Source organism: Bacteroidales bacterium (assembly GCA_029210725.1).
Classification (GTDB): Bacteria; Bacteroidota; Bacteroidia; order Bacteroidales.
Map to the genome: position 1 here is coordinate 227983 of JARGFM010000001.1, position 57671 is coordinate 285653.

The 57671-nt window shown below is 46.2% G+C and carries 57 protein-coding genes and 1 tRNA gene (1 of these 58 running past the window's edge); 33 read left to right on the forward strand and 25 right to left on the reverse strand.

Features of this window, described 5'->3' with window-relative positions:
• Window positions 1-1241 carry the final stretch of a carbamoyl-phosphate synthase (glutamine-hydrolyzing) large subunit gene (gene carB, locus P1P86_00955; protein MDF1573746.1) on the forward strand. It extends 1969 nt beyond the left edge of the window, so 1241 of the gene's 3210 nt are visible here — the last part of the coding sequence; its start codon lies off the left edge, out of view; it ends in the stop codon at window positions 1239-1241.
• Window positions 1242-1369: 128 nt separating this feature from the next.
• On the opposite strand, the gene atpG is transcribed toward carB, so the two are convergent.
• The 14 genes from atpG to P1P86_01025 all read right to left on the reverse strand — a co-directional run bounded on the left by atpG (window position 1370) and on the right by P1P86_01025 (window position 10598).
• A complete protein-coding gene (gene atpG, locus P1P86_00960) occupies window positions 1370-2257 on the reverse strand; it encodes an ATP synthase F1 subunit gamma (GenBank protein MDF1573747.1) in 888 nt (295 codons plus the stop codon).
• Between the two features lie 6 nt (window positions 2258-2263).
• Window positions 2264-3841, reverse strand: coding sequence for a F0F1 ATP synthase subunit alpha (atpA, locus tag P1P86_00965; protein MDF1573748.1), 1578 nt, complete (start codon window positions 3839-3841; stop codon window positions 2264-2266).
• 6 nt (window positions 3842-3847) lie between these two features.
• Complete coding sequence (gene atpH, locus P1P86_00970; GenBank protein MDF1573749.1) at window positions 3848-4396, reverse strand: ATP synthase F1 subunit delta; 549 nt, start codon at window positions 4394-4396, stop codon at window positions 3848-3850.
• Between the two features lie 7 nt (window positions 4397-4403).
• Entirely contained in the window at window positions 4404-4898 is a 495-nt protein-coding gene (gene atpF / locus P1P86_00975) for a F0F1 ATP synthase subunit B (GenBank protein MDF1573750.1), read from the reverse strand.
• 72 nt (window positions 4899-4970) lie between these two features.
• Window positions 4971-5177 (reverse strand): ATP synthase F0 subunit C, encoded by a 207-nt coding sequence (atpE, locus tag P1P86_00980; protein ID MDF1573751.1) that lies wholly within the window; start codon window positions 5175-5177, stop codon window positions 4971-4973.
• Between the two features lie 23 nt (window positions 5178-5200).
• A complete protein-coding gene (gene atpB / locus P1P86_00985; protein ID MDF1573752.1) occupies window positions 5201-6370 on the reverse strand; it encodes a F0F1 ATP synthase subunit A in 1170 nt (389 codons plus the stop codon).
• An 11-nt stretch (window positions 6371-6381) separates the two neighbouring features.
• Window positions 6382-6762 carry a hypothetical protein gene (locus P1P86_00990; protein MDF1573753.1) on the reverse strand — a complete coding sequence of 127 codons (381 nt, stop codon included), beginning with the start codon at window positions 6760-6762 and terminating at the stop codon, window positions 6382-6384.
• On the reverse strand, window positions 6755-7021 hold the full coding sequence (locus tag P1P86_00995; protein ID MDF1573754.1) for an AtpZ/AtpI family protein: 267 nt from the start codon (window positions 7019-7021) through the stop codon (window positions 6755-6757). The genes P1P86_00990 and P1P86_00995 overlap by 8 nt, the downstream gene beginning before the upstream one ends.
• Window positions 6969-7358, reverse strand: a complete 390-nt coding sequence (locus tag P1P86_01000) for a polymer-forming cytoskeletal protein (protein ID MDF1573755.1) — start codon at window positions 7356-7358, stop codon at window positions 6969-6971. The genes P1P86_00995 and P1P86_01000 overlap by 53 nt, the downstream gene beginning before the upstream one ends.
• A gap of 20 nt (window positions 7359-7378) precedes the next feature.
• Entirely contained in the window at window positions 7379-8383 is a 1005-nt protein-coding gene (locus tag P1P86_01005; GenBank protein ID MDF1573756.1) for a ketoacyl-ACP synthase III, read from the reverse strand.
• Window positions 8380-9324 (reverse strand): phosphate--acyl-ACP acyltransferase, encoded by a 945-nt coding sequence (locus P1P86_01010; protein ID MDF1573757.1) that lies wholly within the window; start codon window positions 9322-9324, stop codon window positions 8380-8382. Before P1P86_01010 ends, P1P86_01005 begins: the two co-directional genes overlap by 4 nt.
• A 34-nt stretch (window positions 9325-9358) precedes the next feature.
• The gene (rpmF, locus tag P1P86_01015) at window positions 9359-9553 is read right to left on the reverse strand and encodes a 50S ribosomal protein L32 (protein ID MDF1573758.1); all 195 of its coding nucleotides are present in this window, start codon (window positions 9551-9553) and stop codon (window positions 9359-9361) included.
• Between the two features lie 2 nt (window positions 9554-9555).
• Window positions 9556-10095 carry a DUF177 domain-containing protein gene (locus P1P86_01020; protein MDF1573759.1) on the reverse strand — a complete coding sequence of 180 codons (540 nt, stop codon included), beginning with the start codon at window positions 10093-10095 and terminating at the stop codon, window positions 9556-9558.
• Between the two features lie 125 nt (window positions 10096-10220).
• On the reverse strand, window positions 10221-10598 hold the full coding sequence (locus P1P86_01025) for a response regulator (GenBank protein ID MDF1573760.1): 378 nt from the start codon (window positions 10596-10598) through the stop codon (window positions 10221-10223).
• A gap of 213 nt (window positions 10599-10811) precedes the next feature.
• Between P1P86_01025 and P1P86_01030 the strand changes: the two genes are divergently transcribed.
• The 7 genes from P1P86_01030 to P1P86_01060 all read left to right on the forward strand — a co-directional run bounded on the left by P1P86_01030 (window position 10812) and on the right by P1P86_01060 (window position 17824).
• Complete coding sequence (locus P1P86_01030) at window positions 10812-13250, forward strand: ABC transporter permease (GenBank protein ID MDF1573761.1); 2439 nt, start codon at window positions 10812-10814, stop codon at window positions 13248-13250.
• A gap of 44 nt (window positions 13251-13294) precedes the next feature.
• Window positions 13295-14083 (forward strand): aminotransferase class IV, encoded by a 789-nt coding sequence (locus P1P86_01035; protein ID MDF1573762.1) that lies wholly within the window; start codon window positions 13295-13297, stop codon window positions 14081-14083.
• A gap of 47 nt (window positions 14084-14130) precedes the next feature.
• Window positions 14131-14592, forward strand: a complete 462-nt coding sequence (locus P1P86_01040) for a hypothetical protein (GenBank protein MDF1573763.1) — start codon at window positions 14131-14133, stop codon at window positions 14590-14592.
• 29 nt (window positions 14593-14621) lie between these two features.
• Window positions 14622-14696: transfer RNA gene (locus P1P86_01045), tRNA-Val, on the forward strand.
• Window positions 14697-14920: 224 nt separating this feature from the next.
• On the forward strand, window positions 14921-16003 hold the full coding sequence (locus P1P86_01050) for a hypothetical protein (GenBank protein ID MDF1573764.1): 1083 nt from the start codon (window positions 14921-14923) through the stop codon (window positions 16001-16003).
• A 25-nt stretch (window positions 16004-16028) separates the two neighbouring features.
• On the forward strand, window positions 16029-16877 hold the full coding sequence (locus P1P86_01055) for a class I SAM-dependent methyltransferase (protein MDF1573765.1): 849 nt from the start codon (window positions 16029-16031) through the stop codon (window positions 16875-16877).
• A gap of 14 nt (window positions 16878-16891) precedes the next feature.
• Window positions 16892-17824: a polysaccharide deacetylase family protein gene (locus P1P86_01060; protein ID MDF1573766.1), complete on the forward strand. Its 933-nt coding sequence runs from the start codon at window positions 16892-16894 to the stop codon at window positions 17822-17824.
• A gap of 16 nt (window positions 17825-17840) precedes the next feature.
• Here the strand turns inward: P1P86_01060 and P1P86_01065 are convergent, their stop codons facing one another.
• Complete coding sequence (locus P1P86_01065; GenBank protein ID MDF1573767.1) at window positions 17841-18527, reverse strand: hypothetical protein; 687 nt, start codon at window positions 18525-18527, stop codon at window positions 17841-17843.
• Between the two features lie 137 nt (window positions 18528-18664).
• Between P1P86_01065 and P1P86_01070 the strand changes: the two genes are divergently transcribed.
• From P1P86_01070 to P1P86_01090, 5 genes are read left to right on the forward strand one after another with little or no spacing between them, the layout of a single operon-like run.
• Window positions 18665-19666, forward strand: a complete 1002-nt coding sequence (locus tag P1P86_01070) for a helix-turn-helix transcriptional regulator (protein MDF1573768.1) — start codon at window positions 18665-18667, stop codon at window positions 19664-19666.
• 1 nt (window position 19667) lies between these two features.
• The gene (locus tag P1P86_01075) at window positions 19668-20171 is read left to right on the forward strand and encodes a prolyl-tRNA synthetase associated domain-containing protein (protein MDF1573769.1); all 504 of its coding nucleotides are present in this window, start codon (window positions 19668-19670) and stop codon (window positions 20169-20171) included.
• Between the two features lie 55 nt (window positions 20172-20226).
• Window positions 20227-20940: a hypothetical protein gene (locus P1P86_01080; GenBank protein MDF1573770.1), complete on the forward strand. Its 714-nt coding sequence runs from the start codon at window positions 20227-20229 to the stop codon at window positions 20938-20940.
• Between the two features lie 42 nt (window positions 20941-20982).
• A complete protein-coding gene (locus P1P86_01085) occupies window positions 20983-21360 on the forward strand; it encodes a hypothetical protein (GenBank protein ID MDF1573771.1) in 378 nt (125 codons plus the stop codon).
• A gap of 15 nt (window positions 21361-21375) precedes the next feature.
• Window positions 21376-22089 (forward strand): hypothetical protein, encoded by a 714-nt coding sequence (locus P1P86_01090; protein MDF1573772.1) that lies wholly within the window; start codon window positions 21376-21378, stop codon window positions 22087-22089.
• A gap of 59 nt (window positions 22090-22148) precedes the next feature.
• Here the strand turns inward: P1P86_01090 and P1P86_01095 are convergent, their stop codons facing one another.
• From P1P86_01095 to P1P86_01105, 3 genes are read right to left on the reverse strand one after another with little or no spacing between them, the layout of a single operon-like run.
• A complete protein-coding gene (locus P1P86_01095) occupies window positions 22149-23930 on the reverse strand; it encodes an NADH-dependent [FeFe] hydrogenase, group A6 (protein MDF1573773.1) in 1782 nt (593 codons plus the stop codon).
• Between the two features lie 26 nt (window positions 23931-23956).
• Window positions 23957-25117, reverse strand: coding sequence for an NADH-ubiquinone oxidoreductase-F iron-sulfur binding region domain-containing protein (locus P1P86_01100; protein MDF1573774.1), 1161 nt, complete (start codon window positions 25115-25117; stop codon window positions 23957-23959).
• 20 nt (window positions 25118-25137) lie between these two features.
• The gene (locus P1P86_01105; GenBank protein ID MDF1573775.1) at window positions 25138-25608 is read right to left on the reverse strand and encodes an NAD(P)H-dependent oxidoreductase subunit E; all 471 of its coding nucleotides are present in this window, start codon (window positions 25606-25608) and stop codon (window positions 25138-25140) included.
• A gap of 333 nt (window positions 25609-25941) precedes the next feature.
• On the opposite strand from P1P86_01105, the gene P1P86_01110 reads away from it, so the two are divergent.
• The 10 genes from P1P86_01110 to P1P86_01155 all read left to right on the forward strand — a co-directional run bounded on the left by P1P86_01110 (window position 25942) and on the right by P1P86_01155 (window position 40417).
• Window positions 25942-26322 (forward strand): BlaI/MecI/CopY family transcriptional regulator, encoded by a 381-nt coding sequence (locus tag P1P86_01110; GenBank protein MDF1573776.1) that lies wholly within the window; start codon window positions 25942-25944, stop codon window positions 26320-26322.
• Window positions 26315-27628 carry a M56 family metallopeptidase gene (locus tag P1P86_01115; protein MDF1573777.1) on the forward strand — a complete coding sequence of 438 codons (1314 nt, stop codon included), beginning with the start codon at window positions 26315-26317 and terminating at the stop codon, window positions 27626-27628. Before P1P86_01110 ends, P1P86_01115 begins: the two co-directional genes overlap by 8 nt.
• A gap of 50 nt (window positions 27629-27678) precedes the next feature.
• A complete protein-coding gene (locus P1P86_01120; protein ID MDF1573778.1) occupies window positions 27679-28998 on the forward strand; it encodes a tetratricopeptide repeat protein in 1320 nt (439 codons plus the stop codon).
• 48 nt (window positions 28999-29046) lie between these two features.
• A complete protein-coding gene (locus P1P86_01125) occupies window positions 29047-29523 on the forward strand; it encodes a DUF2721 domain-containing protein (protein ID MDF1573779.1) in 477 nt (158 codons plus the stop codon).
• Window positions 29524-29617: 94 nt separating this feature from the next.
• Complete coding sequence (locus P1P86_01130) at window positions 29618-29998, forward strand: SRPBCC domain-containing protein (protein MDF1573780.1); 381 nt, start codon at window positions 29618-29620, stop codon at window positions 29996-29998.
• 5 nt (window positions 29999-30003) lie between these two features.
• Window positions 30004-34647, forward strand: a complete 4644-nt coding sequence (locus tag P1P86_01135) for a transporter substrate-binding domain-containing protein (protein MDF1573781.1) — start codon at window positions 30004-30006, stop codon at window positions 34645-34647.
• A gap of 65 nt (window positions 34648-34712) precedes the next feature.
• Window positions 34713-35738 carry a porin family protein gene (locus P1P86_01140; protein MDF1573782.1) on the forward strand — a complete coding sequence of 342 codons (1026 nt, stop codon included), beginning with the start codon at window positions 34713-34715 and terminating at the stop codon, window positions 35736-35738.
• 123 nt (window positions 35739-35861) lie between these two features.
• Entirely contained in the window at window positions 35862-36569 is a 708-nt protein-coding gene (gene pepE, locus P1P86_01145) for a dipeptidase PepE (GenBank protein ID MDF1573783.1), read from the forward strand.
• Window positions 36570-36572: 3 nt separating this feature from the next.
• Window positions 36573-39242, forward strand: coding sequence for an AsmA-like C-terminal region-containing protein (locus P1P86_01150; protein ID MDF1573784.1), 2670 nt, complete (start codon window positions 36573-36575; stop codon window positions 39240-39242).
• An 86-nt stretch (window positions 39243-39328) separates the two neighbouring features.
• Window positions 39329-40417 (forward strand): HAMP domain-containing sensor histidine kinase, encoded by a 1089-nt coding sequence (locus P1P86_01155; protein MDF1573785.1) that lies wholly within the window; start codon window positions 39329-39331, stop codon window positions 40415-40417.
• Here the strand turns inward: P1P86_01155 and P1P86_01160 are convergent.
• From P1P86_01160 to P1P86_01190, 7 genes are all read right to left on the reverse strand, one after another.
• Window positions 40414-41658 carry a U32 family peptidase gene (locus P1P86_01160; GenBank protein MDF1573786.1) on the reverse strand — a complete coding sequence of 415 codons (1245 nt, stop codon included), beginning with the start codon at window positions 41656-41658 and terminating at the stop codon, window positions 40414-40416. The two genes, P1P86_01155 and P1P86_01160, sit on opposite strands and share 4 nt — an antisense overlap.
• A complete protein-coding gene (gene mnmH / locus P1P86_01165) occupies window positions 41636-42667 on the reverse strand; it encodes a tRNA 2-selenouridine(34) synthase MnmH (protein MDF1573787.1) in 1032 nt (343 codons plus the stop codon). Before mnmH ends, P1P86_01160 begins: the two co-directional genes overlap by 23 nt.
• Window positions 42668-42687: 20 nt before the next feature.
• Entirely contained in the window at window positions 42688-43455 is a 768-nt protein-coding gene (locus P1P86_01170; GenBank protein ID MDF1573788.1) for a TIGR00266 family protein, read from the reverse strand.
• A 4-nt stretch (window positions 43456-43459) separates the two neighbouring features.
• Complete coding sequence (locus tag P1P86_01175; GenBank protein ID MDF1573789.1) at window positions 43460-46324, reverse strand: response regulator; 2865 nt, start codon at window positions 46322-46324, stop codon at window positions 43460-43462.
• Window positions 46325-46416: 92 nt separating this feature from the next.
• Window positions 46417-47346 carry a ribosome small subunit-dependent GTPase A gene (rsgA, locus tag P1P86_01180; protein ID MDF1573790.1) on the reverse strand — a complete coding sequence of 310 codons (930 nt, stop codon included), beginning with the start codon at window positions 47344-47346 and terminating at the stop codon, window positions 46417-46419.
• Between the two features lie 126 nt (window positions 47347-47472).
• Window positions 47473-48555 carry a hypothetical protein gene (locus P1P86_01185; GenBank protein ID MDF1573791.1) on the reverse strand — a complete coding sequence of 361 codons (1083 nt, stop codon included), beginning with the start codon at window positions 48553-48555 and terminating at the stop codon, window positions 47473-47475.
• Between the two features lie 2 nt (window positions 48556-48557).
• Window positions 48558-49043: an RNA polymerase sigma factor gene (locus P1P86_01190; protein MDF1573792.1), complete on the reverse strand. Its 486-nt coding sequence runs from the start codon at window positions 49041-49043 to the stop codon at window positions 48558-48560.
• Window positions 49044-49176: 133 nt separating this feature from the next.
• Here P1P86_01190 and P1P86_01195 point away from each other — a divergent pair, with 133 nt between their 5' ends.
• The 10 genes from P1P86_01195 (at window position 49177) to deoC (ending at window position 57538) form a co-directional block, all read left to right on the forward strand.
• Window positions 49177-49785 (forward strand): TetR/AcrR family transcriptional regulator, encoded by a 609-nt coding sequence (locus P1P86_01195; GenBank protein MDF1573793.1) that lies wholly within the window; start codon window positions 49177-49179, stop codon window positions 49783-49785.
• 13 nt (window positions 49786-49798) lie between these two features.
• Window positions 49799-50560, forward strand: a complete 762-nt coding sequence (locus tag P1P86_01200) for an outer membrane lipoprotein-sorting protein (GenBank protein ID MDF1573794.1) — start codon at window positions 49799-49801, stop codon at window positions 50558-50560.
• 22 nt (window positions 50561-50582) lie between these two features.
• Complete coding sequence (locus P1P86_01205) at window positions 50583-51998, forward strand: FtsX-like permease family protein (protein ID MDF1573795.1); 1416 nt, start codon at window positions 50583-50585, stop codon at window positions 51996-51998.
• A gap of 11 nt (window positions 51999-52009) precedes the next feature.
• Window positions 52010-53437, forward strand: a complete 1428-nt coding sequence (locus P1P86_01210; protein MDF1573796.1) for an FtsX-like permease family protein — start codon at window positions 52010-52012, stop codon at window positions 53435-53437.
• Between the two features lie 30 nt (window positions 53438-53467).
• Entirely contained in the window at window positions 53468-54157 is a 690-nt protein-coding gene (locus P1P86_01215; GenBank protein MDF1573797.1) for an ABC transporter ATP-binding protein, read from the forward strand.
• 42 nt (window positions 54158-54199) lie between these two features.
• The gene (locus tag P1P86_01220; protein ID MDF1573798.1) at window positions 54200-55333 is read left to right on the forward strand and encodes a hypothetical protein; all 1134 of its coding nucleotides are present in this window, start codon (window positions 54200-54202) and stop codon (window positions 55331-55333) included.
• A gap of 115 nt (window positions 55334-55448) precedes the next feature.
• Window positions 55449-55874 (forward strand): response regulator, encoded by a 426-nt coding sequence (locus tag P1P86_01225; protein ID MDF1573799.1) that lies wholly within the window; start codon window positions 55449-55451, stop codon window positions 55872-55874.
• Window positions 55871-56323, forward strand: a complete 453-nt coding sequence (dtd, locus tag P1P86_01230; protein ID MDF1573800.1) for a D-aminoacyl-tRNA deacylase — start codon at window positions 55871-55873, stop codon at window positions 56321-56323. Before P1P86_01225 ends, dtd begins: the two co-directional genes overlap by 4 nt.
• The gene (locus tag P1P86_01235) at window positions 56323-56682 is read left to right on the forward strand and encodes a nucleotide pyrophosphohydrolase (protein ID MDF1573801.1); all 360 of its coding nucleotides are present in this window, start codon (window positions 56323-56325) and stop codon (window positions 56680-56682) included. Before dtd ends, P1P86_01235 begins: the two co-directional genes overlap by 1 nt.
• Window positions 56666-57538: a deoxyribose-phosphate aldolase gene (deoC, locus tag P1P86_01240; protein MDF1573802.1), complete on the forward strand. Its 873-nt coding sequence runs from the start codon at window positions 56666-56668 to the stop codon at window positions 57536-57538. Before P1P86_01235 ends, deoC begins: the two co-directional genes overlap by 17 nt.
• Window positions 57539-57671 lie beyond the last annotated feature (133 nt).

Below are 57671 nucleotides of genomic sequence, written 5' to 3' on the forward strand. Positions count from 1 at the left end.
ATATTCTGGGCACCTCCCCCATAAACATCGACCGAGCTGAAAACAGGCACAAGTTTTCGATGATGCTTGATAAACTGGGCATTGACCAGCCTCGCTGGATGGAGCTCAGCAGCATGGAGGAGATCTTCTCCTTCGTGGATGAAGTGGGCTTCCCTTTGCTGGTGAGACCCTCCTATGTGCTTTCAGGAGCAGCCATGAATGTGGTATCGAACCGGGAAGAGCTGGAGGGCTTTCTAACTCTGGCTGCCAGGGTATCCAAACAGTATCCGGTCGTAGTATCCGAATTTATCGAACAGGCCAAAGAAATTGAGATAGATGCCATAGCCCGGGAAGGAGAACTCTTCTCCTATGCCATCTCTGAGCACGTTGAATTTGCCGGTGTGCATTCGGGTGATGCCACTATGATCTTTCCGCCTCAGAAGATCTATTTTGAGACCGTCAGAAGGATTAAAAGGATTGCCAGACAACTGGCCGAAGCTCTGGAAATATCCGGTCCCTTTAATATGCAATTCCTGGCCAAGGACAATGATATCAAGGTGATCGAATGCAATCTCAGGGCATCCCGGAGCATGCCCTTCGTCTCCAAGGTATTGAAGGCGAACCTGATCGACCAGGCCACCAAGATCATGCTTAAAGTCCCCATCGAAAAACCTCATAAATCGATCTTTGACCTGGACTATATCGGGTGCAAGGCTCCGCAATTTTCTTTTTCCAGGTTGAAAAAGGCCGATCCTGTCCTCGGAGTGGATATGTCTTCCACAGGGGAAGTGGGATGTATCGGGGACAACTACTATGAAGCCATCCTGAAAGCCATGTTATCGGTGGGATACACCATCCCACAAAAAAACATCCTGCTTTCTACCGGGGATATGCGCTCTAAGGTGGAACTGGTCAATTCATGTAATATGCTGATCGAGAAAGGGTTCAATCTGTTCGCAACGCATGGCACCCATGAATTCCTGAAGTTGAATGGCATCGATTCCGTCGATCTGGCCTGGCCGGATGAAAAAAGGAAGCCCAATGTGATGGAATATCTGAAAGCCAAAAAGATTGACCTGGTGGTCAACATACCCAAAGACCTCTCCTCGCATGAACTCTCCAATGACTACAGCATCCGGCGCGGAGCAGTGGATTATAATATTCCCCTGATCACCAATGCGCGGCTGGCATCGGCTTTTATCTATGCCATCTGTAAGATGACACTGGAGGATATCTCCATTAAGAGCTGGGATGAGTATTAGGCACACAGGGGTATCCGGCTCGTTGCTTGAATTCATTGCTTCGCGATTAATTACAGGCTTCCTCGCCAAACACCCCTGTGTGCCTTAACAGCGGGGAGAGGGGAAAGAAAAAGGCTGACCCGGAGAAATTAACCCTTCAGGGCTTCGGCACCGCCAACAATCTCGAGGATTTCATTGGTAATGGCTGCCTGGCGTGCTTTGTTAAACTGGAGACTCAGTTCTTTCAGCAGCTCGGTGGCATTGTCTGTGGCCTTGTGCATGGCTGTCATGCGGGCACCATGCTCGGCTGCGTGAGAATCCAGAATCGCTTTATAGAATTGCAGCTTTAAGGAACGGGGAATCAGTTCCTTCAAAATATATTCCTTGCTGGGCTCAAAAATATAATCGACCTTGGAAACATACTGCGATTCTTCGGCGAGTTCCTGCACCTGGATGGGCAAAAACTGTTCTTCCGTCAGAATCTGGGTCCCGGCATTCTTGAAACGGTTATATATCACATCCACATGATCGTATTCGCCATCGGTAAAGAGCCCCATGATCATCTGGGCCACTTCAGCTATAAGGTCAAAGTTAAGATTATCAAACAGTTCACTGCCATTGAATATGACATGGTAACCCTTTTTGCGTAAAAAATCGGCTCCTTTTTTCCCAACCGCAATAAAATCGACTTGCTGCGCCACCATCTGCCTGTCATAAGTGCTTAGTGCCCTGGTAATGGCGGCTTTAATGGCGCTGGAGTTAAAAGCTCCGCACAAACCCCTGTTGGAGGTGATCAGTACCAGGAGGATACGTTCTTTATCACGTTGTACAGAATACTTATTGTCCTCATCATCTTTGATGCTGTCGCCCACGCTGGCCAGGATTTCCTGCAGTTTTTCCGCATAGGGCCTGAACTGAACAATGGCATCCTGAGCTTTCCTGAGCTTGGCAGCAGAAACCATCTTCATAGCACTGGTGATCTGCCTGGTGGAGGCCACCGAGGCTCTGCGCTCCCGTATTTCCTTCAAACTTGCCATCCAGCCTTATTTAAATTTCTCAGCAATTTCTTTCGCAGCACTCTCAAGGATGGCGCTTATTTCATCCGACAATTTACCCTGGGCAAGAGCTGCCAGTGTTTTTTTATGTTTCATTTCCATATACTCCAGGAACTCGATTTCAAATTCCTTAACGCTCTCAACCGGAATATCTGACAGCAAGCCCCTGGTGCCGCAAAAAATAATGGCAATCTGCTTTTCTACCGGCATTGGAGCATACTGATTCTGCTTTAGTATTTCCACATTTTTCCGCCCTTTATCAAGCACCGCCATGGTGGCAGCATCCAGGTCGGAACCAAACTTGGAGAAGGCCTCCAATTCACGGAACTGGGCCTGATCGAGTTTCAAAGTTCCGGCAATCTTCTTCATGGATTTTATCTGGGCATTTCCCCCTACTCTGGATACAGAGATTCCCACATTAATGGCCGGACGCACACCGGAATTAAAAAGGTTGGCCTCCAGGAAAATCTGTCCGTCGGTAATGGAAATCACATTGGTGGGTATATAAGCCGAAACATCCCCTGCCTGAGTCTCAATAATGGGAAGTGCGGTCAGGGAACCTCCTCCCTTCACAAGGGGTTTTAACTGCTCGGGAAGATCATTCATTTGTCTGGCAATCTCATCTGACTGTATAATCTTGGCTGCACGTTCCAGCAAACGTGAGTGAAGGTAAAACACATCTCCGGGATATGCTTCACGTCCGGGAGGCCTCCGGAGCAGTAGCGATACTTCGCGGTAAGATACCGCCTGTTTGGAAAGGTCGTCATAGATAATCAAAGCAGGCCTTCCGGTATCCCTGAAGTACTCTCCGATGGTGCATCCGGCAAAAGGAGCATAAAACTGCAGGGCTGCCGGATAAGCAGCAGTCGCAGCAACAATAACCGTATAGTCCATGGCCCCGGCCTCCTTCAGGGTCTTCTGGATATTCGCTACGGTTGAGCCTTTCTGACCTATGGCCACATAGATGCAGTAAACAGTCTCGCCTTTCTCATAAAACTCTTTCTGGTTAATGATGGTATCTATGGCGATGGCCGTCTTCCCGGTCTGACGGTCCCCGATAATCAATTCGCGTTGCCCACGCCCGATAGGAATCATGGCATCGATGGGCTTGAGACCCGTTTGCAGCGGCTCATGAACCGGTTGGCGGTAGATAACCCCGGGTGCCTTACGTTCCAGGGGCAAATCAATCATCTCACCGGTAATGGGACCTTTGCCGTCGAGGGGCTCGCCCAGGGTGTTGATCACACGACCCAGCAAGCTCTCACCGACACCAATGGATGCAATCTTCCTGGAACGCTTCACGGAATCTCCCTCCTTGATCAATTCCGAGGCGCCGAGCAATACAGCACCCACATTGTCCTCTTCCAGGTTCAGAACGATCCCCTTAACGCCGCTGTCAAACTCGATCAGCTCATTGGCCTGGACACTGTTTAATCCATATATACGGGCAATTCCGTCACCAACCTGAAGAACGGTTCCCACTTCCTCAAGTTCAACTTCACTTTTATATCCTTCTATTTGCTTCTTTAAAATTTCCGATACTTCGGATGGCTTGATCTGAGACATATTATATTACTTTTCAATACTGGTTTGAAGTAGTTGTTTTTTCATTTTTTTTAGGCTGGTAGCCACACTTGCATCGTAACGTTTATCCTCGATGGTCAGAACGAAACCCCCTATTAAGTCCTCATCCACTGAAGAACTCAGCTCCACCTCCCCTCCGTTTGCCTGTTTAATTAATCGGCGAATGCTTGTCATAGTGGCATCGTCGACCGGTTGTGCCGTAAGCAGGGTCACGGTACTGACTCCCATTTCCTTTCTGTAAAGGTCCCTGAAGTATCTGGCAATTCCCGGCAGGTAAATCTCCCGTTTGTTCCTGATTACCAGGTTAATCATCGAAATAGAGAGCCTGGAAATATTCTGTCCGAGGATGGACCCTGTCAGCTTGATCTTCTGGCTTGGCTGCAGGGAAGGTACAGTCAGCATATACTGAAAATCCTCCAGCTTACAAACGGAGCTCAGCACCTCCATGTCCTGGTATACTTCATCTAATAGCTTTTGCTCTGCAGCACTTTGAAATAGTGCTTTTGCATAACGGACGGAAATCTGGCTTTCATTCATAGGGCAACTAATTCAGGTCGGCTTCGTTAATGAGTTTATTGACCAGATCATTCTGTGCCTTGCTCTCCTCCAGCTTCATCCGCAGGATCTTTTCTGCAATATCCACAGAGAGGCTCGCCATCTGTTCCTTCATTTCAGTCAGAGCGGCCGCTTTCTCATGCCGGATGGATTCTCTCGCATTCTGAACCAATTTTTTGGCCTCTTCTGCAGCTTTTTCCCTGGCCTCAGCAATGAGCTGATCTTTCAACTCTTTCGCTTCTTTCAACAGGGAATCCCTTTCAGCTTTAGCTTCGGCGAGGATTTTTTCATTTTCAGCCTGAAGCTTTTTCATCTCCTTCTTAGCCCTTTCTGCTGCATCCAGAGCATGCCGGATACTTTCATTACGGGCCTTGACAGCCGTCAGAATGGCGGGCCAGGCAAATTTGCCCAGGATAAAAAGCAAAACAAGAAAGAACAGCGTTGACCAGAAGATCATTCCTATTCCAGGTGTTACTAAATCCATTTTATATCTGGTTTATTTGTTATCAAAGAAAGGCCTGCAACCAACCGTTACAGGCCTGTTCGTTTTTGCATCCTAATTGCCCATCATGGAAACCACAACGGCAAACAATGCAACACCTTCAATCAGAGCGGCAGAAATAATCATGGCTGTCTGGATTTTGCCACCGGCTTCGGGCTGACGTGCAATGGCGTCCATGGCTGATCCCCCGATCCTTCCAATCCCCAGACCTGCTCCGATTACGGCCAGACCTGCTCCGATTGCTGCTAATGTACCTGTCATAATAAGTAATATTAAAGTGAATATTAATCATGGTGATGCTCGGGCATCGCCAATCCGATAAACAAAGCTGATAATAAGGTAAATATATAAGCCTGCAGAAATGCTACAAGCAATTCAATCATATCCATAAAAATCACCATCACCAGGGATGGGACTGACATAAATACTGATTTAAAAATAAAAATCATGGAGATGAGACTCAGTACAATAATATGTCCGGCGGTAATGTTCGCAAAAAGTCGCACCATAAGTGCAAAGGGCTTGGTGAACATGCCAATAATTTCCACGGGAATCATAATGGGGGCAAGCACAACAGGCACACCGGGAGTATTAAAAATATGCTGCCAGTAAGATTTGTTGCCGCTAAGGGTTGTAATAATAAAGGTGAAAACAGCCAGCACCATGGTCAGGGCAATGTTCCCTGTTACATTGGCCCCGAAAGGAAAGAAAGGGATCAGGCCCATCAGGTTATTCAGCAGGATAAAAAAGAAGATCGTCAGTAAATAGGGCATATACCTGTAATACTTATCCTCACCGATATTTGGTATGGCCACATCTTCCTCAATAAATACGATGACTGGCTCAATGAACCCCGCCAGGCCTCTGGGTTCGCTGATGCCCGATTTTTTGTAGGCTTTTGCCATTCCTAAAAATACCCAGAGTAAAATGATGACCGACAACATCATCATAAATACGTTTTTTGTGATAGAGAAATCCAGGGGTAATCCAGCTTCAAGCATCTCACCGTGCTCATCCACTTCAATGATCTTTCCGTTCAGGTTCTTCTCAGCAGTCTCACCGTTCTTCTTAACGACCTCCATGGTCCCCTCTCCCATCTTAAATCCCTCATGGATATGCCCATAAGCCAGTTTGCCGGACATAAACAGGTGGAACCCTGAATGCTTGCTGTAGAGTATTACAGGCAGGGGAACGCTAACATGCTGCCCGTCCTTTTTTGTCAGGATATGCCATTCATGTGAATCACTGACGTGATCAAGAATATATTCGGTGGAGTTAAACTCTTCTTCACCCGATTCTCCATGGCCGGCTTCTTCAGAGTGAGAATCAACAAGCTCATGATGCAGGTCACTTGTTTTTTGATGTTCATCCTGTCCATGAATCGGGGCACCAGGTACCAGGAAGATAAAACCAATTAATAAATGGACAAAAACAGCTAAAACCCTATCGCTCACAATCAATGTAATTATTTGTTTTTAAGCAGTTTAAGAAGATGACCTGCCGTAAAAAAAGTAAAGATTAAATATAGTGCAAAAAATATAAGGATAAAGGCTTTTGAAATATTTTTTGTGGCCACCCAAAAAAGCAGGATAAACAATAAATACAGGAGGAATTTGACCCCTATTCCCCCCAGCAGGTAGATCACTCCATCCTTATTTTGCCTGCCAATACCTGCCATCAAAATCAGATAGCTTAGCAGACTTATCATGGTCACCGAACCCAGTGTAATCAGGTACTCCGCAGGAGAAAGCCCCACCTGAATACGGGAAAGCAATAAAATACCTGGCAGCACCAGGATGGACGCCAGAACCAGGAGTTGCCAGATAAAACGAATACGCTTAATCATCTTTCCTGAAGATGAAGTCCTTTAATACAATATAGAGACCCGCAAAAACACCCAGTAGTGTGAGAATAGCGGTAAAGACAGGTTTTTCCTTACCCGCTCTTTCATCAAGCTTGGAACCAGCCCAATAGAAAAGAAGAATAATGGCCACCATCTGAAATCCCAGTCCGGAGTAACGGATATAGGAACTCAGACCTGACTTTTTTGGTTTATGCCCCTTTGAGTTTTGAGGCTGGCTCGGTGATCTCTTCTTTTTTTCCACCCATATCGCATTTGCCGGTAAATGTTGCTCCCGGCTCAATGGCCAGTTTACCAGTCTTGATTTCACCATATACTTTCGACATGGAACGAAGCGACAGCAACTCTGTGACTACCACCTTTCCATCCACCACACCTTCCACTTCACAGTTCTTGCACCTGATCTCACCGCTTACTGTACCACTCTGCCCGATAAAAACTTTCCCCTTAGTATTCAGGTTCCCGACCAGATTTCCGTCGAACCTGATATTCTCACTGGAATTAATACTGCCTTCAATAGTCGTCCCAACGGAAATCATATTGATCTTATTGGCACTCTCTGTTTCTCCTATTTTTGCCATATGCTGCTTTTTCTGCAAATTTAGTTATTATTCTCGTTTCCGTCATAGGCCCATTTCAAATAGATGGCCCCCCAGGTGAATCCTCCGCCAAAAGCAGACAGGATCAGGTTATCTCCCTTTTTCAACTGCGATTCCCATTCCCACAGACAGAGTGGTATGGTGGCAGCAGTTGTATTCCCATACTTTTCAATGTTGATCATTACCTTTTCTTTCGGAATCCCCATGCGGCGGGCAACGGCCTCAATAATCCGCATATTGGCCTGGTGAGGAACCAGCCAGGTAAGGGTTTCGGGTGTGAGACCGTTCTTATGCATGATTTCCACAGAAACATCTGCCATTTTGGATACGGCCACCTTAAAGACGGCCTGGCCCTCCTGATAAACAAAGTGTTCCTTGGCATCCACGGTTTCCCGTGTAGCCGGATGGGCCGACCCGCCGGCCTTCATATGAAGACTTTTCATTCCGCTTCCATCAGCTTCAAGAATAGCATCCATAACCCCCAACTCTTCCTCCACAGGCTCCAGCAAAACAGCAGCTGCGCCATCACCAAAAAGGGGACAGGTGGTTCGGTCGGTATAATCGGTGATGGCCGACATCATATCTGCCCCTACAAGTATCACTTTCTTATACTGACCCGACTGAATAAAGCTGGCCGCTGTCTGCAATCCAAATACAAATCCCGAACAAGCTGCCGAAATATCAAAACTCCATGCACCTTTGATCCCCACTTTGTCGGCAATCAGGTTTGCGGTTGAGGGAAAATGATAATCCGCAGTAATGGTAGCACAGATCACAAGCTCGATTTCATCCGGAGAGGTTCCGGTCTTCTCCAGCAATCCCTCTACGGCACGGGCACCCATATCCGAGGTAGCCCCCTCCTTAAGGATCCTTCTCTCCTTAATGCCTATCCGTTGCATGATCCACTCATCGGTGGTCTCAACCATGGTACTTAACTCATCATTGGTAAGCCTGTATTCAGGTACCCAGCCATGAATTCCGGTTATTCCCGCTGCAATCTTAATCATCTGTCCAGTTCTTCTTTTATCCTGTTGACTAATCCTGCTCCAACCACCTCAGCCGTGTGAAGGAGCATATTTTTTATAGCTTTATCATTGGAGATTCCGTGCCCGATTAGCAGGGGAGCATTTACACCCAACACCGGAGTGCCTCCAAAATTTTCAAAATTAAATAATTCAAAATAACCATCCCCCAGGTTTTTCAGAGAAAGCACTTTATAAAAGGCTTCCGCCTGCTTCAGCATGATATTCCCGATAAAGCCATCAGTTACTATTACATCCGCCCTGCTGGAGACGAACATCTCATTGGCCTCAATATTTCCTACAAAATTGTAAGTGGACGACTCCTTCATCAACTGGTATGCACTCCGGGTAACCATGTTCCCTTTACTTTCTTCGATCCCTACATTAAGCAAAGCTACGGCCGGATCCGAAATTCCATGAACCAAATGAGAATAAATGGTACCAATTGTGCCATACTGGTATAAAACATCAGGGCGTGCATCAGGATTGAGTCCCACATCCAGAATGACAGATTGTGTTCCCTCCACGTTGGGAATGGTGGCGGCTATGGCAGGACGAATGATTCCGGGTATGGAAGTAATTATCTGCATGGCACCAACCATCATGGCTCCGGTATTTCCGGCACTGCAAAATCCGTCAATCTCCCCTCTGGCCAGCAGCCGCTGGCCCTTAAAGAGCCCGGCCTGAGGTTTCTCTTTAAATACCTTGAGGGGATGGTCGTCCATCCCAACTGAATCTGCGGCATGAAAATACGAAAACCCGCTAAGGTCGAGTTGTTGTTCTTCCGAGTAGCGGGTAATAAGTTCCTGATCACCGATCAATACAAGCTCCGTGCCAGCAGGTAAAGATTCCCTGGCGAGTATGGCTCCGCGAATTACAGAGCCAGGAGCAAAATCGCCCCCCATCGTATCAATCCCAATGCGCATGGGTTACCGGGCTAACGCCCTGGAAATAAAGGTTCTAAGCTATGTCTGCTTCAGCGTCGATAACAAGCTTACCTTTATAATAAAGGTTACCATCGACGTAATAAGCACGGTGACGTTCATGAACGGTTCCTGTGGTTGAACAGGTAGAGAGCGTGGGAGCCTCCGCCTTATAATGCGTTCTTCTTTTGTCTCTTCTGGTCTTTGAAGTCTTTCTTTTCGGATGTGCCATAGCTATTTAGTGTTTTTTATAATTTTTTTTAATGCATCCCACCTGGGATCCATGTTTTCTTCTTTGTCCGGTTCTCTGGTCCGGTGAGCATCAAGTTTCTTCAGCATCTCCGGATTACAAGCGGAGTTTCCATCGGAATCTTCAGGATGATACTTTTGATAAGGAAGTGCCAGAACAATAAATTCATACAGATACTGGTCGACCGCTATTTCATGATCGTCCCTGCCAATGATCAAAACATCATCCTCAACTTCGCCCGGAAGATCCCCCGTTTTCACAAAAATCGTCTGTGTTGTGGAAATCTCCGTCATAAAATACTCCAGGCAGCGGTCACACATTACCTTCACTTCGCCATTCAACTTGAAATGGAGTGAGAGAACGCCCTGCTTTTTCTCCAGCCTCACATTTGCATGCACATTTCCATCGTCGATTTCCGGATGCTCAAATAAACCAAAGAACTGCCTGTCAAGCTCAAATGAAAAATCGTGATCACCTTCTCCTAAACCCGAAATGCGTACTGCATATGATCCCCGCTTTTTCACAAGACTTCAATTTGGGAGTGCAAAAGTATAAATTTATCTCATATAAAAAAACAAAACTAACGCTTTAATTGATGACAGTAAGGAGATTAAACAGGACGAAAATTCTGCAATAAAAACGGAAAAAATCAGCCAATCATCTGCTGAATGATTTCCATAAGCGAATCAATAAAAAAATCATCCTTGGTCAGATAGCGGTTCGCGCCATTTTCCATAAACTCGGCCAGCAGGGTGTCATCTCCCTGTCCGGTCAGAATGACAACGGGAACCCCCTTATTGACCTTCCTGATCTCCTTTAGTGTATCCAGGCCACTGAGCTTTTTTTCACCGGCACCCGCAAGAACATGATCCAGAACGATAAGTCTCGGATTCAACTGAAGATTTTGCAGGCACTCCTCCCCGGTATGGAAACATACCACATCGTAGTCATGCCTGCTTTGAAAAGTAAATTCCATCAGGTTCAGAATCACTTTGTCATCATCTATAAAAAATATGGGCCTGCTCATTTCAGATTGAATCGCTTTTTCAGACAGAGGATAAAAATAGCAATTTATTTTTTTCTTTGTTCGTCCTTGTCCGATAACGAACAGATGATATACGAAACCGGACATCTTCCATCAATCACTTATGCCATATTTTATTCTTTTACAAGTATTTAAAGATTTTGGCACTGCAATTGAAATTATGTGAGACTGGATAACCGAAAAATCACTGCTCCGATGTCACTTTTAAAAAATTACCTGCTTTCCCTGCTTAGAAATGCCAGACGTGATATCTATTTCACGCTGTTAAACCTTCTTGGACTTGCCGCTGGAATCACGGCTGCCATTCTGATTTTTCTTTATGTACAGGACCAGCTTACCTTCGACAGGCATAATGCTCAATATGAACGTATCTATCGCCTGGAAGGCGACTTTTTTATCAGTGAAAAACAGGACCTGACCGCCATTACCCAAATTCCGCTTGGTCCAACATTAAAAGATGAATATCCTGAAATTGTGGAACAGGTCAGGATATTGCCCCGAAGGGATTTTTATTTTAAACAAGGGGAAGACACCTTTAAGGAGGACAGCATCATGCTGGCCGACTCCACCATATTTTCTGTATTTTCCGTACCTTTTGTAAGTGGCGACCCGGGTACAGCCCTTACCGCACCTTTCTCCATGGTGATCAGCCGTTTGCTGGCTCAAAAATATTTTGGCACCTGGGATGTGGTCGGGAAGAGCATGCAGGACCTGGAGGGAACCACCTTCAATATCACCGGGGTCTTTGAGGACCTGCCCGGGAACGTGCACCTCCACTATAATGGCCTGGTCTCCTCCGCTACCATTGAAGATCAGATTGGCAGTGAACGCTTCAATGACCGCAGCGCGGGTGCATTCTGGAATGTAAACGCCTATACCTATGTGTTGATGGCCGAAAATACCTCCCCGGACATGGTATTATCAAAATTTCCTGAATTCTATGACAAATACATGAAGGAGCTGGGAGAGCAGATCAATGCATCCTTCAAGCTGCGGATCACCCCGCTGGCGGATGTTCACTTTCAAAAAGATGAACTGACCTGGGATCTGCCCAAAGGAAATATGAATTATGTCTATATCATGGCCATTATAGCCATTCTGCTGATTATTATTGCCAGTATCAATTATACAAACCTCACCACGGCACGTGCGACCAGTCGAGGCAAGGAAATCGGAATCAGGAAGGTGGGAGGGGCAGATAAGAGTCTTTTAAGGTCACAATTCCTGGGAGAATCCCTGGCAATGGCCATCCTGGCAGGAATCCTTGCTGTTTTTCTGTCCGCACTGATATTGCCCTTATTTAATAACCTGGCCGGGAAAGAGTTTAACATAAGCACCTTTTTTCAACCTTCCATTCTCCTGTTTATTCTGGGGATCTCTATTCTGACCGGTCTTCTGTCGGGAATCTATCCGGCCACCTACCTGGCTTCCTTTAATCCGTTGGCCATTCTGAAAGGGAACGGGGTCAGCAGCAAGGACCGGGGGTGGTTGAGAAGGGGACTGGTGATTGCCCAGTTTCTAATCTCTTCGGTAATGATCATTGGATCAATCGTGGTGGCACTTCAAATGGGATATATCCAGAAAAAGGACCTGGGTTTCGACCGCGATCAGATCCTACTGCTTTCTTTGAACGATACCGCGATCATCAACAATGTGGGAGCTTTTATGGAAGAAATTGAGCGCTATCCGGCCGTGGAAGAGACTTCCACCTCCACCACAGCTCCCGGCCGATTTTTCGGGAAACAGGTGATGACCGCTGAGCAGAACAATGGTGAAATGCAGGAGAAAGCCTTCAACAACATTATTGTCAATCACGATTACATGGATGTGATGGGGCTGGAACTCGTTGAGGGGCGATTCTATGACAGACAATTCGGATCCGACCTGAGCACGGCTTTTGTGGTAAATGAAGCCCTGGTCCGGGAGATGCAATGGGGAGATTCAGCCCTGGGAAAACAGTTTATTGTCGGGGTAAATATCCAGGGGGCCAATAACCCGGTCGGCGAAATTATCGGGGTGGTGAAGGACTTTCATTATGGTTCTCTTCACAATCCCGTCGAATCACTGGTGTTACGATGTTTTAATAATCAAGGATTTATGCGGACTCTTTCCGTGAGAGTTAGAGGAGACGACATGCAGGGAGTGATCGGCTGGATCCGGGATGTCAGAGAATCCTTCCATCCGGCATATCCCATACAGTACAGCTTCTTAAGCGATGAACTGGACAAGCTCTATGAGGAGGAAGGAGTGGTCTTTGCCCTGGTCATCTCCTTTACGATCCTGATCATTTTCATAGCTGCACTTGGCTTACTGGGGCTATCCTCCTTTATGACCGTAAAACGAACCCGGGAAACAGGAGTAAGAAGAGTCATGGGTGCAAGCCAGAACCAGATCCTGGTACTCTTCCTGACACAATTCTCCAAATGGGTGATCATCTCCAACATACTGGCCTGGCCTCTCTCCTATTTCGTGATGAAACACTGGCTGCAGAATTTCACCTACCGGATCGACTTTCCGTTCTGGACCTTTATCATATCTTTGCTGTTATCACTAAGCATTGCTGTGATCACCGTAAGCTGGCAATCAATTAAGGCCTCCCGGATGAATCCGGCTGCCTCCATCAGGGTGGAATGATAAGTGGAAAGATATTAGGAAACAGCTGCGTAATAAATGGCTTTTTGGCAGATGCATCAGGTTTTGTTCCGGATATGTCTGCCGAGATTTATTATGAGGTGGTCCGGTTGATCGAAGGAAAATTTCTCTTTCTGCCCGATCACCTGAACAGGCTTCAACAATCCATTTCCGGTTCAGGAATTGAGTACCCGGGCCATAAAAGTATTACGGAGAGCCTGGCTTTGCTGGTCACCGGTAATCCCTGCCGGGAGGGAAATATCCGGATCTGCCTGCAAGCCGCCGGAGACAACAAACCCCGGTTGCAATGCTATTTCATCCCCTATTATTATCCCAGGCCGGACATGTATAAAAAGGGAGTGAAACTGTCCATATATCCGCATGTAAGACCCAACCCGGGAATAAAAAAATGGGATGATCAATTCCGGAATTCGGTGGCCAGGTACATCCTCGAACAGAAGGTTTATGAAGCAGCACTGATTAACCATCAAAACCAGATCACCGAAGGGAGCCGGTCCAATATTTTTTTTATCGACCGGGAAAGCAGGCTGATTACCCCTCCTGAAAAGGAAATCCTGCCCGGGATTACAAGAAAATATGTGTTGGAAATTGCACGAAAAAACAGCATCGTCCTTCTGGAAAAACCCATTGCTGTGGGCCAGCTGGACAGCCTGGTAGCTGCTTTTATTTCCGGCACCTCACCAAAGGTCCTTCCGGTCAGACAGATAGATGAATATCTTTTTGATGTGGGCCATCCTTTCATGCAGCAGCTGATGAATCAGTTTGAACTGTTGATCCGGGAAAATCTCACCGGTATTGATATGCCCGGGAATTAAAACGAATACGTACTTTTAATTGTTTATCCGTCGAAAAACCTCCAGAAATGAAACCCTTTATAGTCCTATGCTCTCTGATCCCGGCCTTTCTCAGCATGGAAGCCCAGGAAAAACGAATTTATCATTCCGCGGGTAGTGAATTAATCTTATCCGGGGCGGATATGAATTTTAAGGAATCCGATGTGAGTAACAACCTTCGCTTTACCCTCTTCTTTCATACTCAGCAACACCTCAATTTTGATCTGAGCGATAACCTGGGACTTTATACCGGTTTTGCCATCCGCAATGTGGGATTAATCATGGAGGACTATTTTCAGAATGTGGGGTATGATGTGGACAACACACATCCCGATTATAACAAGAACACAAAGATCAAGCACCGGAGTTATTCCCTGGGCTTCCCCCTGGCTCTTAAAATAGGCTCTTTTGATAAGAACTTTTTCCTGTATGCCGGAGGGGAACTGCGAATGATGGACGGCGATTCATTTCACACTGTCGCATATCACTAATCACACTTTTTTTATAACTTTGACCGTCCGGGGTGTTAGCTCAGTTGGTTCAGAGCGCATGCTTGACAGGCATGAGGTCACTGGTTCGATTCCAGTACATCCCACAGATCAAGAGCCATAATCAGTTGCATTTTAGCTGCTTATGGCTTTTTTTATTCGGAAATTGAGAATAATCTTATCTTTATTCTGGAAGCCTGTAAATATGAATCGTTGCCTGATTATTCTGTTCTGCTTTAGCCAGATATGCTACGCGCAACAAGAATATGATAGCCTGGAAATTCCTGAATCCCTCCCGGTTTTCTATGGAAACAGATTATCTACTCATCCTTTGGGCATCCTGTCCTCAAGGACCAATCATATTTTTCAGACCAAAGCTGCCAAAACATACTCCCTGGCCTTTGGTATATCCAGTGGGAACATCTGGCTGCCCTATGTGAGAGCTTATCAACCCCTGAATGAAGCGGATAAAGATCTGATGCGCTCGTTTGTCTGGAACGATCGGGATTATTACTTCGACCAGGAGAATTCACCCTCCGAATCGATGGGGTTTCAGGCCGATGGAATCATAAGAGCCTACCAGTTACATCTGAATATTCCGCTATTCAACAAGCACGAATTAATGGTAAATTCCCGGGTATTTTCCCTGGATGGAGGTAGGATCCCCTACTCGCTGCTGACCAGTGACCGCCTGATCGAATGGTTCCATTCCAATGTTGCAGGGGGAGAAGATCCATTTGCCAGAAAGGTCTATGGAATGGATCAGGCTTATATCCGCTACACAGATGAGGATGGCAGAACACTGGAAATAGATAAAGGGCAGTTCACCTTCTCCGGAATGGACCTTAACTACACCTATTATCCGGAAATTAAAAGCCTTGAAAATCACCGGATATACACAAACTTCGGAATGCAGCTGGGGCTCAATGCCAGCCGGTACAATTCATCCCTGGATGTTGGACTGAGCACCTCGCTAATTAAGATAATACCAATAAGAAACAACCGGGCGATACATGCTGGAGCAGGCTTAAGTGCCATATATCAAAACCTGATCTTGTTTGGTGATCCGGTTCACATTCGTAACAGAAATGCTCTGCTCAGTTCAGAGGTCCTTCTGAGCTATATCATTCCTGTAAAAAGATCGGGTTGTTTTTCATTAGCCCTAAGCTATCATATCCGGAGTTCCATGAATAAGAGGAAGGATTTTGAGACCATCGTGCTTACAGGAGACAGAATTACATCCCACTGGCACTATAGTATTTCCCACTTCTATAAAGTTTTATCTGCAAATTACCTGATTATATCCTACTCAAAAGGAGCCTTTGCTTATTCGATCTTTCTGAGAGAAGATTTTTCAGTCGATAATGCCCCTGATGCCCAGACAGGCTTTGGAATAAAAATGAGTTTTAAATAAGCTTTTTGTTTACATTTATAATCCTATGATAAAACAGCTCTACAGGTTTCTCAGTCCAAGGTTTCAGAACCTTTTCCTGGAATACAAAGTACATCCAAAACCAAGGTACGGTCATGGACTGCCGGCACATCCGGAGCTGCTTAAAATTATTGATGCCAACAGGGAGACCTATATAAAGTTGCTTGAAAAAGCTCTGGCAAACAAAAAGAAGATCTGGGAGATCAGAGATTCCAAGGAGGAGACCGACAAAGCCAAACCTAGCTGGAACAACGGGTACCTGCCCGGACTGGATATTATCGGGATCTACACCATACTGGCCCGCTTCAAGCCCAAAAGATATATTGAAATAGGATCGGGCAACTCCACCCGGGTAGCCCATAAAGCCTTTATGGAGAATGATCTGAGCACCGAGTTTATTTCCATCGACCCCAGGCCGCGGACAGAGATCGACCAGCTCCCCAACCGGATGATCCGGGAACCCTTTGAGAATGTTACTCTGGATATCGTGGCCGAACTGAATGCCAATGATGTCCTTTTCCTGGACAATTCACACCGGATTTTTCCCAACTCCGATTCCATGGTTTTCTTTATGGAAATCCTTCCACGGCTTAAAAGGGGGGTTATTGTTCATCTTCATGATATCTATCTGCCCTACGATTACCCCCAGTTTATGTGCAACAGGTTCTACTCGGAACAATACGGGCTGGCCTTTTATCTGCTATCAAATCCGGATAAGTATGAACCCATTCTGCCAAACTATTATATTTCTGAGGATCAGGAATTATCCGGGCTGATTGCTCCGATCTGGGATCATGAAAATCTCAGGAATGTAGAGCGGCACGGGGGCTCCTTCTGGCTCAGAATTGCTGAATAACAAAAAATATCGCTATGAAAAAAATGTCCCGCACCTTGCTGATAATTTCAGCTTTCGTTCTGTTATTCGTTCAGGCAAGCAGTGGCCAGCAAACTCTGGCGGAAAAACTGGGTTATACTGCTGATGCCAGTCTTCTTATTGTACATGCCGATGATATCGGCCTGGCCCAGTCGGTCAACGAGGCTACCGCTAAAGCCTTTGCCAGCGGGGGAATCACCTCGGGAAGTATCATGGTTCCCTGCCCCTGGTTCAACGACTTTGCCGAATACTACAAAAGCCATCCCGATCTGGATGTAGGGATCCATATTACCCTCACTTCCGAATGGGATCACTACAAATTCGGGGGGATCTTACCTGCCACTGAAATTCCCAGTCTGCTGGATGAGAATGGCTATTTCTACCCCACCACCGAAGAGCTTGGCATGCATGCCGATCCGGCTGAGGCAGAAAAGGAGATCAGGGCGCAGATTGAAAGGGCCATCTCCTACGGGATTAGGCCCACCCACCTGGATACTCATATGGGAAGTGTTCTGGTTAAACCGGAGCTGCTGTCTGTTTATATGAAACTGGGAAAAGAATATGGTATTCCGGTTTTTGCTCCCCGGATGATGCTGTTTGCAATGCCCCAGGAATTGAGGGACATGGTCAGGGAGGAGTATATCCTGGCAGACAACATGTTTATGCTGAACGTGGACGGCCCCGAGGCCTCCTGTGACGAAGAATATGAAAAAATGATAGAAAAAGTCGTTCCCGGGCTGAACGTGATGATTGTGCACCTGGCTTTTGACAATGCAGAAATGCAGGCGGTTACAGTGAACTATCCTGCATTTGGTGCGACCTGGAGAGAAAAGGATTTGAATTATGTCCAGAGTCAGGCTTTCCGGGATCTTCTGAAGCGCCATGAAATTCATCTGGTTTCCTGGAAGGAGATCGGGGCGCTGAAGTAACTATCCCTCGGGCCGGTTATTGAACCGGATACCGGCTATCTGGTATACCATCCTTTAATTCAATTGTATGGTACATCACTGCAAAGGCTGCTGAGATCCACATCACTGAAACAAAAACGCCCACAAAGAGACAAACAAGGCCAAGGATCACAATCGGTATGGCCAGGAGTCCCATAAAAAAGATCTGCCATCCATATCCACGGGTCAGGTCCCAGCTTACCCGGAGGGCATCCATCACATCCATTTCGCGATCCACAACCAGATAGGGGACAAAAGCCAGGCGGCAGGCAAAAATGATCCCGGGTACAATCAGCATGACAATCCCCAGGCCCACAATAATGCCTACCACAATATTGGCAATAACCGCATTCCAGTAGTTTCGCTGAAAAACAACAAAGATATCCCGGACCTCAATCCGTTCACCTCGAACCGCTTTTAGAAAAACCCAGCTGGTCCCATATTGAATGGGGCCCGCCACAAAGACTCCGTACATAATGCCAAAGAAAACCAGGGGGACCAGAAACCATTCAAAGGAATCAATTTTCCACTGAATGGTACTAACCGGTCCGCTCAGGATCATATATACAATGGAGACCACAAGCAGTTCCACAAAAGAGGCCATGAGTACCTTCCATCCGATGGAGTAGCTTCTCGAAGCATCCGGATAGAAGTCGTATTGTTCATTATTGTAAATGCTTACCATGATTTCTGAGATTTTGATTTATACCCAAATCTAAGGCTTGAAAAGATGCTGTCCTTCAGACTTAAGTAGTGATTTGAAAAATCCAACTATAGTAGGAATTCAGCGAGGACTATACTTTAGTAGGAATTTTATTTTTCATGAAAATGCTCCCGGCCAATTGTCGTATATTCACCATTCCATTCGAAAAAATGACTGAAGCCTGGCACCTCATATTATTGATCATACCACTTTTGGCTGGTGCCATCTCTATTTTTTTTTCCTTCCGGTTAATGAAGCGCTACAAGCTTCCTTTTACCGTCAGCTTTTTTTACTACCTGGTCTTTCTGTATATTTTCGGCACCTATGGTCTGGCCGGATCCGGTATACTTGAACACCTGCTCGGCAGGATGGAAATCGATCAAAAAATAATCCATTCTGCAAGCCTCTATGCCATTTTCCTGGGAATTCCTTTCCTGGCACTTGCAAAATTTATGTTTCTTCGAAGTATCTTGGAGTTCTTAAACAAAAAACTCAGCAATCCCTTTGTTTTCTTCTATTTCCTGATCCTGGCTTCTGCCTTTATAAGTTATGGAGTATATATGGTCCGGCTTACCCGCTTCGACCTGGGAGAGTACCAGCGATTGATCCAGTTCCAGCGTTGGGCCTTTGCTGCTTTTATGCTCCTCATATACCTGCTGGCCTATGCACAAATTTATAAAGGCACCAGAAAATCAGGCAACTTCCCGGCAAAAAAGCACCTGCGGGTTTTTGGCTCCTGGTACCTGGCCTATACGGTCCTTTGTGTGGCTCCCCTGTCCCTCACAACCTATCACCCGATTTTCAGGCAATTTTTCTTTCTGATCTTTCTCTCCTGGCACCTGATTCCCATCCTGTTCCTGAACATTTACCTGAACAAATTCCATAATATGGAACATGAGCTTCCCGGGGATTTCGAAACCCGGCTCCAGGCCTTTGTGGGAAAACATGAGATATCCAAAAGAGAGTGTGAGGTAGTACGCCTGATTTGTAGTGGTCTGTCGAACCAGGAGATCAGCGAAACCCTGTTCATCTCCCTCCAAACGGTTAAGGATCATATTCATCGGATCTTTGTGAAGACAGGGGTAAAAAACAGAGTACAGCTAAGCAATATGATCAGATAAGATGAGCCGAAGAGATGCTGTAATCCAATATCTGCAACAACTGGGGATTCCCTTTGAGTTATACGAACACCCTCCTGTACCCACTGTTGAAGAGGCCCTGCCCTACTGGAAGGACATAGATTCGGCACACTGTAAGAATCTCTTTTTCAGGAACCATAAGGGGAACAAACACTACCTGGTGATCCTGGATCACCGCCGGCAATTGAATATCCGGGACCTGGAACAAAGACTCAGGCAGGGGAAAATCTCCTTTGCCTCCGCCAAAAGAATGGAACGTTACCTGGGTCTCTCTGCCGGATCCGTGTCGGCTTTTGGAATTATCAACGATCCGGAAAAGCATGTTCACCTGTTTATTGATGAAGCCCTGCAGTCGGCCGAACGGATCAGTTTTCATCCCAATGAAAACAACGCAACCCTTGTAATCTCTTTTGCATCTTTCCTTAGATTCCTTGAATCGAGCGGTAACTCCTACGAGTTTATTGCCATGTATGATTCTAAATTGTAAGCGGGTTCATCCTAATTTTCTAACTTGCAGACGAAATACAGAAAGCTTTGATGTGATGATGAAAAAAATTGCCTTCCTCCTGCTGCTTATGCTGATAGTCCTTCCCGGATGCCTGGAGGATCCAGATCCCCTGCCCCAGACGATCAGGACTTATGAGTATTTTTATAACTACCTGATGGAATCTTATGATATCCAGTGGGAAATTGATGAAAAAATCATTGGTTCCGGGCATTCATACGGAGTTCCGGCTCAGGCGGTAATTGAACTTGATGAAAGTCAGCAGGAGGTCCTCTTTCTGACCAGGAATCCCGATACCGGACTTTTGCTCGACAGCCTCTCCGGATTGTTATTCGAAAACGGCTCATATATGCTGGCTATGTTGGGTAATGAAGAGGAGCCCCATCTTCTCTTTAAGCCTCTGGATACCCGGCCCCCTACCTCGGGTATGATTAAAATTCATTTCATGCACGCCGCACCAACTATGAATCCCGTAGATATTTATGTTGGCGGGAATCAGCCCGGGGACAAAGTACTTTCAGCCCTGGACTATACTTCGGTGACCGAGTATCTTGAAATTGCGGAAGATAAACTTTGGGAAGCTCTTATTATCACACCGGCCAACAGCCTTCCTGCCGACTCAACCATCCTCTCGTACACAGCTAACACCATTTTTAAAATCGGCAACGCATATCTGTGTACCATCGGACACAATGAAAACGATATTGAATCACCTTTCCTGATACAGGTGGATGAACATCCCGTCTATTAGTGATCGGGATAATTTTGTAAAACCGGACAAAGCAGACTAAACATGGAAAAACAGAGAAATATGAAACAGCATGTCTCTTTTGTGGGAGCATTGCATATTGGATTCGGGATTCTCGGATTGATTGGGGCTCTTGCCATTTTTTTTGGTTTTCAATTTCTTTTTCAATTTGTTGAAGAGGAACCCCTCGCTGAACAAATACTCTCCTATGTGGGTAATGCCCTTGCTCTGATTATCCTGTTTATTAGTACCCTGGGCGTCATTGGCGGAATCGGCCTCTTTTCATACCGGTCCTGGGCACGCATCCTGGTTTTGATTGTCTCGGCCATCAATTGCCTGAATGTTCCCGTAGGTACTGCCAAAGGGGTATATTCGATTTGGGTGCTTATGCAACCCGAAACCATTGAACTGTTTGAAAGTTAAAAGAAACCTGATTTCATGAAAAAGCTATTTATCCTATCCATTCTTTTTTCCCCTTTTTTACTGTCGTGTGACAAAGAACCGGAACCCGAGCCCGAAAAGATACGCTCCTACTGCTATCTCTATCATTTTGTGCCTGAACTGGGAAGTGTGATCTGGGAAATCGATGATATTGAGGTACCTGAACCAAAGGACTATTCCGTGCTCCTGGCTGGCTCGGTTCTGCTTGAATCTGCTAGCGAGGAGATTAGCTTTACGGTTAAACATTCGGGTACCAAAGAGGTGCTTGTCAGTCAGCTCGTTCCAATGGAACAGGATAAGTATTACATGATCATTGTCAGTGGCCCGGCAGACGCTCCCTCTTTGTTAATCAGAGAGATCGATACCAGCCGCCCTCAGGCCGGACAAGTGAGGTTTCAGGCCTATCATGCAGCCAATGGTCAATCGTCCATCGACATCTATATGGGAGGGAGTACTCCGGATAAACGCGTTGTCTCAGATCTTAATTTATTAAGCCTGTCCGAGTCCTTTGAAGTTCAGGACTTTGATGCCAGGGCAGCCATTACATTTACGGCTCATAGTGAAGAATATAACCAGGACAGTGTTATACTGACTTCCTTGTATAACGACCAGATTGGATCCGGAGCCAGTTACCTGACTGTGCTGGCCCCCTTTACCTTCGAACCAGCTTCAGAGCTGACGATCTGGCTTTACAGCCTGCCCCTTGAATAAATAGAGCCGGCTCCAGTTAATTCCCGGACCGGCTCCTTTCAGAATATATGAGTCCTGACCTAATACCTTACACGTTTTGTATAATGGGTATGTAGGAGTTCGTGGGATTTGTGTCCCAGTGGTTCTCCCAGAAATTCCCGGTATATTCCAATAATCTCCGGATTCTCATGAGATTTTCGGATCTCCATGGACATATCCTCGGCATAAATGGCCTCGGTCCGCTTTCTTCGAATCTCTTCATTGGTCGGAATGGGTTGTCCGCCACCTCCCAGGCATCCGTCGGGACAGGCCATCACCTCAATAAAATGGGCCTCGATATCCCCGCTCTTCACACCATTCATCAGTTTTCTGGCATTCACAAGCCCGTGAGCCACCGCACACTTCAGCTCCACTCCATTCAGAAAGCTCCACTCCTCTTTGCAATCTTCAATCATAACCGAGGCCTGCCTGACCCCTTCCATACCACGTACGGGGGTGATATTCAAACCTTCAAAGGGAACTTCTCTTCCGGTTACAATCTCATAGGCCGTTCTCAGAGCGGCTTCCATCACACCACCTGTGGCTCCGAATATGACGGCTGCTCCGCTCGAAACACCCATGATACTGTCGTATTTGTCTTCTTTTAATTTGTTGAAATCCACACCGGCCTGCTTGATCATTCTGGCCAGTTCCCTGGTCGTTAAAACATAGTCGACATCCTTGAAACCGCTGGATCGCATTTCGGGGCGATCAGCTTCATATTTCTTGGCTGTACACGGCATAATAGAAACACTAACCACATCTTTTGGATCGAGTTTCCTGACCTGGGCATAATAAGTTTTGGCCAGGGCACCGAACATCTGCTGGGGTGATTTGCAGGTAGAAACATTGGGAAGATACTCCGGGAAGGTATGTTCGATAAATTTGACCCAGCCCGGTGAACAGGAAGTGGTCATGGGAAGGGCCACCTCCGGATCCTTATCAACCAGGGCCTTCTTCAGCCTGGTCAACAGCTCAGTTCCCTCTTCCATGATGGTCAGGTCCGCGGTAAAATCGGTATCCAGCACCGAATCAAATCCAAGTCTTTTCAATGCTGAAACCATCTGACCTGTCACCCTGCTACCGGCTTCCAGTCCCAGCTCTTCACCCAGACCAACCCTGACAGCCGGCGCTGTCTGAACCACCACATGTTTGGTGGGATCCAGAATAACATCCCAGACTTCATCCAGATAGGTACGCTCCACCAGGGCACCGGTTGGACAACGGTTGATACACTGACCGCAATTGGTACAAATGACTTCTGCCATGGAGAGGTCCTCAAAGGTGGTGATCCGCTGATGATCCCCCTTAAAGGCCACAGTAAGTGCATTTACACCCTGCAGTTGTTCACAGGTGCGAACGCAACGCTGACAACGGATGCATTTGCTGTCGTCTTTTTGAATGGAAGGTGAGAAGCGGTCAATAGTATAATCTTTGATCGTATTAAGATCGATAAAGATGTGATCGCCCACGGCAAATTCATTCGAAAGATTCTGCAGCTCACACATTCCATTCTTATAGCATTTCGTACAATCGGCATTGTGTTCCGAAAGCAGCAACTCAATAATGTGTTTCCGGGCCGAGCGAACCTTCAGAGAATTCGTCAGGATCTGCATCCCTTCGGAAACCGGAGAGGCACATGCCGCCACCAGCGATTTTGCACCCAGCTGTTCCACCACACAAACCCGGCAATTTCCCGCAACACAGAGATCGTCGTGATGACAGAGAGTAGGTATCCTGAAATTCATTTTTTTGGCCGCATCAAGAATGGTGGTTCCTTCCGGAACTTTTACGAGCATGCCATTAATAGATAAATTAACCATGATATCTGTTTTATCTGTTTTCCTAATTAGTAAATAATCTCTTCCTTAAAATTCTCCACAATGGATCCAAAGGCATTTCCCACCGACTGACCCAATCCGCACTTGGAGGCACGTTTCATGGTTTTCGCCAGTTTAACCAGTTCGTCCAGATACTTGGAGTTCTTCTCACCCCGCTTCACCGCCTCGACTCCCTTCAGCAACTGCTGGCAACCCACACGACAGGGGGTACATTGACCGCAGGACTCTTCGGTGAAGAAATCCAGATAATTGTGAAGCACATTATACATGGAACGCGTAGAATTAAACAGCTTCATGGATCCCCCGGTGGGGACTCCTTCGAATCCAATAATGGTCTCTTCAAACTTCTTCCGGGGAACACAAAATCCGGAGGCCCCCCCCACCTGGACTGCCTTGGTGTCGCCATCACCGAAATCATTGACAAACTCGTCCACAGTCATTCCGAGCTCCAGTTCATAGATGCCCGCTTTGGGAGTATCGCCCGATATGGAGAACACTTTTGAACCCCTGGAATCTTTAGTTCCCAGCTCCTTGAAATGACTGGCCCCGTATTTCATGATCATCACACTGTGCACCAGCGTTTCCACATTGTTAATGACGGTGGGTTTTCCAAAAAGTCCGGATTTGGTCGGATAGGGAGGCTTGTTCCGGGGTTCTCCCCTTTTACCTTCGATGGATTCAAACAGGGCACTCTCCTCGCCACAAATATAGGCACCACTGCCCAGTCGTATCTGGATTCTGAAGTTTTGGTTAAATTCATCCATGGTCTGATGGAATTTTTTTAACTCCTCATTCAATTTGGGGATTAAAAATTTATACTCACCCCGCAGATAGACATATCCCATCTTGGCCCCTATGGCCTTCCCGGCGATGGCCATTCCGCAAAACACCTTTCCGGGTACCAGGTCAAGAATTTCACGATCCTTGAAAGTTCCGGGCTCACCTTCATCAGCATTACAGACTATGTATTTAACAGGATCCTTTTCACTGGCGGTAAAGCACCATTTTAACCCGGTGGGGAATCCTGCGCCGCCGCGGCCTTTCAGGTCAGATTCAAGTAACTCCTGGCAGATGGCATCGGGTTCCATATCCACGATTTTTTTCAGGACATCCCTGCATTCAATCTTTTCAAAAATAAGATCTACTCTTTTTACATGCTGTGAACTCATGTTAATAGTATTTTTCGTAATTATTTTTTAATATATTCCCTTAATATTTCCGTTACTTTTCTGGGTGTAAGTTCCGTATAGGGCGTATCATTGATCAGCATAGCAGGCGCTTTATGACACCAGCCAATGCAGTTGGCCTCCAGTAAACTGAACTTCCGGTCGGGAGTGGTTTCTCCCATCTTCACCTTAAGAATCTCCTCAATGGTGGAAAGGATGTCGTTTTTGCCTTTCATGGCACAGGAAATGGTTTTACAGATCCTGATCACATATTTGCCCCTGACCTCGGTATCCAGGAAGGAGTAAAAAGTGGCGGTTCCGAATACATCAGCAGCTGAAATATCAAGTTCTCTGGCCACATCCACCATGTCCTGCCTGGAGAGAAAGCGGTTATGAACCACCAGGTCCTGCAGAATGGGTATCAGGCTTTCACGGGTCCTGCCATGCTTATTGGCCAGCTCCCTAACTAATTCATTTTCAATAATCGTCTCCATGAGCTCACAAAATTTTTAGTGTATTACGCTGGTTTATTGAGTTTTAACTAGACTGTTATTTGTTTCACAAAATGAAAGGGTAAAATTAGAATTTCGATGTGAATCTTATAACAACAAAAGTCATAATTTATCACTGAGAGCCAATAAATACTCAATCTAAATAGGAAACTGTGCTTATCTGCTATCAGTAAACCGCTTAGATCCTTCCATTAAAAATAGCAACAGGGTAAAATACCTTCTATTTTTGAAATATTTGAAAATTAACTAAGGAATTAGTTGCATAACTAAGTATTTAGTTTTAATATTGTATGGAAATTAATAATCAGTGCCAATATGAACACACTCACCAAGGCAGAAGAACAGATTATGCAGATCCTCTGGGACGAAAAAGAGGGTTTTGTAAAGGACCTGCTGCAAAAATTCCCGGATCCCCGGCCAGCCTATAATACCGTGTCTACCATCATCAGAATCCTTGAAAAAAAGGGCTTCGTTGCTCATCGCAGCTTTGGTAAATCCCACCAGTACTATCCCCTTGTCAGCCGGGAAAAATACCGGAATGAACGCTTTTCCGGCCTGATGAAGGACTACTTCAACAACTCCATGAAACAGGTGCTCTCCCACTTTGGTTCCAACGGATCCCTGAGTATGAAGGAGGCCGATGAAATTATACATATGATGGAAGAGCTAAAACAAAAAAACGGGACCTATGAATAACTTGTTTGCCTACCTGGTGGAGCTTAATATCTCCCTGATGATCCTTTTTGTGGCCTACAAACTGTTCTTCGAGAAGGATAAAAACTTTACGGTCAGGCGGATTTATCTTCTTGGAGTGCTAACCCTGCCCGTGATTCTTCCATTTATACCCGACTCCATAAGAATGCCGGTGGCCCGGATGGCACCCATCTCCATTTCACTGGAAGAAGTTACCGTTCTTGGGTCAGCTTCAGCAACAGGGGGAGACAGCTCCATATCTTTCACCGGTCTGTTCCTGTTGATCTATCTCTTCATTCTGGCCCTGGGAATTCTTAAAGTATTCATTCAGCTTACGCGTATTGGCCATATTATACTACGTGCGAAAAGATTCACCCTGAACGGGACCCCCCTGCTTGCAAGCAAAGCCCTGCATGCAAGTTCTTTCTTTGGCTATATCTTTATCGATCCTGCCTGTGCAAGCGAGCATTCGATCTCTCACATCCTGGAGCACGAAAATATTCATAAACGGGAATGGCACTCTGTGGACCGTATTCTCCTGGAAATCTTTGTTATAGTCAACTGGTTTAATCCGGTAGCCTGGATGTTCCGGAGATCAGTCATTGAAAACCTGGAATACCTGGCCGACTCAGCAGTCCTGCGCAAAGGCACCGACCCAACTAAATACCAGTTATCCATATTAAACCAATATATAGGAAGCGCTTCTATTTCAAATCAATTTAGTAGTCAAATTAAAAACCGAATCAACATGCTAAACAAGAATTATAAACTGGGAAGCAGATGGAAACTTGTTCTGCTGCTCCCGCTAACCGTTATTGCCTTCCTTGTCGTATCCTGTACAGATAAAGATGCGCCCATCCAGGCCATCGAACCGGCGGAAGAAATATCCGCAGATATGCCAGAGGAAGAAGTCTTTTATGTGGTCGAGGAAATGCCAACATTCAACGGCGAGGAGGCCATCGAATTCCGAAGGTATATCGCCCAGAACCTCATCTATCCCCCTGAAGCTGCCGAACAGGGAGCAACAGGAAAAATCTTGATTAATTTCATTGTAACAAAAGAAGGAAAGGTGGAGGTTCCTGACCAGGAAACTATGGCCAAGATAGAAGGTAAAGAGCTTGGCGAAGTAGTCGTGACAGCTTATTCCAGCTATGAAGGTCAAGATGAGCCGGAAGAACAATATATACAGATGCTAAAGGACGAAGTAAAGCGGGTTGTACTCTCTTCCCCCGACTGGGTACCAGGTAAACAGAGAGGGAAAGCGGTAGATGTATTATTTACCTTTCCTGTTAATTTCGTTTTACAATAAACCCTTAAGAAAGACCGCGTGCAAGCTGCCTCGCGGTCTTTTTTTGATCCATGAAAAAGACCCGTTGTTTTTTTCCAGCCCTTACGCTTTTACTCTTTTCAGGGTGTTTAACAGAGGCTCAGGAAAATCTTCCCGAACTATATTATTCGGGCCATTATCAGCACGTAATCGATGGTTCGGCCGCTTTAATAGCCTCGGGCGACACTGCCTTGAACACTTATTATCTGAAGGCGCTCGCTGAGACCCAGCTGGGGCATCCCCTTGAAGCCATCGGAACCCTTCATCTTGCATTGTTGATCCATCCGGGCGAACAAAGAATCATCCGGATGCTGGCCAGACAATATTTTGAAGCCGGCAACTATGTTCAGGCTCGCAAAGGCTATAAGGACCTTGTCAGGGAGGACAGCACAGATGTCTCTTCCTGGTTAATGCTGGCAGAGATGGCTTCCTACGGACAAAAATTTGATGAAGCGACCGAGGCCCTGAACCGGGTGCTTGCCATAGATACCATGAACCTGAGCAGCCTGATGATGATGGGGGATATTCTTAACAGGCATAACAACAGTGGTGCGGTCATCTATTACGAACGGGCCTATCGCCTCTACCCCGATAATCAGAAAGCAGCCTATGCGCTGGGAAACTGGTACATTCAGGCAAAAGAAGCATGGAAAGCCATTCCCCTTTGTGAACATATGTTGCAGATCGACAGCATGAGCATCAGGTTCAGTAAGCTTTTAGGATACGCCCATTACAAAATTAACAATCCGGGGAAAGCCGTTCAATGGCTCTCGTATGCAGTATCCCTGGGCGATTCCACATCGTTCACCTTTAAATTCAAAGGGATTTCTCAATACCTGCTGGTCGATTTCGCAGGTGCTATCGAAACACTGGGCCAGGCTGTGGGAAAAGACAGCCTGGATGCAGAGGTCCACTTCTTCCTGGGAGCCTGTCTGGCTAACACTACCAGAAAAAAAGAAGCTATGGATCACCTGGAAAAATCGCTCCGTCTGATGCAACCCGATCCTTCGGTATTGTCACGCATCTATTCGGAACAGGGTAATATCAAACGACTCGAAATGGAGTATGAGGAAGCTTATTCCCTGTATGCAAAAGCCTGGGAAAGCGATACTACCAATGCCATGTCACTCTATTTCATGGCTTCTATCCTGGATAACAGTCTGCATCTTTCCAAAGAAGCCCTGGTGGATTATCAACGTTTTATCCAGGCCCTGGACCGGCTTCCTGAAAAGACTGAAACCAATCAGTCACTTTCTGTAAGAGTCATTGTGGAGGACCGGATCCTTTCCCTGAAAGAGGAGTTGTTTTTCAGGGACGAACAATTAACTGCATCCGGATCGAAGCTGTCTTGATAAATCCATATTAATTCATAACATTTGTATCTGGTAAATCCAAGTGGTATGGAAACATCCATTGTTCAATTAATCCAGGGAATGCTGGCCCCGGGACTGATGATTTCGGCTTGTGGCCTTCTTCTGCTAGGCATGAACAACAAGTACAGCCTGGTTGTAAACCGGATCAGGCTGCTCAATGAGGAGAAGCGGAAAATTTTTCATCAGGAGCTGATTGATGACAATGACAGCAACCGCTTAAATAATATTGAGCTCCAGATCAGCCATCTCATTGAACGTATCTGGCTGGTTCGAAACGCTGTTTTCAGCTATTCACTGGCAGTGGCCCTTTTTATTGTTAGCTCTGTATTGATTGGCCTTACCATTAAGAAAAACACCCCTTCGTTTGACTGGTTGATTATTGCCTTTTTTTACGCCGGTATGTTCGCTGTTTTTGTGGGAATCATTTTCGCTGCCATTGAGGTCTGGAAAGGATACCGTATCGTGAAAATTGAGATTTCCGAGGTCTATAAACCCATCAATTAAGGATTGCCGGACCACCCGCTTTGTGCACTTAACTGATGGTTCCGCATGGAGTTTATTCCATAAAAAGCCTTATTTTTGGTTAAGCATGCCTATCATGAAAGAACTTCGCAAATATTATCGTATCAAAGGAAGCCCCGAAGAGATTTATGCCGCCCTCACCAATCCTTTTGCCATCAGCCTGTGGACCGGAAGCAAGGCTGAAATGTCAGAAGAACCGGGTTCTGACTTTTCGCTCTTCGAAGGTGATATTGAAGGAGTCAATATCGCTTTTGAGAAGGACAGCAAGATCGTACAGGAATGGTTTTTCGGCGATCAGGAGGAGAAATCCATCGTGACCATTACCCTTCGTCCAGACCGGCATTATACCAGAATCGAACTGCACCATATCCATATCCCCGATGAAGCATATGAAGATATGGTCCTTGGCTGGGACATATACTATTTTGGCGGACTGAAGGATTTTTTTGAAAAGTAATCAGCATGTTTCTGAAAAGATATTTTCTGGTTCTTCTCATTTTCCTGCTTCCAATCGCACTTACAGGCAGGAGTCTGGATGAGATCAAAAGAAGTGGAAAAATCTTTGTGGCTTTTACCGAAACAGATCTGAAGAACATCAATTACGACCTTGCCCGGGAGCTTGCCCGTTATCTCAATGTGGAGCTGATCGAGGTCCCCATAGAATGGGATCAGGTCTTCATGCGTAACGGCACCATTCCCCCCGGCCTGGAAACCGATCCCGAACTCCGGTACACTCCGGATGCTCTTAAAAAAGCCGATATCATCTGCTCTACTTTTACGATCATGGAGTGGCGAAAAAAACTGTTCGGTTTTGCCGAAACCATGCTTTCGGCCGAACTCCTGATGATCCACAAGAATGAGGAAACTCCCGGGAGTTTTGAAGATCTTTCCAATAAACGGATTGCTTACACGGGAAGTACCACCTTTGAACAGCACCTTAAAGAGATTAATGCAACACTGGGGGAGCAGATGCAACTGGTCAGGACGCGATCCAGTGAGGAAACGAAGCGTTTGCTGGAAGAGGGCCGTGTTTATGGAATTGTATTGGACGCCGATGAGGCCCTGAATTTTAATGCAAATAGTGAGCAGAGATATAAAATAGCATATCCCATCAGTGATATTACCCGGACTGCATGGGCCGTGGAAAAAAACAATCCGCTTATCCAGGAGGTGGAGAATTTCTTTGAGACCATTGCCAGCAATGGGGTCCTGGATGAACTCTTCTACAAGCGTTTTGGAATCACCTATAATTCCTATGTGGACCGGCTCAGCAAGAACCTGAAGACAGAGCGGTATCACCGGAGCCTGGACGAAATCCTTGCCTCCCGGAAACTGGTTGTGGCCCTCCGGGACCGGGACTTTGTCTACCATGAAAACGGACAGAAGCAATTTATGCATGCCCTGGCGGAGGAATTTGCCGACTACCTGGGAGTTTCGCTCGAATTTGTGGTGACTCCCAACTTCGAAAAGTACTGGGAAAATGAAGAAGGGGAAGTAATACGGGACTCCGCCTACACCCCGGAGTGGTTTTATTATTTTGATCTCGCCTGTGAGACCATTGCACCACTCGCCTGGAGGGCCAACAAGGTGAATATGATCCCCGTCTATCGGAGTGCATACACGGTGGTGGCCAGAAAAGAAGCGGAGATTGAGACCCTGGACGATCTGAATAATTTCCGTGGGGTAACGGGTAGCGAAACGGTTTATGAAGATATCCTGAAAAAAAACGGAATCACCAACTACTATTGTGAGAATATCAACAACTTCATTCCAGATGTGCTTTCGGGAAAAGCCGACTATACCATTATCTATAATGCATTCAGCGAATTGTCGGCATACCCCGGCCTGGAAGCAAAACTGGAACTGGGTAGTGTGGATATCTGCTGGGCACTGCGGAAGGACCAGCCGGAACTCCAGAAAGAGCTCGAAAAATTCATCCACAGATCACAGCAACAGGGTTTGATAGGAATACTGGTCAAGGCACTCCGGGGAAATACATTGCAGGCGCCTGAGGCTTTTATTAACAGCTATTATGAGAGTTTCCAGACCGGACAGTTACCCTATGTGAATTACGGCGCCGACGACGGGCTCCCACAGGAAGATATCTTCTCCATCTTTCAGGATCAAAAAGGTTATATGTGGTTTGGTACAAATTCAGGGGCCGTCAGGTATAATGGCAGGGAGATGATGGTATTTAACCATGAACATGGACTGCCCGGAAATTCGGTCCGGGATATTGAGCAGGACAGCAGCGGGACCATGTATTTTGCAACCACCAATGGAATTGCAAAATTTTACGGCGACTCAACTACTCATATCCTGTGGGAAGGTATCTCATTTCACCACATTTTTATAGATTCCAGAGATCAACGATGGTTTCTGGGAGATGATGGAATCTACCTGGAAGATCCTGAAGGAAATACCAGATATTTAAATGCCGAACACCCGGTATTGCCGGGGATTATTTACAGCATCACCGAAGACCCGGATACGAAAAATCTGCTTTTCGCCACCATCAAAGGGATTTTTATGTTTGATCCTTCCATGGAGCAGGTTTCACAACTGAGTGATACAGATTGTTTTTCGATTTATGTGGATATCAACGACAGTATCTGGATATCGACCAAAAACGGACTTACCGTGACTCATCTTCCCGGCCTGATAGAGGACCGGCGCAATACGACCTTTTATAACCTGAATGACAGGCTGCAATTCCCTGTTCACATCATCTCAGATATTAGCAGCAATAAATTTGGCTCCATCTGGCTGGTTAGCGACTCCAGGATCATGCAGGTCATTTCCACCGATCAGAAACCAATTATATACGAGCAGGAATTCGGAATAAAGAACAATAAGATTCTTTCTTTCCTGAGCGATCAGGAAGATAATCTCTGGATCGGCTTTTCGGGAGGGTTACAGCGTCTCACAAACCGAAAGGGTTTACGCAATTTTTTCCCGGGATCGATCAATAGTTATATCTATTCCGTTTTCCAGGATAAGGAACAGAGAATCTGGATCACCTCAGACAATGGCGCCTTTTACTTCCAGGATTCAAAACTGGTAAATTTTACCCCCAGGATTGGAACTGAGTATACCAAATTTACGGGAACCCTCCTGCCCAATCAAAACATTCTGCTTGCCAATACGAAGGGCTTATATGAGGTAAGCAGCACCAACCTGGAGGTCATCAGGCACAAACCCTTCACTCAAATTACACATAGTGTGGAGAACATTTTTGTAAGCTCCAGGGGTGAAATATTCCTGCTCACGGGCATTAATGGTATTATCTACTATTTCACGGACTTCTATGCCCGGCCAAAGGAGTTAAAGAATAAGTATACGGCAAATATTTTTCAACTTATTGAGATGAACGGCCAGGTGGTGGGCGGCAATAATTCGGGCTTTGTTGCCTTCAGGGAAGAGGGGTTTGAATTTTTGCAGGAGACCGACTGTGGTATCTGGTCTCTTTACCAGGAGGGAGAAAACCTTTGGGTGGGTACAGATTGTGGAATCGGCCTGGTAAAAAACAGCCGATTCGAACAAATGGAACTGAGCACCTTTGATAGGGAAATGATGATCAAATCCATTCTGCCCGCCAAAAACAGGTCCTATCTCTGGCTGGGCACCAACAAAGGATTCAGTTACTTTAATACTGAGAAACTGGAGTTTGAATTTACGATCAATACCAAAGATGGGTTGAGCGGAGACGAAATTACACCCGGTGGCCTTTTTATGGACAGCAATGATCTGCTTTGGGTGGGCACTTACCACGGCATCTCTAATTTTAATATCAAGGCGAAATCTACCAAAAACTATACCCCGGTCTGCTATATCGAAAAAATCTATTTAAACGGGGACCGGATTGAGGCAGAATCGGGAAGGGCCTTTTCGCATAATGAAAACAATTTCATATTTGAAATAAGCGCGCTCTCATTCACAGATGAAGCCTCTGTGGAATATGAATACTACCTGAGGGGAACCGGTAATGAATACTCGTCTTACCACAGGGGCAATGAATACAAAGCCGTTTATAACAACCTTCCTCCCGGCAAGTACGAATTCATTTATAAAGCAAAAGGGAAAAACAATATCTGGGGGTACACCGAAAAATTTGATTTTACTATCCGTAAAGCCTGGTATAATACCTGGGTATTCCGCATCCTGACTATTCTATTATTTATTTCAGGTACTTACTTGTTCTGTTTTCTAAGGATCAGAGCTATAAAATCCCAAAAAGACCGCCTGGAACAACAGGTCAGGGAGCGAACCCATGAGTTGGAGCTGGCCAATACGGAGATCGAGGCCCAGCGCGACTTTGCAAGATACCAGCGGGATCAGATTGCCCAGCAGCAGAAAGCAATTATGAGCAGCATTCAGTATGCGCAACGTATTCAGAATTCTTTGCTCCCCTCCGCGCATCTGCTTAAAACAAAACTTCCCGGGCACTTTATCCTGTTTAAACCCCGTGATATTGTCAGTGGGGATTTTTACTGGTTCAGCGAACACAAGAACCACTACTATATTTCTGCAGCCGACTGCACGGGCCACGGGATTCCCGGAGCTTTTATGAGTATGTTAGGTATGGCTCTGATGAACGAGATCGTCCATAAGTACCCGGATATTGATCCCGACAGCCTGCTCAATGAGCTGAGAAACCAGATTATTGAAACAATGCACCAGAAAGGAGATCCCAGTGCTGCCAAGGATGGAATGGATATGGTGATCTGCAAGATTGACAAACATAAAAGCAGAATGCTTTTTGCCGGAGCCAACAACTCCCTCTATCATGTAAGAAATGGCCAGCTTACCGAGTACAAGACCGACAAAATGCCTGTTAGCTATCATTTAAGCATGCAGCCCTTTACCAGACATGAAATCAATCTGGAACCAGGCGATCTGGTGTATCTTTTTTCGGATGGTTACGCAGACCAGTTCGGCGGACACAACGGGAAGAAATTCAAATACCTGCAGCTCAGAAATTTACTGGCCTCTGTCTCCCAAAAAGAGATGCCTGAGCAGGGACTACAGCTTGACCGGGAATTTGAACAGTGGAAAGGTGATTTGGATCAGATTGACGATGTGGTACTCATTGGCCTGAAATTCTGAAACTAAGCCTGTAACTTTCCTGCAGATCATTCCGTCTTACCACCAAAACTATAAATCCAGAAAAAATGAAGCAGATAATTATATCAGGAATTGCATGGATGATCATGTTCCCCCTGCTAGGCCAGGAGATCGATACTGTTCCGGACCTTTCAAAAGATCCTTTGGCAGCTGAAGCTCCTGCCGTAGAGGAAGAACCAGCCCTGGAGGAAAACGCCGAGGCTCCTCAGGAAGAAAATACGGTCCGTGTAACGGGCAAAGTTAAAGTGATTGAAACCCCCGATAAATCCAGGGCTACTCTGGGAGAAAATGAAGTGTTTATCGTTGAAGAGAACGGGGATACCATGAAGGTGATCCTGGGTTCGCGTGGTATCAGCATTGTAGAAGGAGAGGAGGGAACAGAGATCAAAGTCATCGAGATGGATGATCCTCCCCAGAAATCAAATCAAAAGAAGAAAAAAAGATTCAGACCTCACTTTTCCGGACTGGAAGTGGGACTTAACAATTTTGTTACTCCAGATTACTCCCTGACGCTGCCCCCGGAGGAAAGATATATGGATGTGAACACCGGGAAATCGTGGAACTGGAATGTAAATATTATCGATTATGGATTTGGTCTGGGCACGGATAAAGTGGGTGTTGTATCGGGACTTGGATTCGAATTCATCAATTACAGTTTTGATGGTCAGAACAGCATCCGAAAGGACCCCGTTACCAGTGAAATCATGGCATATGTGCCGGATTATGCGGGAAACATCAGTAAATCGAAAATGAATATTACTTATCTGACAGCCCCTCTTTTGCTGGAATTTCAAATACCAGCCCCCCGGAAGAGGATTTATTTTTCAGCCGGTCTTATTGGAGGATTAAAGCTTTGGTCAAATACAAAAATGAAATATACAATCAGCGGAGAAAAATCTAAAGAAAAGGTCAAAGGGGATTATAACCTGTCGCCTCTCCGCTGGGGTGTCACGGCGAGAGCCGGTTACAAAGCCCTGGGCTTCTATGCTACCTATTATATGACACCCCTCTTTGAAGCCGATCTCGGTCCGGAACTCTATCCCTTCAATATCGGACTTGCTTTTTCGTTTTAAGGAAAACATACCCCCTGCCGTGAAGCCGGCCGCTACGGGATAGACCCGAATGCGGCCGGCTTTTTTTGAATGGTGGCCTTTCCGAAAATATTAACTTTGCTTCATAACTTAAAATTCCAACCTATGAGACTGCTACTGATCAGCAATTCAACCAATGCCGGAGAAGCATACCTGGATTACCCGAAATTTCATATCCGTGATTTCCTCGGAAGCTCGCGTCTTAATTGCCTATTCCTTCCCTATGCCGGAGTCACCATCAGTTTTGATGATTATGAAGCCCGGGTAAAGGAGCGCTTTGCAGAAATCGGACATGAGCTTAGCTCCATTCACCATGAGACCGATCCTGTGGCTGCCATTAAGCAGGCCGAGGCGATTGTGGTAGGAGGTGGAAACACTTTCCAGTTGATCAAGATGATACAGGAAAATGGATTGATCGGGCCGGTTAAAGAGAAAGTGCAGGCCGGAATCCCCTATGTGGGCTGGAGTGCCGGAAGCAACGTAAGCTGTCCAAGTATTAAGACGACCAATGATATGCCCATTCTCGAACCAGATAGCTTTCAGGCATTTAACCTGGTACCGTTCCAGATCAATCCGCACTATACCGATCTGAATCCCCCCGGACATGCAGGGGAAACCAGAGAGGACCGCATCATGGAATACCTGGCCGCCAATACCGGGGACACAGTCCTTGGCCTGAGAGAGGGATGCATGCTTCGGGTGGAAGATAATCAGATGAGCCTGACCGGAAATCGGTCTGTCCGAATATTCAGGTTTAACCAGACACCGGTTGAGCTGGACCATACTTATGATTTCAGTGAATTTCTGAACTAAAAAATGAAAAAGCGCTTAAAGATTTTTCTGGAGTACCTGTCGGCCTTTCTCCTGATTATACTCTTGCTGCTGACCATTGCCGGTGTGGTAGTGGTTAAGTTTTACGGGGAAGATCTCAAAGCCTTTGTCATGGAACAAATAAACCAGGGCCTCGACAGCAAAGTGGATGTAGAAGAGATCCGGGTTAAAATTTTTCGGAAATTTCCCAATACCTCCATCCATCTGGAGGATGTTACCGTATGGTCCAGCCACAGATTCAATTCCCTGAATTTCAACGGACCAGGTGCGGATACCCTGCTTAGCGCCAATGAAATCAATGTTACTTTTAATTTGATCGGACTGATCCGTAAAAAATACAATATCAGGCAGCTGGAAATTACGGAAGGGGTTCTGCACCTTTACACAGACCAGGAGGGAGAAGTAAATTACAAGATAGTCTCAGGATCATCCGGAAAACAAAAAGATGCCGCCCCGGTGAACCTGACAAACCTCAGAGTCAATGATTTTTCCATCATCCTGAACAACCAGGCAAAACAACTGGTCTCGACCGGAATCCTGAAGCGGATCGACCTCAACGGAAAGTTTTCCAAACGTAATACACAACTCAGGGGTTCTCTGACGGGATGGCTGGGAGAAATATCCAACAAAGGGGTTCTCTATGCCTCAAACAGAGAGCTTCAGGCTGAGCTTAACCTGGATGTCCGGGACTCTGTCTATACCATCAAATCGGGACATCTTCAGCTGGATCGCATTGTAGCCGACATGGATGGTCTTTTCACTGTTCATCGGGGTGAGGGAATTGAAATGAACCTGTTTGCTGCTGCAAGGGATCTTGAAATACATGAGGTTCTCGATCTCCTGCCCAGTGAAATCAGCAATCCCCTCCTGGGAATCAAAGGCAATGGGGTCCTTCAGCTTTACTCCAGGATTACAGGCATGGTCAGTTCCACCCTGACCCCTCAGATTGAAGCAGATTTTCAGACCACAAAAGCCAATTTATCCTGGGATAAACTGCCCTTCTCCCTGAAGAACCTGAATCTGAATGGCACCTATTCGAACGGAGGTGAATTTAATCCTGTTACCACTTCTTTAAATATTGAATCATTTTCTGCAGTTATCGGAAAAGACCACCTCTCTCTTAGCGGACGGATACATAACTTTTACGATCCCGATTTCTCCTTCAAACTTCAGGGAGATATCCATCCCGAACAGTGGCTTCAGTGGTACAGGCAAATTCCCCTGGATAAAGTGGAAGGAACCATTATCAGCGACGTAAGGGTGTCCGGCACCTATGACCGGCTTAAGCCAAAGGGTCAGAAATTTCTGGCTTTTGATTTTGCGGGGGGGCTATCCTTAAAAGATGCCATGTTCCGGATTCATAAAGACGATATTCCTTTTAGCAATCTGAATGGCACCATTCACATAGAGAATGATTTCTGGGAACCCTCCATTTCCGGTTTAGTTGGGAAAAGTGATTTTAATATTTCCGGTTCAGGCCTGAACCTGCTTTCCTTTCTGCTGAAGAAAGAGGAGTCCCTGGTGGCCTCTGCAAGCCTTCGTACCAATTACTTTGACCTGAAAGAAATCATCGATAATTTTTCCCGAACCGACAAGGAGGAAAACAGGTCCGTACGCTTTCCTCAAAAGCTCAACCTGAAACTTGATTTTGTGATTAACAATCTTTTAATGAAGCGTTTCGAGGCCAGCAAGGTCAGAGGAGTCGCCACCTATGATTCTCCCGTATTAATGGTGGACTCCCTGTCCATGCAAACCACAGATGGAACCCTTAAAGGAGACTATCTAATCGCCCAGGGACAGGAAGGCGATATCTATGTCAATGTCAATTCAACACTATATAACCTGGACATTCAGAAACTCTTTTATTCCTTTAATAACTTTGGACAGAACCAGCTTACACAGGATCATCTGAAGGGAAGCATTTCCGGAAACTGTAAGTTCTCGTCCACTTTCGATTCCACTTTCGCCATCCGAAAAGAAACCATTCTTAGTGAAAACAGTGTTACCATAAGAGATGGGGAACTGAAGAGTTTTTCTCCCATTATGGCTCTCTCCCGCTTTATTGAGGTGGAGGAGCTTCAGAATATCCAATTTGAGACTTTGGAGAACAATATCCTTATCCGGAATGAGCGGGTCATTATTCCCTCCATGGATATCCACACCAATGCACTGAACATGTCCGCCTCAGGAACGCATCACTTCAATAACCATTATGATTATCGTCTACGGCTCAGACTATCTGAATTACTTTATAACAAAGCACGACGCGCCAGAAACAGTGAATTTCAAATGGCCGAAGATGATTCCGATACCCGCGTTCTTTTTCTGAAAATAAGTAACGATGGTTCCGGAGCTCAGGTGGAAATGGACAGAGAGAAGACTGCCGAAAAGATTCGTGAGGATCTCGACCAGGAAAAAAAGGAACTGAAATTAATCCTGAAAGAAGAACTGGGGCTATTTAAGAATGATGAAACATTGATTGACAGAAATGATTCGCTGATAGTCCGGGATGAATCCTTTACATTTGAGTTTTCAGAAAAACCTGATAGTTCAGGCGCTGAAAGTAAACTGGAGGATCGACGCAGACGCAATAAAAGAGTGGAGGTGGATACCATTCAGAAAAAACCCGCTGTGAAATTCGTAATTGATGAATAAGCGTGAAAAATTACAATAGGCCTAACATATACACCAAAAAACAGCGCTGGAAGCAGATTCTTTTTCTGTCCGCCATTTTAATTGGTTTGAGCTCCCTTTTGTACACCAGTAAACTGGTAAACGACATTGAAATAACCGAAAGGAAAAAAATGGAGTTATGGGCCGAAGCGGTTGGTATTGTGAACAGTGCAGACCTGGAAACTGAACTGGCCTTCCCCTTCTCGGTCATAGAAAATAATACGCATATCCCTGTCATACTGACCAGTGCAGAAGGCGAAATTCTGAGTCATAAAAACCTGGATTCCATAAAAGCAGAGAATCCGAAGTACCTCTATAAGCAACTTGAACATGCGCGCGAAGAGAACGATTCCCTGCTGATCAACCTGGGTACAGCAGAATATCAGCTTCTGTTTTACCGCGACTCCTTCCTGCTCCGGCAGTTAATTTTCTTCCCCTATGTGCAACTGGGAGTGATTGTTTTGTTCATTCTGGTATCCTACATGGCATTCAGTATTTCAAGGAAGGCTGAACAAAACGAAGTCTGGAACGGACTCTCCAAGGAGACGGCCCATCAACTGGGAACACCTCTCACTTCCATAATAGGCTGGATGGAGCTGCTTAAGGAAGCGGATCTGGATCCCTCCATGATCAGTGACATGCAAAAAGACACCTCCAGGCTGGAAAAGATCACCAGCCGGTTTTCAAAGATCGGTTCCAGACCCGCACTTCAGGATTCCGACCTGAGTGCCGTTCTGAAGGAGAGTCTGGATTATATGAAAAACAGGGGACCAAAAAGCATTGACTATCTCCTGGACCTGCCCGCTAAACCGATCAACATTAAGCTCAGTGAAACCCTTTTTGAATGGGTAATTGAAAACCTGCTAAAAAATGCCATGGATGCCATCGAGGGAAAAGGCCGGATCATACTGCATGCCGTGGAGATCGAGAACAGTGTGATAGTCGATGTGGAAGATACCGGCAAGGGAATTGCAAAATCCAGGTTCCGGACCATATTTAAACCGGGTTTTACCACCAAAAAGCGGGGATGGGGCCTGGGTCTATCCCTTTCAAAGCGTATTATAGAATCTTATCACGATGGGAAAATTTTTGTGCTGTCATCTGACCCCCAGGATTCTACCATTATCCGGATCATTCTGAAAAAGAACCTGGCTTAAGACCGGGACACCAGTTTATAGACTTTATCCGAGCGCCTCACTAGCTGTTCGACGGGAAAAGAACATTTCTCCCCCTTGCCGGCCGTCTGGCAGCTTATATCGCCGACCCTTAATTCCTTCACCGTAGTTTCGATGGCTCCCGTGCTGGGGCCTGTAATTACGATGTTATCTCCCACATTCAGGCTGCCGGTCTCTATCAGTATTTCAGCCACTCCGATCCTGTCAAAATAGTTGGTCCCTTTACCAATGTAAACCTTCTTTAAGGTCGCCTGTGAACCGTAAGTCTCACTCCATTCACCCAATCTCTGCCCCAGATAATAACCGTCCCAGAAACCTCTGTTAAAGACGGTGGCCAGGCGCTGATCCCAGGCCTCGATTTTCTGTCGGGTGCAGGTATTATTTACATAAGCATGAATCGCCTCATCGTAACACGAGGCCACGGTTTTGACATATTCAGGGGACCGGGCCCTTCCCTCGATCTTCAGAACCGAAACTCCAGCATCCAGAATCTTATTTAAAAAATGTATGGTCTTCAGATCCTTGGGCGACATGATATATTCATTGTCAATATCCAGTTCTACCTCCCGGTCCTTATCGGTCACTCTGTAGCCCCGCCGGCATACCTGGAAACAGTTTCCCCGGTTGGCCGACTGCTTGTGCTCATGCAGGCTCAGGTAACATTTTCCTGAAATGGCCATACACAGTGCGCCATGAATAAACATCTCCAGGCGGACGGGCTTCCCGGATGGCCCTAAAATTGCTTCCCGTTCAATGGCTTCAGATATCTCATTGACCTGCTCCAGGTTCAACTCCCTGGCCAGTACGGCCACCTCCCCGAAATGCGAATAAAACTTCAGGGTTTCAATGTTGCTGATATTCAACTGGGTTGAAAGATGAACCCTGGCACCTGCACTTTTGCAATATTGCAACACCGACTGATCTGAAGCGATGATGGCATCTACTTCATGCTTTAATGCAAGGTCGATGATTTTACGCATCAGGATCAATTCATCGTTATAGACCACGGTGTTGACAGTGAGATATGCTTTCAGTTGCAGGTCCCTGGCCCGGGCAACAATTTGAGGAAGATCTTCAGCCTTAAAGTTGGCAGAAGAGCGGGCACGCATATTCAGCTGCTCAATCCCAAAATAGATGGCATCTGCATTTCCCTGCCCCGCAGCGGTCAGCGAATCATAACTCCCGGCAGGAGCCAGCAACTCAATATCCTCTCTCTTTTTCATATTGCATCAATCGTTCTGCATTCTTTAGCGGATCTAAATCCCCGGACGAAAGAATCTGATACTTTTCATGGTTTTTCTCCAGGGAGTGCATATAGGCTTTATCATAGTAAGAAAGTGTAATCATAGCCGTCTGAAAGTAATCTTCCCGGTCGACAGATTCCAGGGCTTCCTTTGTCTGTTTCCCTCCCAGTCTTTTTTCAATCTTCAATATACATGATTTTAAGGCTTCCTGTTCATATTTTGCATAGTCGCTTACCAGATGTAAGGCCCTCTGTTCACGTGGGATATCCAGAAAGATCATCCTGGATTCCTTCATTCTTGAATACAGCTCCACGGGAATCACACACCTGCCTACGTTTCGGCTCTCATCTTCAATCCAGGTTACTTTTCCCGGGTCGAGTAACAACATTTCCAGGCATAACTCATTCTCAAACTGCTCGGTTGTGGGCTGTTCAATTTCACCCAGAGCGCCAAAGGCTGAACCTTTATGATGCGCCAGGCCCTCCAGGTCGATCACCTGCTCCCCGCTCTGACCCAGATGATGCAGAATGGCCGTTTTCCCACTACCGGTCCGCCCGCCCAGGACCAGCAGGTTCAGGGGACGTTCCAGCACTTCTCTGACATAGGCCCGGTAGGTTTTATAACCTCCTTCAAGCAGATAACAGGTCAAACCCAGGGTTTCAAAAAGCCAGACCATACTTTTGCTTCGCATCCCTCCCCGCCAGCAGTGTACCAGCAAGGTCCTTTTCTTACCGGCAATCCGCTCCCCCTCCTTGGCCAGTTTAACCAGCTTTTTTCCCGCAAAGTCAAGCCCTGCATACATGGCTGCCTCTTTGTTCACCTGTTTATAAGCAGTTCCTACGACTTTTCTTTCGTGATCGTCAAACAGTGGAATATTAACAGCTCCAGGTATATGTCCCTGTTGAAACTCCAAAGGGGCACGGACATCAATGACCGGGAACCTGGCTGAAAGGGAGATAAAGGACTCAATGTTTAACAGTTCAGCCATGTCCGGAAAATGAAAATGCTTTACCGTTCAAGAAAATTGTTCAACAGGGAGCTACCCTCCTTTCTCACATTTTTTCCATAGGGTGAAATAGCCTGGATCAGCTTCCTGATGGGCATGGACTGAAGCCATACCGTTCCGGTTCCACTCAGTGTGGCCAGGAAAATACCCTCCCCGCCAAAAATCATGGAACGCAGATTTCCGGAGGTTTCGATATTAAAATCGATGCCCGGAGTATATCCCACGACACAGCCTGTATCAATCTTCAGACTTTCATTGGTCAGATGTCTTTCAATAACGGTACCTCCGGCATGCATAAATGCCTTTCCGTCCCCTTCCAGCTTTTGCAGAATAAAACCTTCTCCGCCAACCAGCCCGGTACCAATCCTCCGGTTCAGGGTAATGGAGACTTTTGTTCCTTTGGCGGCACATAAAAATCCATCCTTCTGCACGATCAGGGAACCTCCCAGTGATGACAATTCCAGGGGAATAATCTTTCCAGGGTAGGGGGCTGCAAATGCTACCTTCTGTTTAGTGCTGCCCTGATTGGTAAAATGAGTAATAAGCAGGGATTCACCGGTAAGAACACGGGAGCCTGCCGAGAGGAGTTTTCCCATAAGTCCCTGGTTGGGATCTGATCCGTCGCCCATTTTTGTATCAAACACAATCTGGCTGTCCATATACATCATGGTGCCGGCTTCCGCAATAACGGTTTCACGGGGATCCAATTCAATTTCAACCAGCTGGATATCATCTCCGATAATCCTGTAATCTAAATCATGTGAACGCATGAAGCTAAATGGTTTTTGAAAATAATTTGATTAATAGCTGCTTAACACCTTCTACGCGGGCCGGCTTCATCACATAATCGTTCATTCCGGCCTCAAATGCAGCTCTTCTCGTATCATTGGTCTCATCTGCCGACATGGCAATAATAGGAAGAGTATAACCTGCTTCTCTGATTTTTTCGGTAGCCTGATATCCATCCATTTCAGGCATGAGCAGGTCCATGAATATGATATCGAATTTCTGCTTTTCCACCATTTCAACTGCCTCTGTCCCGTTTTTTGCAATCTCGATCTCGTAACCAATATTCTTAAAAATGGATTGGGCCACCTTTTGATTAATGAGATTGTCCTCGGCCAGAAGAATGGATAGCTCTTCCGGCAGAGCATTGATCATAGGCTCCAGAACCTTCCGGTCTTCGATACCAGGATAAATTTCGTCCAGAATATCAATGACCTCCTTGGTTTCAAAAGGTTCTATCAGATAGTAGTCGATTCCAAGCTTTCGACAGGTTTTATAGTTGCCTGTCTTATCATTTGAACTTACCAGGACAACGGGATAGTGGTCGATAAGCTTACTGGTCTTCATCCCCTGGGCCAGGGCAAAACCATCCAGCTGATTCTTATCCACAAGTACAATCATCTGATAATCGGCCGATTTGACCTGCAGATGATGAATCACACTATCGACCGTGCTGTCCTGATAAATTTTTGTGATTACATTCAGTCCGAATTTCTGCAGCATCCGGGCCATGGAGTTCCTTTCCGGGTCAGACTCCTTTGTCAGAATTAATACATTGATTTCACTAAGCCTGGCGATATTGTTGTAATCAAACAGCTTGGGGATCCTTTCGTTGGAATAGGCCTCGATGGTAAAGCTGAACTTTGATCCGGGATATTCCTCATCAGTTTTAATGGTGGAGGGACTCTCCACCCAGATTTCTCCATGCATAAGCTCCACCAACTGTTTGGCAATGGCTGTTCCCAGGCCGGTTCCACCAAATTTACGCTGCACCGATCCTCTGGCCTGAGTATAACTGCCAAAGATTTCCTTGATTCGGTCTTTTGGAATTCCAATCCCGGTATCTTCCACGGTAAAGAGAATATTCACATGATTCTTAAAAGATTCCATGAGGGTGACCCCGATAACAATCTTTCCCTTTTCAGTAAATTTCACGGAATTACTAATCAAATTGGAGATAACCTGGCGCAACCTGAACGGATCCCCGATCAGTTTATTGGGTACGTCGGGGCGGATATCGATATATAGTTTCAAACCCTTCTCCTCTGCCAGTGGCTTAAACAGTTCCACCACAAGGCCCATCTCTTCATTCAGGTTGAAGGGAATCTCCTCCAGCATCATGCGGCCGGCCTCGATTTTCGAAAAATCCAGAATATCATTTATGATGGTCATCAAAAGCTCCGCAGACCTTTTAATGACCTGTATTTTACCTTGCAGCTCCTTATTCTCCTTCTGCTCAAGCAGGCTGTTGACCATTCCGAGGATTCCGTTCATGGGTGTCCGAATCTCATGACTCATCGCAGCAAGGAAATCTGATTTTGCCTTGTTTGCAGCGACCTCTCCTTTCCTGGATCTTTCCAGTGGAGAGACATCAATAAGCGCAATGAGCCTCAGCTCTTCACCCCCGATATTAGCGGTCTTTTCCGACCTGTAGATGACCGTTTCCATCCCATCCTTCTCATAATAGAGGTAATGGGAATCATCCATAAACGGACTGGGTCCATCACTCAGAAGATATTTGTTTGAAACCAGAAATTGTTTCGAAAAATCTTTCCCCACCAGGTCGCTTGCCTTTCCAAGGAACAACATTCTCTGGCCTGCGCTATTCATATTGCGGATAATGTTCTGTTTATCGATAATCAGGATCCCCATGGGAAAATGCTCAATAATCTGCCTTAAAACTGTCTCGGACAGCATCAGTTTCTTCTCGCTTCTTTTTTGCCTTCCCAGCAACAAAAGCAGATAGACCACCAGACCGGTGATCAGTAATTGTGTTAAGATGCCAATAATCAAATTATTACGGACAAATAGCCTGTATATCTCCCCCTTCCCGAGGGAAAGCATAACCCCCATCTTTCTGGAGTAGATACTAATTGGATAATAGGCCGTTTGAACCTTCTCCCTGCCTCCGTTTACCCCGATAATCAAGTGCTCAATGATTCCGCTGGCTTCCGCATTAATACTATCACTCAGCAATTGCAGATCTTCGACCAGAATGGTATCGGCCCTGAAATTATCTATAATAATCTGACCGTCTGAATCAAGAACCCATTGCCAGCTCCTATCCGAAACCTGTGGATAGAGTTTGAAAGCCCTTTCGGTGAAGCGCTGCAGATCCACCTGCACAACCACGTTACCCTCCACAATATCCGGTCCGAAATATGGATAATGATACTCCAGTTTGGAACCATTCTGTTCCACCCTTTCCAGAACTGAGAGGTCCATTTGCCTTCTTGTTGTAAAGCTGTCCACGACAAATACGTCCTCCTTCCCAAAATTATTATTTACCTCCAGATAGAGAGCAAAGAAATTCTTTCGGTTATCATATACCGATATCCTGGTGACCAGGTCCCTGTATTTGGTAAAGAACAGCCGAATCCCCCGCTTGGCATCCTGGAACTTCTCCGGATCCTTAAATATCTCTGAATAGTCGTATTTGTTAAGCTCCTGATTAATATCGCTGGAGAACTGCAGGAGGGTCGTCTCCATATGCTCGCCATAGAGACGGGATTGTGAAAACAGCGTTCGATTCAAGTAATCATTATATCGCTGGTTTACATGAAGAATGGCCGTTCCATTCAGGGCAAGCACCAGGAAAAGGGTGAAAGCTGTTATTATATTACTTCTGATCATCAAGCGGTTAGATTGTAATCCATAAACTTATAAACTATTTTCTATCGCGGTTAAAAAACCCATTGATAGTTACCAACAACATGGAGCTGAATTTACCGGTACTTTCCATCCTCCTCCATCATCATCAGGTAGTTGATATACCTGAATTCACTGATGGTTCCCTGCTCTACCCCGGCTTTTACAGCACAATCGGGTTCTTGCATATGAATACAGTTGTGAAATTTACATTTCTTACTGGCCCTGAATATTTCGGGAAAGAAATGGAACAGTTCCTCGCGCTCAATATCGATAGTCCCGAAACCCCTGATGCCCGGGGTATCAATGATCCTGATCCCTCCTGGAAGTTCGAACATTTCGGAAAAGGAGGTGGTATGCTTTCCTGTTCTGTGGTAATCAGAAAGCTCCCCGGTTTTCAGACGAATCGACGGGTCCAGCACATTGATCAGAGTGGATTTTCCCACCCCTGAATTCCCGGAGATCACATTCACTTTACCGGTCATTTCCCGCCGGACTTCCCCCACTCCTTCCCGGGTCTGAAGTGACATTTGCATACAGGTGTAGCCGATCTCTGAGTATATCCCTTTCAAATGATCCATCTCTTCTTTTTCAGAGGATCCATACAGATCCGTTTTGTTGAAAAGGATAATGACCGGAATCCTGTAAGCTTCAGCAGACACCAGAAAGCGATCAATAAAAGGGGTCTGTGTCCTGGGGAGGATCATGCTGATCATCAGCCAGGCCTGGTCCACATTGGCGGCCAGCAACTGATATTCCTTCGAAAGATTGGATGACCTTCGAATAATGTAATTGGAGCGTTCCTGAATAGAGGTAATGATTCCGCCTTCCCCGTCTTCCAGCCACTCGAACCTCACATGATCCCCAACTGTAACAGGATTAGTGGCGCGGATACCCTTGATCCTGAACTTCCCCCGGATACTGCAAGGGATAATCCGCTTATCACCGATCTTCACCAGATACTGACTTCCTGTGGATTTAATGACGGTCCCTTCACCCTTTTTCATGGTTTTTCAAAAGTAGTGAAACTATCACCATCATAATCTTCAGGCACTGAAATTCTTTCTGCAAAAGAGCGGCAGCCTTCCCTGAAAAGAGAAGGGCTTTGCATACAGCTTGCATGGCCCTGTCAATTATTCTTCCTGTCCCAGGGGTCTGGTCAGAGAAAAGTGTCTGGATTTCAGTTGAAATCCCGTCAATTCACCCTCCTGGTCCCTGGAGGCCAGCAAAGAAATATCCGATCCCGCAATTTTATTAATCCCCTTAATACCTGCACTGGCAATGGTCCACAGTGAAAAGTCCTTCTCCCGGGTATATTCGACAAGTACCTCCTGCAGATCCATCTCGTATATCTGTCCAAGGGATAAGCTGCTCAAATGAATGGATACGGGCGGAACATCCAGCGCTTTGATCTGATCTTTCCGGGGTTTGCCAGGACGATATGCAGCATTCAAGGGGTAAGATGAAATCCGTAAGGCACGGGGCTGCAGATTTTCCTGTATGACCGTGGCCTCTTTGGTTTTAAGTTCAGGCGGACGCTCCTGATCTTTTTTTATGGAAAACATCACATTGCTTTCTTGTTTAACTGCTTCTGCCTGTTGACTGGCCTGTTCCTCATTCACCACCTGAGGACCGGCCCGCTCAGAAACATCCGGGGATTGTTGAATTTCATTCTCTGCCGGTTTCTGAACAGAGAGTTCCTGTTCAGAAAAATCAGGTCCCGATAAGAACAGGACGATCAAAAGGGCAAGAGCTGCTGCCACGGAAAGCACACTGGTCCAGAGCGCAGGCATTTTCTGCCGGTCTCTCTTTTTCAAGCCTTCTTTTCCCTGGAAAACAACAGGTTCTGCGACCAGGCAGGTATTTTGCCACTGAATCCATTGCTGTGATTTAAAATCATCTGATTCCACCATGGACTCGTGTTCCAACAATTGTGTATCACTAAGATCTTCTTCCATCCTGGCAATGGAGAATAAATCGAAGTTGTGTTCATCCAATCTGTCTGAGATTTTCGGGAACTTCTTCTTCAGGATCTGCTTATTCTGAAAACCGGTCTTATCCTCCTCAAGAACCCAGGGCTCTATCTCCGATAACTCCACCAGGCAATCGGGGTTCTGATTCAGGAAATGATGCAATTCATGCTGATCCTCGACAGACAAGCTCCCCTCCAGCAGGTCAAGCAAAAACGCTTCGTAGTTATATCTGTCAATCTTCATAATTATATCACCTTTTCCATGGATCCTATGTAAGCCTTCAGATAAACCCTGGCCCGGTAAATATAGACTTTGACCTGGGATTCATTGAGACCGGTTATTTCGGCAATCTCCTTATAGGAATATCCCTCATAATCACGCAGCATAACTACCGCTTTCTGATCCGGAGGCAGATTCTGAACTGCGCTCTCCAGCACTTCACCCAGGTCTGAATACTGGTTTGTGACGGACTCTTCATAAGAGCCTGACAAATCCACATGACTGTTTTTCTTCTCCTTCCTGATATAATCAATCATGGTATGGTAGGCCGAAGTAAAGAGGTAACTTTTTACCTTCAGGGCACTTACCTCTTCCAGTTTGATCCATAACTTTTCAAAGGTGTCCTGAATGATGTCCTCGGACACGACAACATCTTTCAGGTTCTTCAGAATAAACCTGTACAGCTTGTCCGCGTATGCATCCACTGCCTTGTTATACTCCCCTACTGTCATTCAACCAATCTGATTGCGTAAATAAGACGATGAGCTACGGGGAAAGTTACAATGAATGCAAAAAAAGGACCGGAAAATTTGCTTTTTTCCATGAAAGGACATTATCTTTGAACGAACGGTCAGTCATTAATATATGTGCCCTCGTACACCCGAACAGTTTGAAGTAATGCGCGTATCGCGCAGGCAACAGATCATGGATGTTGCTTTGGAACTCTTTGCCCGGGAAGGTTATGCAAATTGCTCCATTGCACAGCTTTCCAAACATGCTGGTATTTCCAAGGGCTTGATGTATAACTATTTTGAAAGTAAGGAATCCCTGCTGGTGGCCATTATTGAAAATGGCATCAGAGGAATACTGGATTATTTTGATCCTGACCATGACGGGGTTCTGACCTCTGAAGAACTGCATGGATTCATCAGGAAGATCTTTTCCAGCATCAGAAAAAACCAGCAGTTCTGGACTCTTTATATCAGCATCATTCTTCAGCCAGGGGTCAAAGAGTTCCTGGAAGGGAAGCCCTTTAAAAATCTGATGGATCAATTTGGTCCCATGCTGGTGGAATATTTCACCGTAATGGAGTTTGAGGACCCTGCCCTGGAAATGCTAACCATCTCAGCCCTGATTGAGGGTTTTGGGATGCTAATGGTCTATGCCTATCCCGATGTGGAGTTGCCGGATAAGCTCTTACAGTCCTTTGAGGAGCGCGTCATCCGTATGTGTACCAGAAAACCATTTGATTAGAAACTTAAATACCATGAAAACAAGAATTTCAATTCTTACCCTCCTCCTTCTGCCGGTCGTCTGCTTTCCCCTGCAGGGCCAGGAGCCCTCAGCCAGCGAAATCATCCGCAGAGCCGACGAGAAGTTCAATGGCGAAAAAACCAGTACCAGTATCATGGCTATGACCATTGTCAGGCCAAACTGGAAGCGAACTATTGAATTTAAGAACTGGACCAGCGGAAAAGAATATTCTCTGACCCTGATCACGGCTCCGGCCAGAGATAAAGGACAGACTTTTCTGAAACGGCAAAATGAAATGTGGAACTGGAATCCCACCATCAGCCGACTGATCAAACTTCCCCCGTCCATGATGTCACAGGGATGGATGGGCTCTGATCATACCAATGATGACATACTGAAAGAATCTTCGCTTTTAGATGATTATATGCATGAAATCCTGGGAGAGGAAGAGGTGGATGGCCATCTTTGTTACAAAATCAAAATGGTGGCCAAAGAGGATGCCGCAGTGATCTGGGGACACCAGATTCGCTGGATCGATAAAAATGACTTTCTCTTTCTGAAATCTGAACTGTACGACCAGGACGCTTACCTGGTCAGGACCGAAACAGGTTCAGATATAAAACTTATGGATGATCGCCTAATTCCCACACGAATAGAGCTTGTTCCGGCCGAGGAGGAGGGACAAAAAACCATCATTGAGATCAAGGAAGTGCAATTCAACGAACCCATCCGGGAGAATTTTTTCTCCCAGCAGAACATGAAACGCGTCCGCTAATCACAATGCAAAACAAATAGCGATGAACAATCTTATTTTTGCATGGCGAAATCTATGGAGAAACCGGCGACGGTCCATGATTACTTCCGCATCCATTTTCTTCGCCGTGTTTTTTGCCCTGGTGATGAGATCCATTCAGCTTGGTTCTTACGATCACATGTACAAGAATGCCATTGAATCCTATTCGGGCTACATCCAGGTCCAGCAAAAGGATTTCTGGGATGAAAAAATTGTGGACAATACTTTCTGTTACGACCCCGAACTGGAAAAGAAGATCCTGAACGATGAAAATGTGACAGCCACCATCCCCCGCTTTGAATCCTTTGCCCTGGCCTCAAACGGTCCCAAAACCAAAGGGGTTCTGGTGATGGGAGTAGATCCCGGCAGGGAGAAGCACCTCTCAAAGGTGCTGGACAAAATGGTAGCCTATCAAATTAGCCCCGAAGCCGTGGAAAAAATTACCCGCGATGCCAGTATTCCGGAGAAAACAAAAGAACTGCTGCCCCTGTTTGAAAACTCCGCCTATGCAAATGCGGCCCGCCTGCAACTGGACCTGGGTATATCGAACAAGGATGCACCAGCTTTGATGCCCGCTATTAAGGAGTACTGCCGGTTTGAGAATAAACGTATTCATCCCGGTGAACCCGGTGTCTGGGTAGGCTACAAATTAAGCCAGTACCTGGATCTGGGCATCGGGGATACCCTTGTTCTGATCAGCCAGGGATACCATGCCACCACGGCTGCAGGAAAATATGAAATTAAAGGAATCGTTAAGCTTCCCCTGCCTGACATCGACAATAAGATTGTCTACCTCCCCCTGGATATATGCCAGGGATTGTTCAATGCCGAAGGGAACCTGACTTCCCTGGCTCTGTCCGTGCAGGATAACCGCGACAAAGCCATCGACGCTACCGTACATAGAATCCGTACTCTTATCTCTGAGGACCAGACTGTAATGGAATGGCGGACAATGAACGAAGTGATGGTCTCACAGATGGAGGCGGATAACAAAAGTGGAATGATCATGCTGGGAATCCTTTATCTGGTCATTGCTTTTGGGGTATTTGGCACCGTACTGATGCTGACTGCAGAACGCAGAAGAGAATTTGGCGTACTGGTGGCCATCGGTATGCAAAAGAAAAAACTGGCCTCCATCATGACCATCGAGATCTTACTAATGGGCTTGTTGGGAATCCTGGCCGGGTTGCTGGCAGCTTCCGTGATTATCCTTTATGGTGTGGAACATCCTCTCTTATTCAAAGGGGAAATGGCCCTTATGTTTGAGGACTATGGTTTTGAACCTAAAATGGCCTTCTGGAGCATAGATACCTATTACATCTGGCAAATGGTCATTGTAGCTTTGATGGTGCTTATTGCCATCGGGTATCCCCTGAGAAAGATATTCGGAATGAAAGTCGTCAACGCTTTACGAGCATAATATACTTAGATATGATCTGGAAAACAGCATGGCTGAACGTCTGGCGCAACAAAGTCCGCAGCCTGGTGGTGATTGTTTCGGTGACCATCGGGATTTTTGGCGGCGTATTTGCGGTGGCCGTCATGAACGGAGCCATCGAACAAAGGGTAGATGCGGCCCTGAATGAAGAGATCGGACATATTCATATCAACGATCCCGGTTTCCGCGACAACTATGACATACATCTGCTTGTGAAAAATCCTGAACGGGTGCTTTCCATAGTCCGGGAAACTCCGGGCATAGAGGCGCTTACTTCCAGGATTATCCTTACCGCAATGGCCAATACAGCCACCAGGAGCGTCGGTGTACAGATCCTGGGTATTGATCCTCGGCAGGAAAAGGAGGTGTTGCGCCTCTGCGAAACCACCATTCCGGGAACCGGCACCTTTTTTGAACAGGAGAGCGGGCAGAACCTGGCCTATATTGGTAATGAACTGGCCAAGGAACTGAATATCATTCGTTATAAGATCGAAAAAGAGGTGCTTGACAACCTGGCCTCCCGGGGGGTGCCGGAAGAGATTCTGGAAAAACTGGCGCCGTTCTCGGGAAAAAGGTTTAAAAGCGAAAAATCTTTCCTGAGGGAGGTGAAAGCTGTGCTCAGCGTGAAGGAGCAACACCAATATGGTGCAATTATCAAGGAGGAGGCCTGGAGCTTCCGGGCCCGTTCAAAAATGACCCTGACATTCCTGGACAACGAGCAGTTTCAAACCGGGGCCGTATTCCGGATCGCCGGAGTATATGATATCAAGAACTCCATGTACGAAATGAGCCAGGTTCTTGTGGAAAAGGAAAATCTGGCCAGGCTTACTGGCATCACCCAGGATGAATACCACCAGTTAGTACTTCGCCTGGGGGACATCGAAACCACGGAAGAAGTTGCCGGTTTACTGGCTGATAAGCTCCCTGGACTGGAGGTGATGCACTGGAAGGAAATTCAGCCCGATCTGGCCATGATGACCGGCATGGCACAGAAGTTCTACGCCGCTTTCATGGTCATTATTCTGGCCGCCCTTGCCTTTGGCATCGTAAATACCATGCTGATGATCGTGCTTGAAAGGACCAAAGAACTGGGGATGCTGACAGCCATAGGCATGAATAAAAAAAGGGTGTTTAATATGATTATGCTTGAATCGGTATTCCTTTCTCTGCTTGGAGGAGTGCTGGGTATGATCATCAGCCAGGCAGTGATCTGGGCTACATCCAGAAAGGGGATCAATTTTGCCTCCTATGCCGAAGGCTTGGAAGCAATGGGTTACCCCGCCCATATCTATCCTGTTATCTCCGTCTCATTCTTCATCACTGTAACCATCCTGATTATTTTCACTGGTATCCTGTCGTCCGTTTATCCGGCCTTAAAGGCTCTGAAACTGGATCCGGCTGAAGCATTACGAACCGAATAAATTTCAACATCCATTGATAAAACAACTGTCATGAAAGTCCTGGAAATTAATAAGGTACACAAAATCTATAATAGCTCAGAGGTCCAGGTTCATGCTGTAAACGGTGTCTCCCTGGACTTTGAAAAAGGAGAATTTGCAGCTATTGTGGGTCCTTCGGGATCGGGTAAAACCACCCTTCTGAACATGATCGGGGGACTGGACACTCTCACCGAGGGTACCATTCTGGTGGATCAGACCAATCTGGCTGAGTTAAAACCCTCTGCACTGATCGATTTCAGAATGAGAAACATTGGATTTGTCTTTCAATCGTACAACCTGATTCCGGTGCTCACGGCCAAAGAAAACGTGGAATTTATCATGAGCCTGCAGAAATGGAACAAAAAGGAACGTGATGAACGTACCTGCGAACTGCTTAAAGCCGTAGGACTGGCGGACCGGATCAACAGCCGGCCCTCAAAACTATCGGGTGGCCAGCAGCAGCGGGTGGCCGTGGCCAGAGCCCTGGCCTCCAAACCCAAGTTTGTACTGGCCGATGAGCCAACCGCCAACCTGGATTCAAAATCCACCGAAACCCTGCTGGACATCATGGAAGAGCTGAACAGGGAAGAAGGGATTACTTTTATCTTTTCCACCCACGATGCCCGTGTGGTCAAAAAAGCAAGGAGGGTTATTACCCTGGAAGACGGGAGGGTGATTTCCGACGAGCGCAGGAATCATTAGTATATGCAGCGCTTAAAACTATATACCTTAATTTTCCTTTCGTTGCCTGCAGGAAAAACCAGGGGCCAGGAAAAAATCTCCCTGAGTGCTTACCTGTCAGATATGCAAACCGTCTACCGGATCCCGGACCACTGGCTCTGGGAAAATACCCTCCATAATCGCCTCAACCTGGAATTTTACCCGGCAGATTGGCTCTCGGGGACCCTCCAGATGAGAAACCGGGTCATCATTGGAAACACCGTCCGGAAATTTCCAGGCTATGCCAGGTCCATAGATGGAGACCTGGGATGGCTGGATATGAGCTGGATAAGGGAAGGGACTCTGGGAGACAGTGCCGGCTACGTGTTAAGCAGCGGGCTGGACCGGCTCTGGCTCCAGTTTACCTTTGGCAACCTGGAAATCAAAGCGGGACGACAGCGAATCAACTGGGGACAGACCCTTGTCTGGAACCCGAACGATATCTTCAACAGCTACTCCTATTTCGAAGTAGACTATCCCGAAAGACCAGGCAGCGACGCTTTAAGAGTAAGCTATTACACCGGAAATGCCTCTGCCATTGAACTGGCCGCCAAGACGGACAGTGCCGACCGGGTCACCGCTGCAGCCTACTTTCGCTTTAACTCCCGGGGATTCGATATCCAGTTACTGGGCGGGATTTACCAGGAGGAGGACCTGATCCTTGGCGTCGGATGGAGTGGAAATATAGGCTCTTCAGCCTTGCGTGGAGAGCTTAGCTATTTCAGAGACCTGGACCAGTTCAGGGATACCACCACGTATCTGATGACTTCTGTGGGCTTTGATTATACCTTTTCCAACTCTCTGATGATCCAGCTGGAGAGCCTCTATTCTGCATTTGCAAAGGATCTGGACCTTTACAGTTTTCTGGAATTTTATTCAGGAAACCTGGATGTAAAAAACCTGGGCTTTACCACATGGTCGCACTTTGGGAACATGAGTTATCCACTGACCCCGATCCTCAACGGTGGTTTTGCTACAATCTGGTATCCGGAGTGGAAAGGTGTGTACCTGGGACCCTCCTTCGATCTTTCACTAAGCAGTAATTTTGACCTTTCCTTGATCCTCCAGCATTTTACAGCAGAGTTCAAGGACCCGGGGGGCCATACAGAAAGAGAGAACAATACCTTCGGGTTTTTGCGGTTTAAGTGGAGTTTTTAGCACTTGGAATAAGCAGACCACTACTTTACCAAATTGTTTAAAACTATCTCCCGGCCCATATGTTTTTTCCTGTTTATTAGATGGTGTTCAATATTAGATTCTATAATGCCCCGACATGAAAAAGCAAGACTCTAAAAAGGCCGCTCCCATAATGGGAATGCCAGACTATCATTGGAACAATCGTGTAGTCTTAATCACTGAAGATGAAGAGGTGAACTTTTACTACCTGAAAACTCTGCTTCAAAGAGCCGATGCAAAAGTGCTCCGGGCTAAAAACGGCAAAGAGGCGGTGGAGATAATTACCAAACACAAAGGAGGAATTGACCTGATCCTGATGGACCTGAACATGCCCGTTATGGATGGTTATGAAGCCATGCGAATTATCAAATCACGGCACCCCTCCATTCCTATTATTGCTCAGACTGCCTATACCATGAACAATGACCGGCATCGATGTCTCCAGGCAGGGTTCAATGATTATATCGCCAAGCCCATCAACCGCCTGGCCCTGTACAGGATGGTGAATGATAATCTCTCATGAGGGCTCTTATTCAAAGAGTAACTGATGCCGCCATTACCATAAACCGGGGCACCACTAAAAAGATGGGGCCGGGACTGGTCATTTTACTGGGTATTGAGGAGTCCGACGGACCTTCCGATATCGATTGGTTAAGCGGAAAAATCATACGTCTCAGGATATTTAATGATGCCCGGGGGATCATGAATCTTTCGGTAAGCGAAATAAACGGGGATATCATGATTGTCAGCCAGTTTACGCTGCACGCCAGCACCAAAAAGGGGAACCGGCCCTCTTATATCAGGGCTGCACCACCGGAGACTGCCATACCCCTTTATGAGGCCTTTATCAGGCAGGTACAAAAGGAGCTCGGTAAACCCGTAGTGACCGGCGAATTTGGCGCCTACATGCAACTGAAACTGAGCAACGACGGACCCGTTACCATAAGCATCGATACAAAAAACAGGGAATAATGACCATTAAAGAGGCGCAGAAAGCCGTGGACACCTGGATCAGCACCTATGGAGTCCGCTATTTTAACGAACTGACCAATATGGCCATTCTGAGTGAAGAGGTTGGAGAGGTCGCAAGAATTATCGCCAGGCGGTATGGTGAACAATCAAAAGGCTCTGCCAGGATAGAAGCAGAAGACCTGGCCAACGAACTCTCTGATGTGCTGTTCGTTCTGCTATGTCTGGCGAATCAGACCGGAACAGACCTGGAACTGGCTCTTCAAAAGAATCTGGAGAAAAAAACAGCACGGGATTTTGACCGTCATCAACAAAATGATAAATTGTATGGTATAGATCCAGAACATGAAAATCCTCGATGATTTTAAGCTTTCGGTTGATCAGGATGAGCTTCAGCAATACCTGAAAAAAACAGAATCGGCCAAACCCCAGGGGAATGATAAAGAGCTGTTGAAGCAGATCTTCAGCCTGATCGATCTGACCACCCTGAGTGAGCAGGACAATGTGGTGAATGTCTCCGAATTATGCGACAAAGTAAACCGCCTGGGGGAAGCATTTCCAGATATGCCGGGTGTCGCTGCCATTTGTGTCTACCCGGAGCTGGTCTCCGTGGTAAAGGAGAAACTGGATAATCCCATGATCAATATCGCATCGGTAGGCGGGGGATTCCCGTCATCTCAGACCTTTACCAACATCAAGGTTATGGAGATCGAACAGGCAATTGAACAGGGAGCAGAGGAGATCGACACCGTTATCCCGGTGGGAAAATTTCTCATGAATGACCTGGAATATGTTGAATATGAGATTCAGGTCATTAAACAGTGCATGGGTCCGGTGCATCTGAAGGTGATCCTGGAAACAGGCAGTCTGAAAGATTTCTCCCTCATTCGCAAGGCTTCTCTCCTGTCCATAGGTGCCGGAGCGGATTTTATTAAGACCTCCACCGGTAAAATTACCCCCGGAGCAACACCTGAAGCCATGATTGTCATGTGCTGTGCCATCAGAGACTACTACAACCGTACGGGAAAGAAAATTGGAATTAAGCCTGCCGGGGGAATTTCAGATACCCCGACCGCACTGCTCTATTATCACATTGTAAAAGAAATTTTGGGGGAAGAATGGCTTAAGCCGGAAAGGTTCAGAATCGGTGCAAGTCGGCTTGCAAACCGGATTTTAGCCGAAATTTTTGACCAAGGGCCCGATTTTGGTTATTTCTGATGCTGTTTGTTAAGATGAATTCCTTATCTTTGATACATAAGAAAGACGTTCTTACCACATAAATTTATAGCGGTTCGATACTACAATTCCATTCTCATAGAGACGGGTTGAATTCCATGGCTTTTTTTCTTCA

What these genes read in the sequence shown, in the direction of transcription:
- atpG (MDF1573747.1), bottom strand. Translation starts at nt 2,257, where the DNA reads ATGGCAAGTTTGAAGGAAATACGGGAGCGCAGAGCCTCGGTGGCCTCC.
- atpA (MDF1573748.1), bottom strand. Translation starts at nt 3,841, where the DNA reads ATGTCTCAGATCAAGCCATCCGAAGTATCGGAAATTTTAAAGAAGCAA.
- atpH (MDF1573749.1), bottom strand. Translation starts at nt 4,396, where the DNA reads ATGAATGAAAGCCAGATTTCCGTCCGTTATGCAAAAGCACTATTTCAA.
- atpF (MDF1573750.1), bottom strand. Translation starts at nt 4,898, where the DNA reads ATGGATTTAGTAACACCTGGAATAGGAATGATCTTCTGGTCAACGCTG.
- atpE (MDF1573751.1), bottom strand. Translation starts at nt 5,177, where the DNA reads ATGACAGGTACATTAGCAGCAATCGGAGCAGGTCTGGCCGTAATCGGA.
- P1P86_00990 (MDF1573753.1), bottom strand. Translation starts at nt 6,762, where the DNA reads ATGATTAAGCGTATTCGTTTTATCTGGCAACTCCTGGTTCTGGCGTCC.
- P1P86_01000 (MDF1573755.1), bottom strand. Translation starts at nt 7,358, where the DNA reads ATGGCAAAAATAGGAGAAACAGAGAGTGCCAATAAGATCAATATGATT.
- P1P86_01005 (MDF1573756.1), bottom strand. Translation starts at nt 8,383, where the DNA reads ATGATTAAGATTGCAGCGGGAATAACCGGAATTCATGGCTGGGTACCT.
- P1P86_01010 (MDF1573757.1), bottom strand. Translation starts at nt 9,324, where the DNA reads ATGCGCATTGGGATTGATACGATGGGGGGCGATTTTGCTCCTGGCTCT.
- rpmF (MDF1573758.1), bottom strand. Translation starts at nt 9,553, where the DNA reads ATGGCACATCCGAAAAGAAAGACTTCAAAGACCAGAAGAGACAAAAGA.
- P1P86_01025 (MDF1573760.1), bottom strand. Translation starts at nt 10,598, where the DNA reads ATGAGCAGGCCCATATTTTTTATAGATGATGACAAAGTGATTCTGAAC.
- P1P86_01030 (MDF1573761.1), top strand. Translation starts at nt 10,812, where the DNA reads ATGTCACTTTTAAAAAATTACCTGCTTTCCCTGCTTAGAAATGCCAGA.
- P1P86_01040 (MDF1573763.1), top strand. Translation starts at nt 14,131, where the DNA reads ATGAAACCCTTTATAGTCCTATGCTCTCTGATCCCGGCCTTTCTCAGC.
- P1P86_01055 (MDF1573765.1), top strand. Translation starts at nt 16,029, where the DNA reads ATGATAAAACAGCTCTACAGGTTTCTCAGTCCAAGGTTTCAGAACCTT.
- P1P86_01060 (MDF1573766.1), top strand. Translation starts at nt 16,892, where the DNA reads ATGAAAAAAATGTCCCGCACCTTGCTGATAATTTCAGCTTTCGTTCTG.
- P1P86_01065 (MDF1573767.1), bottom strand. Translation starts at nt 18,527, where the DNA reads ATGGTAAGCATTTACAATAATGAACAATACGACTTCTATCCGGATGCT.
- P1P86_01070 (MDF1573768.1), top strand. Translation starts at nt 18,665, where the DNA reads ATGAAAATGCTCCCGGCCAATTGTCGTATATTCACCATTCCATTCGAA.
- P1P86_01075 (MDF1573769.1), top strand. Translation starts at nt 19,668, where the DNA reads ATGAGCCGAAGAGATGCTGTAATCCAATATCTGCAACAACTGGGGATT.
- P1P86_01080 (MDF1573770.1), top strand. Translation starts at nt 20,227, where the DNA reads ATGATGAAAAAAATTGCCTTCCTCCTGCTGCTTATGCTGATAGTCCTT.
- P1P86_01085 (MDF1573771.1), top strand. Translation starts at nt 20,983, where the DNA reads ATGGAAAAACAGAGAAATATGAAACAGCATGTCTCTTTTGTGGGAGCA.
- P1P86_01090 (MDF1573772.1), top strand. Translation starts at nt 21,376, where the DNA reads ATGAAAAAGCTATTTATCCTATCCATTCTTTTTTCCCCTTTTTTACTG.
- P1P86_01095 (MDF1573773.1), bottom strand. Translation starts at nt 23,930, where the DNA reads ATGGTTAATTTATCTATTAATGGCATGCTCGTAAAAGTTCCGGAAGGA.
- P1P86_01100 (MDF1573774.1), bottom strand. Translation starts at nt 25,117, where the DNA reads ATGAGTTCACAGCATGTAAAAAGAGTAGATCTTATTTTTGAAAAGATT.
- P1P86_01105 (MDF1573775.1), bottom strand. Translation starts at nt 25,608, where the DNA reads ATGGAGACGATTATTGAAAATGAATTAGTTAGGGAGCTGGCCAATAAG.
- P1P86_01110 (MDF1573776.1), top strand. Translation starts at nt 25,942, where the DNA reads ATGAACACACTCACCAAGGCAGAAGAACAGATTATGCAGATCCTCTGG.
- P1P86_01115 (MDF1573777.1), top strand. Translation starts at nt 26,315, where the DNA reads ATGAATAACTTGTTTGCCTACCTGGTGGAGCTTAATATCTCCCTGATG.
- P1P86_01120 (MDF1573778.1), top strand. Translation starts at nt 27,679, where the DNA reads ATGAAAAAGACCCGTTGTTTTTTTCCAGCCCTTACGCTTTTACTCTTT.
- P1P86_01125 (MDF1573779.1), top strand. Translation starts at nt 29,047, where the DNA reads ATGGAAACATCCATTGTTCAATTAATCCAGGGAATGCTGGCCCCGGGA.
- P1P86_01130 (MDF1573780.1), top strand. Translation starts at nt 29,618, where the DNA reads ATGAAAGAACTTCGCAAATATTATCGTATCAAAGGAAGCCCCGAAGAG.
- P1P86_01135 (MDF1573781.1), top strand. Translation starts at nt 30,004, where the DNA reads ATGTTTCTGAAAAGATATTTTCTGGTTCTTCTCATTTTCCTGCTTCCA.
- P1P86_01140 (MDF1573782.1), top strand. Translation starts at nt 34,713, where the DNA reads ATGAAGCAGATAATTATATCAGGAATTGCATGGATGATCATGTTCCCC.
- pepE (MDF1573783.1), top strand. Translation starts at nt 35,862, where the DNA reads ATGAGACTGCTACTGATCAGCAATTCAACCAATGCCGGAGAAGCATAC.
- P1P86_01150 (MDF1573784.1), top strand. Translation starts at nt 36,573, where the DNA reads ATGAAAAAGCGCTTAAAGATTTTTCTGGAGTACCTGTCGGCCTTTCTC.
- P1P86_01160 (MDF1573786.1), bottom strand. Translation starts at nt 41,658, where the DNA reads ATGAAAAAGAGAGAGGATATTGAGTTGCTGGCTCCTGCCGGGAGTTAT.
- mnmH (MDF1573787.1), bottom strand. Translation starts at nt 42,667, where the DNA reads ATGGCTGAACTGTTAAACATTGAGTCCTTTATCTCCCTTTCAGCCAGG.
- P1P86_01170 (MDF1573788.1), bottom strand. Translation starts at nt 43,455, where the DNA reads ATGCGTTCACATGATTTAGATTACAGGATTATCGGAGATGATATCCAG.
- P1P86_01175 (MDF1573789.1), bottom strand. Translation starts at nt 46,324, where the DNA reads ATGATCAGAAGTAATATAATAACAGCTTTCACCCTTTTCCTGGTGCTT.
- rsgA (MDF1573790.1), bottom strand. Translation starts at nt 47,346, where the DNA reads ATGAAAAAGGGTGAAGGGACCGTCATTAAATCCACAGGAAGTCAGTAT.
- P1P86_01185 (MDF1573791.1), bottom strand. Translation starts at nt 48,555, where the DNA reads ATGAAGATTGACAGATATAACTACGAAGCGTTTTTGCTTGACCTGCTG.
- P1P86_01190 (MDF1573792.1), bottom strand. Translation starts at nt 49,043, where the DNA reads ATGACAGTAGGGGAGTATAACAAGGCAGTGGATGCATACGCGGACAAG.
- P1P86_01195 (MDF1573793.1), top strand. Translation starts at nt 49,177, where the DNA reads ATGTGCCCTCGTACACCCGAACAGTTTGAAGTAATGCGCGTATCGCGC.
- P1P86_01200 (MDF1573794.1), top strand. Translation starts at nt 49,799, where the DNA reads ATGAAAACAAGAATTTCAATTCTTACCCTCCTCCTTCTGCCGGTCGTC.
- P1P86_01205 (MDF1573795.1), top strand. Translation starts at nt 50,583, where the DNA reads ATGAACAATCTTATTTTTGCATGGCGAAATCTATGGAGAAACCGGCGA.
- P1P86_01210 (MDF1573796.1), top strand. Translation starts at nt 52,010, where the DNA reads ATGATCTGGAAAACAGCATGGCTGAACGTCTGGCGCAACAAAGTCCGC.
- P1P86_01215 (MDF1573797.1), top strand. Translation starts at nt 53,468, where the DNA reads ATGAAAGTCCTGGAAATTAATAAGGTACACAAAATCTATAATAGCTCA.
- P1P86_01225 (MDF1573799.1), top strand. Translation starts at nt 55,449, where the DNA reads ATGAAAAAGCAAGACTCTAAAAAGGCCGCTCCCATAATGGGAATGCCA.
- dtd (MDF1573800.1), top strand. Translation starts at nt 55,871, where the DNA reads ATGAGGGCTCTTATTCAAAGAGTAACTGATGCCGCCATTACCATAAAC.
- P1P86_01235 (MDF1573801.1), top strand. Translation starts at nt 56,323, where the DNA reads ATGACCATTAAAGAGGCGCAGAAAGCCGTGGACACCTGGATCAGCACC.
- deoC (MDF1573802.1), top strand. Translation starts at nt 56,666, where the DNA reads ATGAAAATCCTCGATGATTTTAAGCTTTCGGTTGATCAGGATGAGCTT.